This is a genomic window from Shimia fortis, from assembly GCF_040225985.1.
In the GTDB taxonomy this organism is placed as follows: Bacteria; Pseudomonadota; Alphaproteobacteria; order Rhodobacterales; family Rhodobacteraceae; genus Shimia.
Map to the genome: position 1 here is coordinate 57672 of NZ_JBBPEU010000004.1, position 53934 is coordinate 111605.

Annotated in this window: 61 protein-coding genes (2 of these 61 running past the window's edge); 37 read left to right on the top strand and 24 right to left on the bottom strand. The window is 61.3% G+C overall.

What is annotated here, in order from left to right:
* From WNE31_RS08195 to WNE31_RS08215, 5 genes are all read right to left on the bottom strand, one after another.
* Positions 1-107, bottom strand: the 5' end (the start) of a protein-coding gene (locus WNE31_RS08195; RefSeq protein WP_349979246.1) for a hypothetical protein. It extends 334 nt beyond the left edge of the window; the window shows 107 of its 441 coding nt (coding positions 1-107); it begins with the start codon at positions 105-107; the stop codon falls past the left edge of the window.
* Between the two features lie 14 nt (positions 108-121).
* Positions 122-616 carry a hypothetical protein gene (locus tag WNE31_RS08200; protein WP_349979247.1) on the bottom strand — a complete coding sequence of 165 codons (495 nt, stop codon included), beginning with the start codon at positions 614-616 and terminating at the stop codon, positions 122-124.
* Positions 613-1176, bottom strand: a complete 564-nt coding sequence (locus WNE31_RS08205; protein WP_349979248.1) for a hypothetical protein — start codon at positions 1174-1176, stop codon at positions 613-615. Before WNE31_RS08205 ends, WNE31_RS08200 begins: the two co-directional genes overlap by 4 nt.
* A 110-nt stretch (positions 1177-1286) precedes the next feature.
* Entirely contained in the window at positions 1287-2246 is a 960-nt protein-coding gene (locus WNE31_RS08210; RefSeq protein WP_349979249.1) for an aspartate carbamoyltransferase catalytic subunit, read from the bottom strand.
* 122 nt (positions 2247-2368) lie between these two features.
* On the bottom strand, positions 2369-4564 hold the full coding sequence (locus WNE31_RS08215) for a hypothetical protein (RefSeq protein WP_349979250.1): 2196 nt from the start codon (positions 4562-4564) through the stop codon (positions 2369-2371).
* Positions 4565-4682: 118 nt separating this feature from the next.
* Here WNE31_RS08215 and WNE31_RS08220 point away from each other — a divergent pair, with 118 nt between their 5' ends.
* The 5 genes from WNE31_RS08220 to WNE31_RS08240 all read left to right on the top strand — a co-directional run bounded on the left by WNE31_RS08220 (position 4683) and on the right by WNE31_RS08240 (position 11612).
* The gene (locus WNE31_RS08220) at positions 4683-5462 is read left to right on the top strand and encodes a uracil-DNA glycosylase (RefSeq protein WP_349979251.1); all 780 of its coding nucleotides are present in this window, start codon (positions 4683-4685) and stop codon (positions 5460-5462) included.
* Positions 5459-6058 carry a metallophosphoesterase family protein gene (locus tag WNE31_RS08225; protein ID WP_349979252.1) on the top strand — a complete coding sequence of 200 codons (600 nt, stop codon included), beginning with the start codon at positions 5459-5461 and terminating at the stop codon, positions 6056-6058. Before WNE31_RS08220 ends, WNE31_RS08225 begins: the two co-directional genes overlap by 4 nt.
* Before the next feature lie 66 nt (positions 6059-6124).
* Positions 6125-6667, top strand: a complete 543-nt coding sequence (moaB, locus tag WNE31_RS08230) for a molybdenum cofactor biosynthesis protein B (RefSeq protein WP_349979253.1) — start codon at positions 6125-6127, stop codon at positions 6665-6667.
* A 91-nt stretch (positions 6668-6758) separates the two neighbouring features.
* Positions 6759-8216: an efflux RND transporter periplasmic adaptor subunit gene (locus WNE31_RS08235; RefSeq protein ID WP_349979254.1), complete on the top strand. Its 1458-nt coding sequence runs from the start codon at positions 6759-6761 to the stop codon at positions 8214-8216.
* Positions 8217-8222: 6 nt separating this feature from the next.
* Complete coding sequence (locus WNE31_RS08240; protein WP_349979255.1) at positions 8223-11612, top strand: efflux RND transporter permease subunit; 3390 nt, start codon at positions 8223-8225, stop codon at positions 11610-11612.
* Here the strand turns inward: WNE31_RS08240 and WNE31_RS08245 are convergent.
* The gene (locus WNE31_RS08245) at positions 11604-12410 is read right to left on the bottom strand and encodes a protein-disulfide reductase DsbD domain-containing protein (RefSeq protein ID WP_349979256.1); all 807 of its coding nucleotides are present in this window, start codon (positions 12408-12410) and stop codon (positions 11604-11606) included. The two genes, WNE31_RS08240 and WNE31_RS08245, sit on opposite strands and share 9 nt — an antisense overlap.
* Before the next feature lie 175 nt (positions 12411-12585).
* Between WNE31_RS08245 and WNE31_RS08250 the strand changes: the two genes are divergently transcribed.
* Positions 12586-13167: a YqgE/AlgH family protein gene (locus WNE31_RS08250; RefSeq protein ID WP_349979257.1), complete on the top strand. Its 582-nt coding sequence runs from the start codon at positions 12586-12588 to the stop codon at positions 13165-13167.
* A 49-nt stretch (positions 13168-13216) separates the two neighbouring features.
* On the opposite strand, the gene WNE31_RS08255 is transcribed toward WNE31_RS08250, so the two are convergent.
* Positions 13217-14161, bottom strand: coding sequence for an L-threonylcarbamoyladenylate synthase (locus WNE31_RS08255; protein ID WP_349979258.1), 945 nt, complete (start codon positions 14159-14161; stop codon positions 13217-13219).
* A 121-nt stretch (positions 14162-14282) separates the two neighbouring features.
* Here WNE31_RS08255 and WNE31_RS08260 point away from each other — a divergent pair, with 121 nt between their 5' ends.
* The 3 genes from WNE31_RS08260 to WNE31_RS08270 are packed head-to-tail and all read left to right on the top strand — an operon-like array spanning position 14283 to position 17515.
* Entirely contained in the window at positions 14283-16001 is a 1719-nt protein-coding gene (locus tag WNE31_RS08260) for an acyl-CoA dehydrogenase (RefSeq protein ID WP_349979260.1), read from the top strand.
* Positions 15998-17044, top strand: a complete 1047-nt coding sequence (locus WNE31_RS08265) for an MBL fold metallo-hydrolase (RefSeq protein WP_349979261.1) — start codon at positions 15998-16000, stop codon at positions 17042-17044. Before WNE31_RS08260 ends, WNE31_RS08265 begins: the two co-directional genes overlap by 4 nt.
* 12 nt (positions 17045-17056) lie before the next feature.
* Positions 17057-17515: a DUF6173 family protein gene (locus WNE31_RS08270; protein WP_349979262.1), complete on the top strand. Its 459-nt coding sequence runs from the start codon at positions 17057-17059 to the stop codon at positions 17513-17515.
* A 9-nt stretch (positions 17516-17524) separates the two neighbouring features.
* On the opposite strand, the gene WNE31_RS08275 is transcribed toward WNE31_RS08270, so the two are convergent.
* Positions 17525-18688 carry a cytochrome P450 gene (locus tag WNE31_RS08275; protein WP_349979263.1) on the bottom strand — a complete coding sequence of 388 codons (1164 nt, stop codon included), beginning with the start codon at positions 18686-18688 and terminating at the stop codon, positions 17525-17527.
* Positions 18689-18794: 106 nt separating this feature from the next.
* Between WNE31_RS08275 and WNE31_RS08280 the strand changes: the two genes are divergently transcribed.
* The 3 genes from WNE31_RS08280 to WNE31_RS08290 all read left to right on the top strand — a co-directional run bounded on the left by WNE31_RS08280 (position 18795) and on the right by WNE31_RS08290 (position 20224).
* Entirely contained in the window at positions 18795-19325 is a 531-nt protein-coding gene (locus WNE31_RS08280; RefSeq protein WP_349979264.1) for a MarR family winged helix-turn-helix transcriptional regulator, read from the top strand.
* Between the two features lie 109 nt (positions 19326-19434).
* Complete coding sequence (locus WNE31_RS08285) at positions 19435-19569, top strand: aa3-type cytochrome c oxidase subunit IV (RefSeq protein WP_349979265.1); 135 nt, start codon at positions 19435-19437, stop codon at positions 19567-19569.
* A gap of 25 nt (positions 19570-19594) precedes the next feature.
* A complete protein-coding gene (locus tag WNE31_RS08290; protein WP_349979266.1) occupies positions 19595-20224 on the top strand; it encodes a hypothetical protein in 630 nt (209 codons plus the stop codon).
* Here WNE31_RS08290 and WNE31_RS08295 read toward each other — a convergent pair whose 3' ends face one another.
* Entirely contained in the window at positions 20225-20551 is a 327-nt protein-coding gene (locus tag WNE31_RS08295; protein ID WP_349979267.1) for an AzlD domain-containing protein, read from the bottom strand.
* Positions 20548-21273 carry an AzlC family ABC transporter permease gene (locus tag WNE31_RS08300; protein ID WP_349979268.1) on the bottom strand — a complete coding sequence of 242 codons (726 nt, stop codon included), beginning with the start codon at positions 21271-21273 and terminating at the stop codon, positions 20548-20550. The genes WNE31_RS08295 and WNE31_RS08300 overlap by 4 nt, the downstream gene beginning before the upstream one ends.
* Before the next feature lie 52 nt (positions 21274-21325).
* Here WNE31_RS08300 and WNE31_RS08305 point away from each other — a divergent pair, with 52 nt between their 5' ends.
* From WNE31_RS08305 to WNE31_RS08320, 4 genes are read left to right on the top strand one after another with little or no spacing between them, the layout of a single operon-like run.
* Positions 21326-22213 (top strand): formate dehydrogenase accessory sulfurtransferase FdhD, encoded by an 888-nt coding sequence (locus WNE31_RS08305; protein ID WP_349979460.1) that lies wholly within the window; start codon positions 21326-21328, stop codon positions 22211-22213.
* 50 nt (positions 22214-22263) lie between these two features.
* Positions 22264-22872, top strand: coding sequence for a molybdenum cofactor guanylyltransferase MobA (mobA, locus tag WNE31_RS08310; protein ID WP_349979269.1), 609 nt, complete (start codon positions 22264-22266; stop codon positions 22870-22872).
* Positions 22872-23369, top strand: a complete 498-nt coding sequence (gene mobB / locus WNE31_RS08315) for a molybdopterin-guanine dinucleotide biosynthesis protein B (protein ID WP_349979270.1) — start codon at positions 22872-22874, stop codon at positions 23367-23369. Before mobA ends, mobB begins: the two co-directional genes overlap by 1 nt.
* Entirely contained in the window at positions 23360-24619 is a 1260-nt protein-coding gene (locus WNE31_RS08320) for a molybdenum cofactor synthesis domain-containing protein (RefSeq protein ID WP_349979271.1), read from the top strand. Before mobB ends, WNE31_RS08320 begins: the two co-directional genes overlap by 10 nt.
* A 168-nt stretch (positions 24620-24787) precedes the next feature.
* Here WNE31_RS08320 and WNE31_RS08325 read toward each other — a convergent pair whose 3' ends face one another.
* Together WNE31_RS08325 and greA are read right to left on the bottom strand one after the other, a co-directional pair.
* A complete protein-coding gene (locus WNE31_RS08325; protein WP_349979272.1) occupies positions 24788-25816 on the bottom strand; it encodes a hypothetical protein in 1029 nt (342 codons plus the stop codon).
* Between the two features lie 23 nt (positions 25817-25839).
* Positions 25840-26310, bottom strand: coding sequence for a transcription elongation factor GreA (gene greA / locus WNE31_RS08330; protein ID WP_349979273.1), 471 nt, complete (start codon positions 26308-26310; stop codon positions 25840-25842).
* Between the two features lie 254 nt (positions 26311-26564).
* Here greA and WNE31_RS08335 point away from each other — a divergent pair, with 254 nt between their 5' ends.
* The 5 genes from WNE31_RS08335 (at position 26565) to WNE31_RS08355 (ending at position 34256) form a co-directional block, all read left to right on the top strand.
* Positions 26565-28211 carry an electron transfer flavoprotein-ubiquinone oxidoreductase gene (locus WNE31_RS08335; RefSeq protein ID WP_349979274.1) on the top strand — a complete coding sequence of 549 codons (1647 nt, stop codon included), beginning with the start codon at positions 26565-26567 and terminating at the stop codon, positions 28209-28211.
* Positions 28212-28350: 139 nt separating this feature from the next.
* Positions 28351-29871: a calcium-binding protein gene (locus WNE31_RS08340; protein WP_349979275.1), complete on the top strand. Its 1521-nt coding sequence runs from the start codon at positions 28351-28353 to the stop codon at positions 29869-29871.
* Between the two features lie 186 nt (positions 29872-30057).
* Positions 30058-31575, top strand: coding sequence for a calcium-binding protein (locus tag WNE31_RS08345; protein WP_349979276.1), 1518 nt, complete (start codon positions 30058-30060; stop codon positions 31573-31575).
* A gap of 145 nt (positions 31576-31720) precedes the next feature.
* Positions 31721-33430 (top strand): tetratricopeptide repeat protein, encoded by a 1710-nt coding sequence (locus tag WNE31_RS08350; RefSeq protein WP_349979277.1) that lies wholly within the window; start codon positions 31721-31723, stop codon positions 33428-33430.
* The gene (locus WNE31_RS08355) at positions 33420-34256 is read left to right on the top strand and encodes a 4-(cytidine 5'-diphospho)-2-C-methyl-D-erythritol kinase (RefSeq protein WP_349979278.1); all 837 of its coding nucleotides are present in this window, start codon (positions 33420-33422) and stop codon (positions 34254-34256) included. Before WNE31_RS08350 ends, WNE31_RS08355 begins: the two co-directional genes overlap by 11 nt.
* Before the next feature lie 104 nt (positions 34257-34360).
* Here WNE31_RS08355 and WNE31_RS08360 read toward each other — a convergent pair whose 3' ends face one another.
* The gene (locus WNE31_RS08360) at positions 34361-35362 is read right to left on the bottom strand and encodes a polyprenyl synthetase family protein (RefSeq protein ID WP_349979279.1); all 1002 of its coding nucleotides are present in this window, start codon (positions 35360-35362) and stop codon (positions 34361-34363) included.
* Between the two features lie 55 nt (positions 35363-35417).
* On the opposite strand from WNE31_RS08360, the gene WNE31_RS08365 reads away from it, so the two are divergent.
* The 3 genes from WNE31_RS08365 (at position 35418) to WNE31_RS08375 (ending at position 36752) form a co-directional block, all read left to right on the top strand.
* Positions 35418-35633, top strand: coding sequence for a putative signal transducing protein (locus tag WNE31_RS08365; RefSeq protein ID WP_349979461.1), 216 nt, complete (start codon positions 35418-35420; stop codon positions 35631-35633).
* A gap of 9 nt (positions 35634-35642) precedes the next feature.
* Positions 35643-36392, top strand: a complete 750-nt coding sequence (locus tag WNE31_RS08370; protein WP_349979280.1) for a tRNA1(Val) (adenine(37)-N6)-methyltransferase — start codon at positions 35643-35645, stop codon at positions 36390-36392.
* A gap of 189 nt (positions 36393-36581) precedes the next feature.
* On the top strand, positions 36582-36752 hold the full coding sequence (locus tag WNE31_RS08375) for a YdcH family protein (protein WP_349979281.1): 171 nt from the start codon (positions 36582-36584) through the stop codon (positions 36750-36752).
* Here WNE31_RS08375 and yddG read toward each other — a convergent pair.
* Complete coding sequence (yddG, locus tag WNE31_RS08380) at positions 36749-37612, bottom strand: aromatic amino acid exporter YddG (protein WP_349979282.1); 864 nt, start codon at positions 37610-37612, stop codon at positions 36749-36751. The two genes, WNE31_RS08375 and yddG, sit on opposite strands and share 4 nt — an antisense overlap.
* A complete protein-coding gene (locus WNE31_RS08385) occupies positions 37609-38559 on the bottom strand; it encodes a transcriptional regulator GcvA (RefSeq protein WP_349979283.1) in 951 nt (316 codons plus the stop codon). Before WNE31_RS08385 ends, yddG begins: the two co-directional genes overlap by 4 nt.
* A 109-nt stretch (positions 38560-38668) precedes the next feature.
* On the opposite strand from WNE31_RS08385, the gene WNE31_RS08390 reads away from it, so the two are divergent.
* Together WNE31_RS08390 and WNE31_RS08395 are read left to right on the top strand one after the other, a co-directional pair.
* On the top strand, positions 38669-38827 hold the full coding sequence (locus WNE31_RS08390) for a hypothetical protein (RefSeq protein ID WP_349979284.1): 159 nt from the start codon (positions 38669-38671) through the stop codon (positions 38825-38827).
* Positions 38828-39109: 282 nt separating this feature from the next.
* Positions 39110-40483 carry an aspartate aminotransferase family protein gene (locus tag WNE31_RS08395; RefSeq protein ID WP_349979285.1) on the top strand — a complete coding sequence of 458 codons (1374 nt, stop codon included), beginning with the start codon at positions 39110-39112 and terminating at the stop codon, positions 40481-40483.
* A gap of 26 nt (positions 40484-40509) precedes the next feature.
* Here the strand turns inward: WNE31_RS08395 and WNE31_RS08400 are convergent, their stop codons facing one another.
* The 4 genes from WNE31_RS08400 to WNE31_RS08415 all read right to left on the bottom strand — a co-directional run bounded on the left by WNE31_RS08400 (position 40510) and on the right by WNE31_RS08415 (position 44797).
* Positions 40510-41586: a hypothetical protein gene (locus tag WNE31_RS08400; protein WP_349979286.1), complete on the bottom strand. Its 1077-nt coding sequence runs from the start codon at positions 41584-41586 to the stop codon at positions 40510-40512.
* A gap of 120 nt (positions 41587-41706) precedes the next feature.
* Positions 41707-42432, bottom strand: coding sequence for an acetoacetyl-CoA reductase (phbB, locus tag WNE31_RS08405; protein WP_349979287.1), 726 nt, complete (start codon positions 42430-42432; stop codon positions 41707-41709).
* Between the two features lie 196 nt (positions 42433-42628).
* The gene (locus WNE31_RS08410) at positions 42629-43804 is read right to left on the bottom strand and encodes an acetyl-CoA C-acetyltransferase (protein WP_349979288.1); all 1176 of its coding nucleotides are present in this window, start codon (positions 43802-43804) and stop codon (positions 42629-42631) included.
* 150 nt (positions 43805-43954) lie between these two features.
* On the bottom strand, positions 43955-44797 hold the full coding sequence (locus WNE31_RS08415) for an EAL domain-containing protein (protein ID WP_349979289.1): 843 nt from the start codon (positions 44795-44797) through the stop codon (positions 43955-43957).
* Between the two features lie 99 nt (positions 44798-44896).
* Between WNE31_RS08415 and WNE31_RS08420 the strand changes: the two genes are divergently transcribed.
* Positions 44897-45478 carry a DNA-3-methyladenine glycosylase I gene (locus WNE31_RS08420; protein WP_349979290.1) on the top strand — a complete coding sequence of 194 codons (582 nt, stop codon included), beginning with the start codon at positions 44897-44899 and terminating at the stop codon, positions 45476-45478.
* Between the two features lie 18 nt (positions 45479-45496).
* Here WNE31_RS08420 and WNE31_RS08425 read toward each other — a convergent pair whose 3' ends face one another.
* Together WNE31_RS08425 and WNE31_RS08430 are read right to left on the bottom strand one after the other, a co-directional pair.
* Positions 45497-46426, bottom strand: coding sequence for a sterol desaturase family protein (locus WNE31_RS08425; RefSeq protein ID WP_349979291.1), 930 nt, complete (start codon positions 46424-46426; stop codon positions 45497-45499).
* On the bottom strand, positions 46423-46812 hold the full coding sequence (locus WNE31_RS08430; RefSeq protein ID WP_349979292.1) for a hypothetical protein: 390 nt from the start codon (positions 46810-46812) through the stop codon (positions 46423-46425). Before WNE31_RS08430 ends, WNE31_RS08425 begins: the two co-directional genes overlap by 4 nt.
* Positions 46813-47047: 235 nt before the next feature.
* On the opposite strand from WNE31_RS08430, the gene WNE31_RS08435 reads away from it, so the two are divergent.
* A complete protein-coding gene (locus WNE31_RS08435) occupies positions 47048-48208 on the top strand; it encodes an aromatic ring-hydroxylating oxygenase subunit alpha (RefSeq protein WP_349979293.1) in 1161 nt (386 codons plus the stop codon).
* Positions 48205-48420, top strand: coding sequence for a hypothetical protein (locus WNE31_RS08440; protein WP_349979294.1), 216 nt, complete (start codon positions 48205-48207; stop codon positions 48418-48420). Before WNE31_RS08435 ends, WNE31_RS08440 begins: the two co-directional genes overlap by 4 nt.
* A 17-nt stretch (positions 48421-48437) precedes the next feature.
* Here WNE31_RS08440 and WNE31_RS08445 read toward each other — a convergent pair whose 3' ends face one another.
* Positions 48438-49040, bottom strand: coding sequence for a TlpA disulfide reductase family protein (locus WNE31_RS08445; protein ID WP_463407425.1), 603 nt, complete (start codon positions 49038-49040; stop codon positions 48438-48440).
* Between the two features lie 28 nt (positions 49041-49068).
* On the opposite strand from WNE31_RS08445, the gene argH reads away from it, so the two are divergent.
* From argH to WNE31_RS08475, 6 genes are all read left to right on the top strand, one after another.
* A complete protein-coding gene (gene argH, locus WNE31_RS08450; RefSeq protein WP_349979296.1) occupies positions 49069-50460 on the top strand; it encodes an argininosuccinate lyase in 1392 nt (463 codons plus the stop codon).
* Positions 50457-50651 carry a hypothetical protein gene (locus WNE31_RS08455; protein WP_349979297.1) on the top strand — a complete coding sequence of 65 codons (195 nt, stop codon included), beginning with the start codon at positions 50457-50459 and terminating at the stop codon, positions 50649-50651. Before argH ends, WNE31_RS08455 begins: the two co-directional genes overlap by 4 nt.
* A gap of 43 nt (positions 50652-50694) precedes the next feature.
* Positions 50695-50832, top strand: coding sequence for a hypothetical protein (locus WNE31_RS08460; protein WP_349979298.1), 138 nt, complete (start codon positions 50695-50697; stop codon positions 50830-50832).
* Positions 50832-50978: a hypothetical protein gene (locus WNE31_RS08465; protein ID WP_349979299.1), complete on the top strand. Its 147-nt coding sequence runs from the start codon at positions 50832-50834 to the stop codon at positions 50976-50978. Before WNE31_RS08460 ends, WNE31_RS08465 begins: the two co-directional genes overlap by 1 nt.
* 72 nt (positions 50979-51050) lie before the next feature.
* Complete coding sequence (locus tag WNE31_RS08470) at positions 51051-51248, top strand: hypothetical protein (protein ID WP_349979300.1); 198 nt, start codon at positions 51051-51053, stop codon at positions 51246-51248.
* 129 nt (positions 51249-51377) lie between these two features.
* Positions 51378-51695, top strand: coding sequence for a DUF2834 domain-containing protein (locus WNE31_RS08475; protein WP_349979301.1), 318 nt, complete (start codon positions 51378-51380; stop codon positions 51693-51695).
* Between the two features lie 46 nt (positions 51696-51741).
* On the opposite strand, the gene WNE31_RS08480 is transcribed toward WNE31_RS08475, so the two are convergent.
* On the bottom strand, positions 51742-52119 hold the full coding sequence (locus tag WNE31_RS08480; RefSeq protein ID WP_349979302.1) for a glycine zipper family protein: 378 nt from the start codon (positions 52117-52119) through the stop codon (positions 51742-51744).
* Positions 52120-52146: 27 nt separating this feature from the next.
* Positions 52147-52539 carry a hypothetical protein gene (locus tag WNE31_RS08485; RefSeq protein ID WP_349979303.1) on the bottom strand — a complete coding sequence of 131 codons (393 nt, stop codon included), beginning with the start codon at positions 52537-52539 and terminating at the stop codon, positions 52147-52149.
* Between the two features lie 127 nt (positions 52540-52666).
* Between WNE31_RS08485 and WNE31_RS08490 the strand changes: the two genes are divergently transcribed.
* Together WNE31_RS08490 and lysA are read left to right on the top strand one after the other, a co-directional pair.
* The gene (locus tag WNE31_RS08490; protein ID WP_349979304.1) at positions 52667-53269 is read left to right on the top strand and encodes a TetR/AcrR family transcriptional regulator; all 603 of its coding nucleotides are present in this window, start codon (positions 52667-52669) and stop codon (positions 53267-53269) included.
* A gap of 88 nt (positions 53270-53357) precedes the next feature.
* A protein-coding gene (lysA, locus tag WNE31_RS08495) for a diaminopimelate decarboxylase (RefSeq protein ID WP_349979305.1) crosses the window boundary here: on the top strand, positions 53358-53934 show its beginning. It continues 689 nt past the right edge of the window; the window shows 577 of its 1266 coding nt (coding positions 1-577); its start codon is at positions 53358-53360; its stop codon lies off the right edge, out of view.

The following is a 53934-nucleotide window of genomic DNA, read 5'->3' on the forward strand; positions in this document are numbered from 1 at the left end:
GCCATCCACGCATTGGTGCGGATATAGGTGGCACGGTCGGCACGGAACGAGGTCAGAACCTCTTCGCCGTCATTGAGGGGGCTGTCCGGGGTCAAGTTGGGGGCCATTTTGCGGTCTCCGGTCACGTGGGAAAGGGGGGTGTCCGCGCATCGCGCGCAGACCTGATGCTGCTTTGGATATGTTTGCTGTTGGGCAGATATTTCAACTGCACCGTCATGCCGTTGTCCAGCCGCAGATGCACCGCCCACCACATCCAGCGCCGGATGCGCGTGATCTCGGCTAGCTCGATATAGGCGGGGCTGTTTTCTGCGTCGGAATTTGCGAAGATCAGGCGCTGATCGGTCAAAAGCCAGACATCATCGCGACGGCGGATCCATTCAAGGTGGTCGTCGAACAGGAACACGTAAATGACCAGAGACCCGAGCGCGCTGACCAGCCACGCCCAGAAACTGTAGGTCACGATCAGTGGGCCGAACATCAGAAGGGTCAGCCCGGCGACCAGCAGTAGTTTCCCTGCAAACAGCCCGAATTCCGGCCGCCAGTCTGCCAGCAGACGTTCACCAGTGCGATACTGAATCGCGCCCGGCGCCTGAAGAGAGGCATCGTCCGGCGTCATCGCAAAAACAGGAAGGCCAGCAGCGCGAGTACCGCCAGCAGCACCGGAAGTGCGATGATGGCCAGAAGAACCATCAGATGCGGATTGCCCGAAGGCGCGGACGGTGTGTTTTTTGGGGGGGCGACAGGGCCTTTGGCCGACTCGCTGGGCAGGGGGGCATAGACCACCGGCGGGCGATCCTCGAAATAGGTGCCGACCCAACGCAGGGGCGCGCGGGGCGCGAGGGTCTGGGCAAAGCCACCAAACGCCGATGACAGCACGATCAGCACATGGCCCTTGAGGGCATCAAGCTGCTGTCGGTCCTCCTTGAGCGCACTGGCATCGACGCCAAGCCCTTCGACAAGATATCCGGACAGGCCCATTTCACCCAGATCAGCGACATCAAACAGTTCGATGAAATCCGAGTCGAGGTATTTTGCCCCAAGTGCATCACGCAGGGGCCAAGGCGGATCATGGGGATCGGCGGTCCAGTCCGGTTCGACGGACATGAGCGGTGGTTCGGCCTCGGGGTCGATCGAGAAAATGCGGATCAAACCGCGTTCCTGTTCCGAGACCTTCATCGCGCTATCCTGCGATCCAGATCATCAGGCCGACCATGGCAAACATCACGAGCAGGGCCACTGTGGCGACGCGTCCGCTCATCTTGGGGTCTTTGGGGTCTTCCATCCTGTCAAGCCTCGACCGTTTGGGCGGCGCTGCGTTCGGCCCTTAGGTTGCGCGCCAGAAGGTCCATCGCGGCCATGCGCACGGCCACACCCATTTGCACCTGCTCCTGAATGACCGAACGGTTGATGTCATCGGCGATTTCGCCATCTATTTCCACGCCCCGGTTCATCGGTCCCGGGTGCATGACGATAGCGTCGGGTTTGGCATTGGCCAGCTTTTCGGCGTCCAGACCGTAGCGGTGATAATATTCTCGTTCTGACGGGATAAATCCGCCATCCATGCGTTCTTTCTGAAGGCGCAGCATCATGACGACATCGACGTCTTTCAGGCCTTCGTTCATGTCCTCGTAGATCTCGGCTCCGAATTCAGCGAATTGCGCAGGCACCAGCGTCGGCGGGCCGACAAGACGCACGCGGTTTTCCATCTTGCCCAAGAGGATCAGGTTCGACCGTGCCACGCGGCTGTGGGCGACATCGCCGCAAATGGCAATGTTCAGACGGTGCAGCCTGCCCTTGGCGCGGCGGATGGTCAGCGCATCCAGAAGGGCCTGTGTCGGGTGTTCGTGTTTGCCGTCACCAGCGTTCAGCACGGCGCAGTTCACCTTTTGCGACAAAAGATCGACCGCCCCCGAATGCGGGTGGCGCACGACCAGAAGGTCCGGGTGCATCGCGTTCAGGGTCATCGCTGTATCAATCAGGGTTTCGCCCTTTTTGATCGAACTGGCCTGCATCGCCATGTTCATGACGTCCGCGCCAAGCCGTTTCCCGGCCAGTTCGAACGAGGCCTGAGTGCGGGTCGAGTTCTCGAAGAACATATTGATCTGGGTCAGCCCAGTCAGCGCATCGGCATGTTTCTGTTCGCGACGGTTCAGATCGACATATTGGTCGGCGAGGTCCAGAAGCGTGGTGATCTCGGTCGGGTGCAGGGGTTCGATCCCGAGAAGGTGCTTTTGGCGGAAGGTCATGGGCCGTCACTCCGTGGCTGATCTGCCCTGCTTATAGGAAGCGCGCGCGCGCGGGGCAAGCGGGGTGCAGTGGCCCCCGTGCCGGTCCCGTCCAATGACTTGCTGTCCCGGTCTGGCGGCCCCTATTCCTCTGGGGCCACGCAGGTGTTACGCGGGGTGCAGACCTTGTCGGCATCGCAATAATAGCCATCACCGCAATAAGTTTTGCCTTCGGGATAGCAATGCCCATCCTCAGAGCAGATGTCGGTGGCGTCACAGATATAGCCATCCCCGCACCGGAAAGCCCCTGCATCTGAACATTTCCCGCCAGTCAGGCAAATCGTGTCCTTGGGACAGATATGTCCCGAGGGGCACTGCTGCATGCCCGGTTTCGAACATTTCCCATCGGCGAGGCAAAGCGTGTCGGGCGGGCAGATGCCACCATCGTCGCAGGCCACCGCGCCCACCTCTGAACACCGCCCGCCCTTGAGGCAGAAGCTGTCTTTCGGGCAGACCGTGCCATTCGAACACTGCACCGCGCCTTTTTCGGAACACCCACCGCCGGGCAGGCACAACTCGCCCGGATCGCAGACCGTGTTGTCTTCGCACAGGGTTGCCCCCCGTTCGGAGCAGCGCCCCCCCTTGAGGCAGATGGTGTCTGGCGGGCAGACCACGCCGCTTTTGCACTGTACCGCCCCAACCTCGGAACAGCCGCCACCCGGCAGGCACAGCTTGCCCGGCCCGCAGACCCTGTTGTCTTCACAGAGCGTCGACCCCGGTTCGGAACACTTGCCGTTCTTGAGGCAGATCGTGTCTTTCGGGCAGGTATGGCCCGAGGAACAAACCTTGTGACCTTCCGGCACGCATCCGCCGTCCGGGTGACAGGTTTTGCCGGGGCCACAGACCTTGTTGTCCTTGCAAAGGGTCGATCCCGGTTCCGAGCATTTCCCGCCCTTCATACAGATCGTGTCCTTCGGGCAGGTGTGGCCGGATTTGCAGACCTTGTGCCCCTTGGGCGCGCACCCGCCGCCGGGGATACAGGTGCGGTCCGGCGGACAGGCCACGTTGTTGTCACACACCTTGGCGCCGGGTTCTGAGCACTTGCCCCCTTTCAGGCAGATCGTGTCCTTGGGACAGGACGTGCCGCCCTCACAGAGTTTGTGCCCCTTGGGCGAACATTTGTTGTTGGGCAGGCAGATCGTATTCGAAGGGCAGATCGACCCGTTCTTGCATTTGACAGCGCCAATCTCCGAGCATTTTCCGCCCGACAGGCAATATGATCCCTTGGGGCAGGATTTGCCATATCCGCAATCGGTTGCCCCCTTTGGGATGCATTTCGCACCGCGTGAACAATCCTGTGACGGGTTGCAAACATCGCCCGACGGGCAGCGTTTTGCACCGGGGGCTGAACATTTGCCATTACCGATGCAAAGCCGTCCGTCCTTGCAGAACTGGCCATTACCGCAATCATCCGAGTTGGCGGGCCTGCAGCCGCCGCCGGACAGGCACTTGGTGCCGGGGTTGCAGATGCTGCCGGTGTTGCAACGCGTCGCACCGGGCTGCGAGCAACCGCCCCCGGGCATGCAATAGACGCCGGGGTTGCAGTAAGATCCGTTGCCGCAATCTATGGTCTGCTTGGCGATACAGCCCCCCGTTGAGGCGCATTTTTGGTTGGGGCCACAGATACCGCCGTCGCGGCACTGGGTCGAGCCGGGGGCTGAACAGCGTCTACCTTGCAGGCAATAGGTGCCCGAGGGGCAGTAATATGACCCGCAATCTACCGAACTGCGCGGGATGCAGCCCCCGCCGGAAGAACACTTCGTGCCCGACGCACAACTGCGCCCGCGGCCGCAATAGCTGTGTCCGGGCGGAATACAGAATTCACGGTCCTGCGCACAGCGCCATCCGGAGGGACAACAATAGGTGCCGCCCCCGCAATAGCCGTATCCCGGTGGGCAGTCATAGTGATAGCCGCCATCGGATGCGGGAATGAGCGGGTTGCCGTTCTCGGGCGGCAGAATCGGGGGCAGCAGGCTGGCAATGTCAGTCTGGTGGAGCGGAGCCGGTTCTACCTCGAGCACGTCTTCTGCAGGGCTGGGGGGCACGGCGCGACGCAGGTTTGCCCACTGGTCGTCGGGGTCAAGAGGGGCAGCTGCGTCGGCCTCTATAGCTTCGGATTCTGCAAGGGGCGCAAAGCTGTCTGCAAGGGTGGTCAGACGTTTCCAGATCGCGCCGTCCTGCGCTTGGACCGGCGCGGCGTGAAACGCAATAGCACACAGGAATAGGGCGCACAGCCATATAGAGGCACGGCGCGACCGTGCTGAAAACAACCTAACCAAATCTGTCCCTCCGAATATTATGTTACAAGTCTTGAGGGGTTTTGCTTTTTTCTCAAGAAAATTCCGGGATCTGCGGGGACTGCTTTCCTTCGACCATCACGCAGGATAGCTTTTGCGCATGGAATCGGCACTGGATTATCACACGGCGTTTGCCCTTCTGGACTGGCAGGTCGACCTTGGCGCGACCGAGGCGATGCTGGACGCGCCGCTGAACCGGTACGAGATCCCTGAAAAGGTCGAAACCCCCAAGCCCGTCGCCGCGCCCGAGGCCCCCGTGACCGCGCCGAAAGCCGATCCGGTCGAGATCGCCCGCAAGGCCGCGGCTGCCTGCAAGGATCTGGACGGTTTGCAACAGGCCATGGCGGCGTTCGAACATTGCGCGCTGAAACGTGGCGCGCGCAATCTGGTGTTTGCCGATGGCAATCCGGCGGCGCGGGTGATGATCATCGGAGAGGCTCCGGGTCGCGACGAAGACCGAATTGGCAAACCCTTCGTGGGGCGTGCAGGGCAGTTGCTGGACCGGATGTTCGACGCCATCGACATGGGTCGTGCGGCGCCCCTCTCGGCGCAGTCGATCTATATTACCAACGTGTTGCCGTGGCGCCCGCCGCAGAACCGTGATCCAAAGCCCGAGGAAATTGAGATGCTCAAGCCGTTTCTGCAAAGGCATGTGGAAATCGTCGCGCCGGACGTGATCATCCTGATGGGCAATATTTCGTGTCAGGCGGTGCTGGGCCGCAAGGGGATCACCCGCTTGCGGGGAAACTGGCAGGAAAGTTTCGGCAAACCGACCCTGCCGATGTTCCACCCCGCCTATCTGTTGCGGCAACCCCACGCCAAACGCGAGGCCTGGGCCGATCTGCTGAGCCTTCAGGCCAAGCTGCGGGATCTGGCATGAAGCTGCTAGCTTTTTCCGACCTGCATTTGAACGCCGCCGCTGCCGGGCGTCTGGTTCGTGAAAGCAGGAATGTCGATCTGGTGCTGGCCGCTGGCGATTTCTGCAACGCGCGGCGCGGGCTGGACAAGGCGCTAGACCTTCTGGCCGGGCTAACTGCGCCGGTCGTGGCCGTGCCCGGAAACTGCGAAAGCGAGGCGGAACTGCGCGATGCCGCGCCCGAAGGCTGGCATGTGCTGCATGGCGGGGGCGTCATGATTGACGGGGTAACCTTGTTCGGCCTTGGATATGGCGTGCCGGTCACGCCTTTTGGCAATTGGTCCTGTGACCTGACCGAGGCGCAGGCCGCAGAGGCGTTGGCGGGGTGCGCGGGCGCGGATATCTTTGTCACCCATTCCCCGCCCAAAGGGATTGCGGACCGCACGTCGACAGGTCTGTCCGTCGGATCCACCGCGATCCGCGAGGCCATCCAGCGCCTTCAACCCAAATTGGCTGTCTGCGGTCATGTGCATGATTGCTGGGGCGAAGAGGGAAAGATCGGGGCCACCCGTGTCGTGAACCTCGGGCCTGCTGGTCGTTTTTTCGAGGTCGCCGCATGACAAAGGCAGGCGCCATTGCCCATTCACCACTCCGGCCCGTTGGCCAGTTCTGAGGGAGTCAGAGAGATGCCCCGTTTCGACGAAAACAAAGAGTTCATTCCCGTTCGTATCGCTGTCATGACAGTCAGCGACACGCGGTCGATGGAGCAGGACAAATCCGGTGACACGCTGGTTGGTCGGATCGAAAAGGCGGGCCATATTCTGGCCGACCGGATGATTCTACAGGATGAGCGTGACCAGATCGCTGAGCAACTGCGGACTTGGTGCGCCAACCCCGAGATCGACGTCATCATCACGACGGGGGGCACCGGCTTGACCGGGCGTGACGTCACGGTCGAGGCACATCGCGATGTCTATGAAAAGGAAATCGAAGCCTTCGCGACCGTGTTCACCATCGTGTCCATGAACAAGATCGGCACCTCGGCTGTGCAAAGCCGGGCGACCGGTGGTGTGGCGCAGGGCACCTATCTGTTTGCGCTGCCCGGATCGCCGGGCGCCTGCAAGGATGCCTGGGACGAAATTCTGGTCTATCAGCTGGACTACCGGCACCTGCCTTGCAATTTTGTCGAGATTTTTCCGCGTTTGGACGAACATTTGCGACGGAAGTAGAGAAAATTCCCGTATCAGGGCCGCAGGATTGGCAATTTTCGTCTGAAAGGCCAATATGATCTTCTGTGTGCGCCAATAGGGAAAACCGCGAATGCGTTTCTTGAGAAAAAGTCTGACAGGGCTGTTTCTGCTCGCCGTGACGGTCGGGTTGCTGATCTTTGCGGGTCAAATGATCTATGGCGCGATCGAAGACCGCATGGCGCGCGAGAACCGCAAGCCCGAAGGGCGCGAGCGGGTCTATGCCGTGAACGTGATCCGCGCTGAAGAAGGGCAGGTGACACCCGAACTGATCGCCTTTGGCCAGATCAAGAGCCGCCGCAGCCTGGAAGTGCGCGCCAAATCGGCGGGGACGATCGTTCAGATCTCCGACGATTTCATCGAAGGCGGCAGGGTTTCGGATGGGCAGGTTCTGTTGCAGGTGGATCCTACGGATGCGGAATATGCGATTGAGCGGCTAAGCAACGATCTTCTGGATGCCGAGGTGGAGCAGCGCGATGCAGTTCGCTCGCTCGATCTGGCCCGTGACGAGTTGAAAGCCGCCGAGGCGCAGGTGGCCTTGCGGCAAAAGGCGCTGGACCGGCAGAATGATTTGCAAGCGCGTGGTGTGGGCACATCCGCTGCGGTCGAGGCGGCGGAACTTGCTCTGGCGGCCGCCAATCAGGCGACCCTGTCACGCCGCCAGGCCGTGGCACAGGCCGAAGCCCGGGGCGATCAGGCCGAGACCCGGATGGAACGCACCCGCATCGCCCTGAGCGAGGCGCGCCGCGATCTGGACGACACGACGCTGACCGCCGATTTCAACGGAACGCTGAGCGAGGTCTCTGTGGTCAAGGGGCGGCTTGTGTCGGTGAACGAAAAGCTGGCCACGCTTGTCGATACCGGTGCGCTTGAGGTCAGCTTCCGCGTCTCGACTCCGCAATATGTGCGGTTGCTGGACGAAAACGGCGCGTTGCGCCCGTCCGAGGTGACGGTCGACCTTGATATTCTCGGGCAGGATCTGGTGAGCCGCGGCGTCGTGACCCGTGAAGGGGCCATTGTCGGCGAAGGCCAGACTGGACGCCAGATTTTTGCGAAACTCGACAGCGCGGGTGGCTTCAAGCCCGGGGATTTCGTGACCGTACATGTGCTTGAATCGCCGATGGACGGGGTTGTTGAACTTCCAGCGACGGCCCTTGATGCCACCGGTCAGGTTCTGGCCGTGACCGAGGAAAACCGGCTGGAATTCCTGCCGGTCGAGCTTTTACGGCGACAGGCCGACACGGTGATCGTGCGGGGCGCAGATCTTGACGGGCGGCTGATCGTGTCGCGGCGTACGCCGCTTCTGGGGCAGGGGATTCAGGTCAAGCCGCTGATCGCGGGCGAGACCGCCGAAGTCGCAGCGCCCGATAAGGTCACGCTGAGCGATGAAGAGCGCGACCGAATGATTGCCTTCGTGAAGGCCAACACCCGGATGCCCGCCGACATGCGTGACCGGCTTCTTGGGGAACTGGCGCAGCCGCAAGTGCCAGCGGGGCTGGTGCAGCGCCTGCAGGCCCGGATGGGAGGGTAAACCTCGATGCGCGCCCTGCCTTCGTCAACCAAGGGTCTGCTGTCTTATTTCACGCGCCACCGGACGGCAGCCAACCTTTTGCTGGTGATCCTGATCGTTGCGGGGATCGCGGCGATCCCGAATATGCGGGCGCAGTTTTTTCCCGATGTGGTGGTCGACAACGTGACGGTCACCGTTGACTGGGAAGGGGCCGGGGCCTCGGACGTGGATTCGGCCATTGTTCAGGTGCTTGAGCCCACATTGCTGGCCGTCGAGGGTGTGGAAAGTTCCGAGGCACGCTCGACCGAGGGGCGCGCGCAGATCACGCTGGAATTCGATCCCGGTTGGGACATGGCGCGCGCTGCGGATGATGTGCAATCCGCTGTGGACACGGTTACCACCCTGCCGGAAGAGGCCGAGGATCCCACCGTGCGGCGCGGAGCGTGGCGTGACCGCGTGACCGATGTGGTCATCACCGGCCCTGTGGATGCCGCCCAGCTGGGCCTTTACGCGGACGAATTCAACGTGCGCCTGTTTGGCGAAGGGGTGACGCGGGTCACGATCCGCGGTGTCGCGGCCCCCGAAACCGTGGTCGAGGTCGCGACCGTCGACCTGATGAAACATGATGTGACCATTGCCGAGATCGCAACTGCCATCGCCGCCGAGGTCGATGCCGATCCGGCAGGGGATGTCGAGGGCGCCAATGCCCGTGTGCGCACCGGTGTGGAAAAGCGCACCCCGGACCAGATCGCAGGCATCGTACTGCGCTCGAATCCCGATGGCACCAAGCTGACCGTGGGCGACGTCGCAAACCTGCGGGTCGAAGGCACCACCCGCAACCGGGCCTATTTCGTTGGCGAGAACCCGGCGATCTCGATGCGGGTAGACCGCAGCGCCAGCGGCGATGCCATCGCCATCCAGCGACAGGTTGAAAAGGTCGCGGAAGAAATGATGACTACCCTGCCGCCGGGTGTGACCATTGATCTGGTCAGCACCCGCGCGCAGGCGATTACCAGTCGTCTGAACCTGTTGGTAGACAACGGGTTGATGGGGCTGGCGCTGGTGGTCACGCTGTTGTTCCTGTTCCTCAATGCCCGCACGGCGATCTGGGTGGCGGCGGGCATCCCTGTGGCAATGATGGCAAGCATTGCGCTGATGTATGCGTTCGGACTGACGATCAACATGATCTCGCTGTTCGGGTTGATCATCACGCTGGGGATTGTCGTGGATGATGCCATCGTGGTGGGGGAACATGCCGATTTTCGCGCGCGCCGGTTGAATGAACCCCCGATGGTGGCCGCCGAAAATGCCGCGCGGCGCATGGCCATGCCGGTCTTTGCCGCCACCCTGACCACGGTGATCGCCTTCTTCGGGCTGACCATGATCAGCGGGCGCTTTGGGGACCTGATCGCGGATATTCCGTTTACCGTGATCGTGGTGCTGATCGCGTCGCTGATCGAATGTTTCCTGATCCTGCCGAACCACATGGCCCACGCGCTGCACCACACCGCCAAGGAACACTGGTACGACATTCCGAGCCGCATCGTGAACCGCGGCTTCCGCTGGTTCCGCGATGTGGTGTTCCGCCGCCTGATGCGGGGGGTGATCTGGGCACGCTATCCAGTTCTTGCGCTGACGGTGGTCGTGCTGGCCTCGCAGGTGACGTTGTTCATCAATGGCGATGTGAAATGGCGTTTTTTCAACGCGCCCGAGCGGGGCACCGTGACCGGCAACTTTGCCATGCTGCCCACCGCGACGCGCGAAGACAGCCTTGCGATGATGCGCGAAATGCAGCGCGCCGCGGAAGAGTTGGGGGCCGAATACGAAACACGTCACGGCACCAATCCGCTTGAGTTCGTGATGGCCTCGGTCGGAGGCAATATCGGACGCAGCCTTGCCGGGTCTGATACGCTGGACCCCGATCTATTGGGCGGGCTGACGATTGAACTGATCGACGCGGACCTGCGCCCCTATTCCAGCTTTGCTTTTGTCGGAGAGTTGCAGGACCGTGTGAACCGGCATCCTCTCGTCGAAACCGTCAGCTTCCGTGGGTGGCGTTCCGGTCCGGGGGGCGATTCCCTGTCGGTGCAGTTCTACGGCGCGGATGCCGAAACCCTGAAGTCTGCGGCGGAAGACCTCAAATCTGCTGTGGCAGTCTTTCCCGAGGTGTCCGGTGTCGAGGACAATCTGGCCTATGACAAGGAAGAGTTGATCCTTGACCTCACGCCACAGGGGCGTGCTCTGGGGTTCACGATTGACGGCCTTGGGCGGGTGCTGCGCCATCGGTTGAACGGGCTTGAGGCCGCAACTTATCCGGACGGGCCGCGCAGCGCGTCGATCCGGGTTGAACTGCCAATTGGCGAGTTGAACGCCGCCTTCCTGGAAGGCAGCCAAATGCGCACACCGGCGGGCGAATATGTGCCGTTGGCCGACCTGGTCAGCGTCGAGCGTCGGACCGGCTTTTCCACCGTGCGGCGGGAAAACGGCATCCGTGTGGTCAGTGTCACCGGCGAGATTTCCGAGGACGATCCCGACCGCGCCGCCGTGATCGAAGAATTACTGGGCAATGAAATCCTGCCCGAAATCGCAAGCCGTCACCAGATCGAGTTCCAACTGGCCGGGCTTTCCGAGCAGGAAGATACGTTCCTGTCCGATGCGCGAACGGGATTGATCCTGTGTCTGACCGGGATTTACCTTGTTCTGTCCTGGGTGTTTGCAAGCTGGACGCGGCCACTTGTGGTGATGGCCATTGTGCCGTTTGGCCTCGTCGGAACAATTTACGGCCACTATATGCACGACGTACCACTGTCGATGTTCACGGTGGTCGGGCTGTTGGGGATGACGGGAATCATCATCAACGATTCGATCGTTCTGGTCAGTACCGTGGATGACTACGCGCAAGATCGCGGGTTGGTGCCGTCGATTATCGACGGCGCGGCGGACCGTCTGCGCCCGGTGATGCTGACCACGGCGACCACAGTGTTGGGCCTCGCGCCATTGCTGATGGAGCGGTCACAACAGGCGCAGTTCCTGAAGCCCACGGTGATCACGCTGGTCTATGGTCTTGGCTTCGGAATGCTGCTTGTGTTGCTGGTGGTGCCGGCACTGATGGCGATTCAGGCCGATATCTCGCGCCAGATCGCGGCGGCACGGACCGCCATGCGGGCCCGTGATCTGCAGTTGGGGATTCTGGTGACGGCAGGGGCTTTGGCATTGTGGGCAGCCGGATCAATCGGAGCCTATGCCCTGAATGGCACGGTTCCGCCGACCGTATCGGCCGTTGTTCCTGCGCTGGCCGATGCCTCGGCGGGTATGGTGCTTATCTGGTTCATATTCGGGGCCGCAGCTATTTCGCTGGCCGCCTATGTGGTGGGCGCGCTAGCGGTGGTGATGGGGCGGCGACGCCGGTCAGCCTGACGTGCAGCCGTGGATATCGACCGCCTGACGTGACCCGATCACGGTAAAGCGCAGGCCCGAGCGATCGACCATGAAGGGTTCACCGCCGACATGCATCATCTCGGTCGTGGCGACCAGAGTGCCGCCTTCGCGACGGGTCTCGGCCTCGGCCACCCAGACTTGCGGGTTGTCGGTTTCGATCACAGCCAGTTCAGGGGTGCCAGCACTGGGCATCTGCAGGCGCGCCTCGATCCGCAGCCCGTCCGTTGTCGGCGACAGGCGGCACGTGGCCTTGTGCACATGAGCTTCGGTTTCGGACAGGGGGCGTTCGGCCATGGCGGCGGCAATGCGGGGGTCACGTTTGGTTACGTCGGGCGGCAGGCTGGCCGTGACTTTGATGTCCTGCGGCACGCAAATATCGCGGCAGACGCCGATATTCAGATGCGCTTTGAACTTTACCGGTTTGCCCGCGCGCTTGGGCGCGATGCGCAGCGGCAGGATCACCTCTTGTGCATAGCCGATCGAACGCATGCCGTTCTGGTCAAAGACCTCGGGCGTCGGCCACGTGATGTCGACATTCCGCAGGTTGCCGGACCCTCGCCAGTCAAAGCGCGGCGGGATCCCCGCGTCGCCGGGCGCGCGCCAGTAGGTTTTCCAGCCGGGGTTCAGCGTGATACGGATCGCGGCCATGTGGTGCCCGTCCTCCATCCGCCAGCCTGGCAGCACCTCGGCCTGCACAACCCGGTCATAGGATTGCGCCGATGCCGGCAGGGCCATGGTCAGGGCCAGACATAGTGAGGCGAAGGTCTTGCGTGTCATATCCCCTACATGGGCAATCGCGTGGCAAATGCCAATTCACATTCGGGCGAGATAATATGTGGCAAATGTTACAACGCCCACCGTCAATCACGGGGTTTTGCCACCAATTCGCCCAATGGGACTTGCGCGATGTCGGGGCGGTCCTCATCTTGAAAGCAGGAGCAAGGAGACCGCGATGGCGTCTGTGGGTGAAGACAACGATCTCAATCTGACCGGCAAGATCCTGATTGCCATGCCCGGCATGGGCGATCCTCGGTTTGCAGGTTCTGTTGTCCTGTTGTGCGACCACTCTGCCAAGGGTGCCATGGGGCTGATCGTAAATAAACCGATCCAGAACATCAGCCTGACCGACCTTTTCAAGCAACTGTCGATCGAGGGCGAACAGGACGTGTCCGAGGCGGGGTTGTATTTCGGCGGTCCGGTCGAACCTGGGCGGGGGTTCATGCTGCATACGCCCGATTATCATTCGGACCTGTCGTCGATGCGGATTGACGGGCGGTTTTCTATGACCGCAACGCTAGACATTCTGGAAGAGATCGCCACAGGCGGGGGGCCGTCCTCGGCGTTGATGGCGCTGGGTTACAGTGGCTGGGGGCCGGGGCAGCTTGAATCCGAGATCGCCGATAACGGCTGGCTGATCGCCGACCCGACGCAGGCGCTTGTCTTTGCCACTGCGGACAGCGAGGTCTGGAGCGAGGCGATCAGGTCGCTGGGGATTGATCCGGTCAGCCTGTCTGCCACGGCGGGCCGCGCCTGACGGCAGGGACCGCTAGAGGTATTTTTTCCCAAGAAAAGGAATGGCCGCGTTAGGGACGCGGCGCGGCGGCGCGGCGCAGCCTGTCGTTGATGGCGCGGCCCAGTCCACGGTCGGGGATAGGCGAAATCGCGATCACTTCGGGGCCAAGAGCGTCCATCATGTGAAGGTGGTGGAACAGGTTGGCGGCGGCTTCGGTCAGATCGCCCGAGGGCGAAAGGTTCATCGTGGCCTCGCCGACTGCCCCGAACCCCAGAAGCATTTCATTATCGGCCAGATCGGTGGCGTTCAGCCGAATGCCCGCGCTGGGGGCATAGTGCGAGGACATCTGTCCCGGGGCGGAAAGGGGATCGTCGGATTTGTGCACTTCGAGAGTTGTGTCGAGGGCGGCTTCGATGGCCTCGATCGGCAGTCCCCCCGGGCGCAGCAGGGTGGGGGTGTCGGCAAGGCCGACGATGGTTGACTCAAGGCCGACGCCACAGGCGCCGCCGTCAAGAATGGCTTCGATCCGGCCAGAGAGACCCTTGGAGACATGGTCGGCCTTGGTCGGGCTGATCTTGCCGGACGGGTTGGCCGAAGGGGCCGCAACTGGGCCGTTGAAACGGCGCAGAAGGGCGTTGGCAACCGGGTGTTCCGGCACGCGGATCGCCAGTGTCGGCAGGTCTGCCGTGACCAGCGGGGACAGGCCGGTATCGTCTTTCAGCGGCAGCACAAGGGTCAGCGGCCCGGGCCAGAAGATCGACGCCAGCCGGTCGGCGGTGTCGGTCCATGTGACGTAACGTTTCGCGGTCTCGAGCGAGTCGACATGCACGATAAGCGGGTTGAAGCGGGGCCGGCCCTTGGCCTCGAAAATACGCGCGACGGCCATGTCGTTGCGGGCATCTCCGCCAAGCCCATAAACGGTTTCGGTGGGAAAGGCGACCAACCCGCCTTTGTGCAGAATCTGGCTGGCCCGGTCATATCCAGCATCATCCGGCAAGAGACGTTCTGTATCCACGCGGGCCTTCCCGTTACGCTGCGTTTCACTTTGGTCGGGTCTGTGCAGCCCTTACCATGGCGGTTAAACCTGCATACAAGCGCGGCCCGCCAAAGCCAAGCCGCAACACCCGGAGAGTGCCATGCCCTATCGTGCCCCCGTTGCCGATTTCCAGTTCATGTTCGACCATGTCGTCGATTTCGATCGTGTGAGCGCGACCGACCTCTTTGCCGAGGCCGACCGTGCCGTTGTGGATGCGATCCTGACCGAGGCCGGCAAGATGTGTGAAGAGGTGCTGTATCCAGTTCAGCGCAATGGCGATCTGGAAGGCGCCGTTCTGGAAAACGGGAAGGTGCGCACCTCGCCGGGATTTGCCGAGGCATATGCGCAACTCGCCGAAGGCGGGTGGCTTGGCACCAGTGCGCGACCTGAAAGCGGGGGGATGGGGTTGCCCCAGACCGTCAGCACCGCCGTCAATGACATGATGTCCTCCACCTGTCTGGCAATCAACGTGGGCACTTTGCTGAGCCAAGGGCAGATCGAGGCGCTGGAGCATCACGCCAGCGACGAGATCAAGGCGCTGTATTTGCCCAAGCTGGTGAGCGGGGAATGGTCGGGCACCATGAACCTGACCGAACCACATGCGGGCTCGGATGTGGGGGCGCTGCGTAGCAAGGCCGAACCAAACGGTGATGGCACCTATGCCGTGACTGGCCAGAAGATCTATATCAGTTGGGGCGACAATGATTTCACCGGCAATGTGTGTCACCTTGTGCTGGCGCGTCTGCCGGATGGAGGGGCAGGGACCAAGGGGATCAGCCTGTTCCTGGTGCCAAAGCTCCTGCCGGACGAAACCGGCGCGCCGGGGCAGGCGAATAGCCTCAAGGTAGTGAGCCTTGAGGAAAAGATGGGCCTGCATGGCTCGCCCACGGCGGTGATGCAGTTTGACGGCGCGACAGGATGGCTGGTCGGGGCACCACATGACGGGATGCGCGCCATGTTCACCATGATGAACAATGCGCGTCTGGGCGTGGGCGCACAGGGGATCGGAATCGCAGAGGGGGCGTATCAACACGCGCTGGCCTATGCGCTGGACCGGACGCAGGGACGTTCGCCCATCCAGAACGGCACAGGCACGATCATTGACCATGCGGACGTGCGCCGGATGCTGGCCACGATGAAGGCCGAGACATTTGCGGCGCGGGCCATTGCGCTGGCATGTGCCGTGGCAATCGACATGAGCACCGCGACCGGCGACAAGGACCAGATCGCGCGGGCGGCTTTCCTCACGCCGATTGCCAAGGCGTTCGGGTCGGATACCGGCATCGCGGTGGCGGATGCGGGTATCCAGATTCACGGCGGCATGGGGTTCGTCGAAGAAACCGGCGCGGCGCAGTTCGCCCGCGATGTGCGTGTGACCGCGATTTACGAGGGCACCAACGGGATTCAGGCGATGGACCTCGTGGCGCGCAAACTGATGGATGGCGGCGAGGCGGCCTATGCTCTGCTAGAAGAAATCGAAACCCATGCCGAGGAGGCTCGCGCGCGGTTTCCTGAACTGGCCGAGCCGGTCTGGGAGGCAACAGAGACGCTGCGAGAAACCACCGAATGGCTTGTGGCGCAGCGCGACCTGAATGACCGGTTTGCCGGATCGGTGCCGTATCTCAAGGGGTTTGCCCGTGTTCTGGGGGCGCATTACCACCTGCGCGCTGCGATGGGCGAGGGTACTTATGGCCCGCGCGCCAAGCTGGCGCGGTTCTATATCACCCGCCTTTTGCCCGAACATACTGGCCTTTTGGCCCATGCCGTGCGAGGAGCGGAGGATCTCTATGCCCTTAGCCCGGAAGACCTGACCGCGTGACACAAGACAAGACAAACGGCATTCGTTATCCTTGGGAAACACCCCCCGGACATGGCGAGGCCATCGAGGTGGCCGAGGGGGTTCTCTGGATGAGGCTGCCCCTGCCGATGGCGCTGGATCACGTGAATGTCTATGCGCTTGATGATGGCGATGGCTGGACGGTGATCGACACCGGGTTTTCGTCGAAAAAATCCAAAGGCATCTGGCAGAAACTGCTGGAAGGGCCGCTGGCGGGCAAACCGGTCACGCGGGTGATCGTGACCCATCACCATCCCGATCATGTCGGTCTTGCCGGATGGTTTCAGACGGTGCATGGCGCGGCGCTCTGGACGTCGCGCACGGCGTGGCTGTTCGCGCGGATGTTGCAGCTGGACGAACAGGCAGTGCCGACGCAAGAGACCATGGCCTTTTATCGCGCCTGTGGCATGGACGAGGCGGTCTTTGAACAAAGGGCGAGCGAACGCCCCTTCAATTTTTCGGATGTCGTGGATCCGATGCCGGTGGGCTATCGGCGCATCAAGCAGGATGACGTGGTGCGAATCGGCGGGCGTGACTGGGACGTGCATATTGGCAACGGGCACGCGCCCGAGCACCTGACCTTCTGGAGCCGGGATGACAATCTCGTGATTTCGGGCGACCAGATCCTGCCCTCAATCAGCTCGAATATCGGGGTTTACGCGACCGAACCTGACGCCGACCCGGTGGGTGACTGGATGGAAGCGTGCCACCGTCTGGCCAAGCTGGGACGGCCCGAGCATCTGGTGCTGGGGGGGCATAAACTGCCCTTTACCGGTCTGCCGACCCGTATGCGACAACTGGTCGACAATCACCACGGCGCGCTGGAGCGCTTGCTCGATCATCTCGATACCCCCAAGACGGGGGGCGAGTGTTTCCTGCCGATCTTCAAGCGGAATATCGAGGGGTCGGCCTATGGGCTGGCGCTGGTCGAGGCGGTTGCCCATTTGAACCATCTCTATCATGTTGGAAAAATCAGCCGGACCCGCCGCGAGGACGGGGCGTGGCTGTGGCAACGGATAGAGTAAGGGATAAGACCCATGGGTGATCAGATCGAAACCTCTGCCGAAGCGGCCGAGGCAGAAGTTCTACCGCGCCGGCACGAGGTACATGCCGACCCGAATGTCGAACCGTGCAAGGACGTGCCCGAAGCGGTGTCTCAGAAACCCGTGGCCCAGAAGAGCCCGGCGGAATGGGCCTATGAGCGGCTGATCCTTTACATCCAGAATTTCGAACAACAGCTCGACAACGAACACGAGGTCGCGATGGGCTTTGCCGGTGGGGATACCGGTGTGTTGCGTATCGAGGGAATGGGGTTCTTTGATCCCGACATGATCACCTTTTATGGTACCGACAGCATGGGTGTAAAAACCCAGCTTGTGCAGCATGTGAGCCAGCTTTCGGTGATGCTGCGTGCCCTGCCGAAACCGGCCGAGGAAGAGGCCCCGACCCGTATCGGGTTCCGGCTGGCGGCTGATCTGGAACAGTCCGCGAAATAGGCGACCCGCTCAGGTGTCCCACGCGACGGGCATCTCAAGCGGGCCACGGAAGGCCCATCCGCCAATGCGGGTGGGGCCGTCAAGGCGCAGGCCCGGCATCCGGTCAAAAATCATCGGCATGGCGACCTCGGCAATGAGACACCGCGATGCCCAAGCCCCGGCACAGAAATGCGGACCCGCGCCAAAGGCGATTGAGGCGGAACAGTCCTGAGTGAGGTCGAACGCGTCGGGGTTGGCAAACACCCTTTCATCGCGGTTCCCCGCCCCGAACATAAGGAACACCCGCGCCTCGGGCGGCAGGGAAATGCCGTGCAGGTCATACGCCTTTGCCACGCGACGCGGCGACATCCCCACAGGCGACATCCAGCGCGCATATTCATCAAAGGCCTGCATCCACGTCACTGCGCCGCTTTGGACCAATGCCATCTGGTCGGGATGGGTGAGAAGGGCCCAAGTCAATCCGGCGATCACGTCGCGGGGTTCGTTCTGTCCGCCGGAAATGGCCAGTTTAACATTGGCGCGGATCTGATCGTCTGGCAGGCCAGCCTGAAGTTGCACGGACAAAAGGGAATGATCCGGCTTTGCGGCCAGAACCGGGATCATGTCGTCAATGCAATGGTCGATCTGGGCCGTGGCGCGGTGACAGCGGGCTTCGACCTCGGGGTTGCCGGCATAATTGGCGCAGCCATCAATCATGCCCTGACTCACGGCGTCCAGTTCTTGCCATGTCATATTGGTCAAGCCGGTGATGATGCGCAGCGCCTCGCTCGAGATGCGCATGGCGATATCGCCCACCATGTCGGCCTGTCCCAGCGGATGCAGTTCGGTCAGGATACGGTCGGTGAAGTCTTCAAAAGCGTCTTTCCATACATTTTTGACCGTTTTCGGTGAAACAGACGGAAAGATCGCCTTGCGCTCGGCCATATGGGCGGCCCCGTCCTTGCGCATCAGGTTCTGCCCCATAAGCTTGGTCATCAGGCCCTCGGGCTGGTCCGAGGAAAAGATGTCGATCTTTTTCTCGTTCTCGAAAATGTCGTCGCGCCGCGTGATCAGATAGGCATCCAACTGGGGCACATAGACGACTGGCGCGGTATCCCGCATGACTTTCAGCGCCGGATAAGGGTCTTCCCAAAACACATGGGGGTCGATTGCAACTGCGGGGGCCTGTGCCATCACGGGTCCTTTCCAACGTGTTGACGTGACAACAGAAACTACAGCATGTCGCGTGTTGTCATGTCAACACATGAGGTCTAGACTGAAGAAAAGCAAGGACACGCAGATGAACGACACGACGGACCTGCCTGATGACCTGTTCCTTGTGGATGTGCCCGAAACCGAGGCGCGCACGCTAAGTTTTTCGCGTTCGACCACGGTCATGCTGACCTTTGCCGCAAACCGTTTCACACGTCAGGCGGCGCGCGACTATCAGGACCGGTTCGGGATCGGGGCGATGGACTGGCGGATGCTGGTCATGCTGACTCGCGCGCCCGGTTCCAGTGTGGCCAAGGCCAGCCGAACTATCGGCATCGACAAGGGGGCCGTCAGCCGCAGCCTCTCGCGGCTGCACGCGCAAGGTCTTGTGCAGGCCGAAAGCGCCGACAGCGATGCGCGCCGCAAGGCATGGACGCTCACCGATAAGGGGCAAGCTCTGCACGATCGCATCCTCTCCGAAGCCCTTTCGCGGCAACGGGCGCTGCTCAAGGGGTTCTCAGAGCAGGAGGTAGAGCAATTGAACGGGTATTTGGCGCGTTTGTTGGCAAACCTGGAGGCTCCGGTGTTGTCAGAGTCCGGGCCGGACCCAGCGGATTGACGCTTGGCGAAAATTTGAACACCCCAGTGCACCCTGCGCGCCATTGACGTGGTGACAGGCGCTTACGAATCCGTTATCCATCGGGAAAGATTGCACGAGGAAACGCGAAATGGCTGAATATAAACACGGCTCGATGAACATCGACGTTCAGGAAAAAACTTTTGCTGGCTTCATCAAGGCTTCGACCTATGTGGCGGCGGGATCGATTGCTCTCCTGATTTTCATCGCGATTGTGAACGGCTGATCTGGCCGGTATTGGGGGCCATCCCATGAAGACGTTGATCCGTTTTGGGGCAGCCTGTCTTGTGGCTGCTTCTCTGTCGGCCTGTGCCGTCAACAAGGATTACCACACGGATGCGCAGGTCGCGCAGGCGGCTTATGTACATGATGGCCCTCCACGCCTGACCCTGTTCACGATGGTGAGCAACGAAACCGGGTCTGGGGCACACACATCCCTCATGGTGAACGCGTCGCAGCGGGTGGCGTTTGATCCGGCCGGAAATTTCCGGGCCGACCAGATCGTGTCGAAAGGCGATGTCGTCTATGGGATGACGCCGGAACGGGTGGATTTCTACACGCGCTATCATGCGCGCAAGTCGTTCCACGTGATTGTTCAGGAACTTGACGTGCCTCCGCAGACGGCAGAGCTCGCCCTGCGCAAGGTGATGACCAACGGCGCAGTGCCGCAGGCGAACTGTGCGCGCAGCACGTCGGAGATCCTGAAATCCCTGCCGGGGTTCGAGGATATCCCCGTCACTTATTATCCGAACAAACTTGCCGAGGCGTTTGCCAAGAAAGGCGCGACCTCGTCGGCCCTTTATGAATATGACGACGACGACAAGTCCAAAGTTCTGCGCGAATACAACGCTGAACTTGTCGCCAAACAGCAGAACGGCTGATTATCCCTGTAAATACAGCCCAAGATACAGCGTTGCGGCGCCTGCACAGATCGCGATGATGACATTCTTGGTGGCGTAACCCAGCCCCAATGTGACCGTGGCTGCGGCGAGTCGCGGCATGTCGGGCTGCCCCCCCGTCGCGGCGGGCCACATCACCAGCGGCGCCACGAGCCCTGGCAGGACGGCCACGGCGGTATAGCGCAGATGGCGCAGCACCCAAGGCGGCAGGTTCCTATCCCCGATAAAGCCGGTGAACATGAAGCGCAGTCCGAAACTGCCCAGCCCCATGCCGATAATCACGATCCAGAGTTCCACGCGATCGATCATGGCGCCTCCTCCGATCTGGTCTTGCGTTCGGTCCAGAGTTCCACCTGCGCCCCGGTGATCATCCCGCCGATGCCCGCAATCATCAGCCCAAGATTATAGGGCACCCACGCGAACCCCAGCGCCAGCGCCACTGATACCATCGCCGCAGCAACATGCGCCCCGGTGCGCAGCATTGGTCCGATCATCGCCAGAAATGTGATCGGCACCGCGAAGTCCAGCGCCAGTTCGGGCGGGATGGACTTGCCCACCAGCGCCCCTACCAACGTGAACAGATACCAGTTCGGACAGATCGGCGTAACCACCCCAAAGAAATAGGCGATCCGCTCGGGCACCGTCATTTTCGGGTGGGTTTCATATTCGATGATCGACAGGGCATAGGCCTGATCGACGGTGAAATAGGCCGCCCACGCGCGCTGCCACATCGGCGCCGCGCCGATATAGGGTGTGAGAGAGGCCGAATACATCGCCATGCGCAGGTTCACAGCCAGCGCCGAGGCCAGCACCACGATGGTCGGCGCGTTTTCGTTCATCAGTTGAAGCGCGGTGAACTGGGCCGCGCCTGCGATCACGACGACCGAAAAGGCCATCGTCTCAAAAACGTTCAGACCCGCCTCGGTGGCCACGACCCCGAACAGCAGGGCAAAGGGGCTGACCACCAACACAAAAGGCATGCCGTTGCGCACACCTTTCCAATAGGCGGATTTCACACTGGAGGAGGCCATGAACTTTCCCTAGATTGCTCCCATGGAAAGGCCTAAAGCCGATCGACAGGAGATGCAATTGGCCACGCAACAAGACCCGCAGGATTATCTGATCGCCCCCGACCCGACCGCGCCGCGCCTGACCCGCGCCGTGCAGGGGGTGGATCACACCGGCACCGAGACCACGATCTCGGTGGTCGAAGAACGCCCGCTCACCATCTTCCTGAACGCGCAGGAAATCGTGACGGCTATGACCATTGGCGACTATCCCGAATATCTGGCGCTGGGATTCCTGCGCAATCAGGGTATGTTGGCCGACACCGATGTGGTGACGCGCGTCGATTTCGACGAAGAACTTGAAACCGTCGTCGTGCGCACCGAGGTCGAGACCAGCCACGAGGAAAAGCTCAAGAAAAAGACCCGGACCTCGGGCTGTGCCGTGGGCACCGTGTTCGGCGACATGATGGAGGGGCTCGAGGACGTGATCCTGCCTGCCACCACGGTGAAGACCTCGGACCTTTACGCGCTGGCGCACAAGATCAACCGGACCCCGTCGCTCTATCTCGAGGCGGGGGCGATTCACGGCACGATTCTCTGTCAGGGCCCGCGCCCGTTGGTTTATATGGAGGACGTGGGCCGGCACAACGCGGTGGACAAGGTTGCGGGCTGGATGTTCGACACGAACACCCCTGCGGATGACAAGATCCTCTACACCACCGGTCGGCTGACCTCCGAAATGGTCATCAAGACCGCAATGATGGGCATCCCCGTTCTGGCTTCACGCTCGGGCTTTACCGCGTGGGGCGTTGAAATCGCCCGTGAGGTGGGCCTGACCCTGATCGGGCGTATGCGTGGGCAACGCTTTGTCTGTCTTTCTGGCAATGACCGGCTGCTGCGTGATGTCGATCCGGCCTCGGTGCCCGTCGAAGACAAGAAACATCGCCGCAAATCGGCAAGCTGACCCATGTTTCACCTTTTCCCAAACACTCCTGCCGGAGGCACAGAAACCAAATGACCCAACCTCTCGGAGTGATCCTCGCCGGTGGACAGGCAACCCGCATGGGCGGTGGCGACAAGGGCATGCATCTTCTGGCGGGCAAGCCGATCCTGTCCCATGTGATCGAACGACTGGGGCCGCAAACCGACGGTCTGGCGCTCAATGCCAATGGTGATCCCGACCGGTTTGCTCATACTGGCCTGCCAGTTCTGCCGGACTCCATTCCAGACTATCCCGGCCCGCTGGCCGGCGTGCTGGCCGGGCTGGACTGGGCCGCCGAGCAGGGGGCCGAGACCATTGTCACTGCTGCCGCGGACACGCCGTTCTTTCCGCGTGATCTTGTGGCGCGCCTGACCCGCGCCGCCGGGCTTGCCAATACCCCCATTGCCCTGGCCGGAACACAGGAAGACGGGCGCGGTCGGCGCCACCCGACCTTTGGCCTCTGGCCTGTCGCCCTGCGCCATGACCTGCGCCAGTCGCTGCTCTCGGGTGTGCGCAAGGTGGTGCTCTGGACAGACCGCCACGGCGCGGCCACGGCGGCCTTTGAAGACGGAGCGTTTTTCAACGTGAACACCCCCGAAGACCTCGACCGTGCCCGCGAAATTGCCAAGGGGGCAGGGTGATGCGGATCTACGGCGTCACCGGCTGGAAAAACGCAGGTAAAACCGGCTTGATGGAGCGACTTGTGGCCGAGATCACGCGCCGTGGCTTCACGATCTCGACCCTGAAACACGCCCATCACGCTGTCGATGTGGATCAGCCGGGTCGCGACAGCTATCGCCACCGCGAGGCGGGCGCCCGGCAGGTTCTGCTGGCCTCGCAAAACCGCTGGGCCCTGATGACCGAGCTGCGCGGCGCAGAAGAGCCCTCCCTGCAAACCCTGCTGGATCAGATGGCCCCGGTCGACCTGATCCTTGTCGAAGGGTACAAACGCGAGCCCCACCCAAAGATCGAAGCCTGGCGCGCCGCAGCGGCCAATCCATTGATCGCACCCGGCGACCCCACCATCCGTGCGGTTGCCACGGATACGCCGCTTGACCTTGACCGTCCGCAGTTCCCGCTCGACGATACAGCGGCTATCGCGGACTTTATCCTGAAGGAGACTGGCCTGTGCCCCTGACTCCACCGCCGCTAAAGGATGATTGCTTTGCCTTGCCCGCCGGGACCCACTGGACACCGGTGGACGAGGCCCTGTCAGAACTGCGTGCCCGCCTTTCTCCGGTCACCGGTGTTGAATCCGTGCCGCTTTCGGCCGCGCTGGATCGTATTCTTGCCGAAGATATTCACGCCAATCGCGCCAATCCCCCCCAACCCAACAGCGCGGTGGATGGTTATGGCCTCTGTCACGCCGACACCGGCGCTGGCCCACAATCCCTGCCGCTCATGGCGGGGCGCAGCGCGGCGGGGCAACCACTCGGGCACCCGCTGGAACGCGGGCACGCGGTGCGTATCCTGACCGGCGCCACCCTCCCCGAAGGGGTCGACACCGTCATCCTGCAGGAAGACGTGTCCACCGACGGACAGGCCATCGCTTTTCACGGCCCTTTGAAGAAAGGCGCGAACACGCGCCGCGCGGGCGAAGATGTGGAAGCGGGCGCGTGCATTCTGCCCGCGGGTCGCCGCCTTGGTCCCGCGGATCTGGCCTTGCTGGCTGCAACCAACGTGTCGAACATCCCGGTGCGCCAACGTCTGCGTGTGGCAGTGGTCTCGACAGGGGACGAACTGGCCGAACCCGGTGACAGTGCGCGGCCGGATCAGATTTACGACGCCAACCGTCCCCTGCTGCTATCGATGATCCGCCGTTTCGGGTTTGATCCCATAGACATGGGCCGAGCGCCTGATGCGCGCGATGCCCTGCGCGGGTTTCTGGACGAGGCCGCACAATCTGCGGACATGATCCTCACCTCCGGCGGTGCCTCAGCGGGAGACGAGGACCACATGTCGGCCCTGTTGAACGAAAGCGGCTCCATGACGCTCTGGCGCATGGCGATCAAACCGGGTCGACCACTTGCATTGGGCGTCTGGAATGGCGCGCCTGTCTTCGGCCTCCCCGGCAATCCGGTGGCGGCGATGGTCTGCACGCTGATCTTTGCAAGGCCCGCGATGGGGGTGTTGGCCGGGGCAGGCTGGCGGCAGCCCCTGCGCCTGACAGTGCCGGCGGCGTTTTCCAAGGCCAAGAAGCCCGGCCGCCGCGAATACCTGCGCGCCCGCTTGCGCGATGGCCGTGCCGAGGTGTTCGTTTCGGAAGGGTCGGGACGCATCAGCGGTTTGTCCTGGGCCGAAGGTCTTGTCGAGCTGCCAGACGGCGCCTGCGAAATCACGGAAGGCACGCCTGTCACTTACCTGCCCTATGTCGGGTTCGACCTCTGATCTTTTTTCTTGGGGGCAAATACCTCGGGGTGAGCGGTCAAAGCCCAGCGGGCTTTGGGCGCGAGGGGCTGGCCCCTCGCCGTGCCATCGGCGCGGCCCGGCCCAACCAGAGAAGCGGGCTAGGCCCGCACCGATGGGCGACAGCCTCCGCGCGTTTCCAGTGTTGTTTCAGTCGAAAATCCCTGCCACGCGGCCCAGCAACATAAAGGCGCGGGCGGTGCGGGTGTCTGACAATGCCGCGATCTCCGCGTCCGAGGCTGTTTCTTCGAAATCGACGAACATCCGGTCGAACCGGCGTAGGAAATGGTGGGCCGCATCGCGGAAGATCGGATCCTGCTTCATCCGCCCGGCGGCCAGCGCCAGCGAAGACCGGTCGCGGATGCCGCCCAGCTGGGCAATGACCTTGCCGCGTTCTCCTGCCGCGAATCGGCGCCAAATCTCGGGTCGCGCCAGATCAGGACGCAGGTCATCCATATAGATGCCGTCCTGCGACAAGAGCGTCAGCACATCCTGCGCCGCCTGAATCAGCTGCGCGGCCTGACGATCCTTCAACGCTTTGCGCAGGGCGGCAAAGCCATCCTTGTCCTCAGCGTTTTCTGGGAAATTCAGCGCGCTGATGAAAATCTCGCGATCCAAGGGGGGCGACAGATCTTCCGCCGGGGTCCCCAGCGCAAGAAGCCCTTGGTCCTCTTCCGTCAGGACAGGACTGGCCGGTACGACGGGTTTGCGGATGCCACGGTCGCGGGTGGTGGAAAAGGTCGCCAGCGCGGTTTCGGTTTTTTTCTGGGCCGCCGCGATTTCGTCAAGCTTGCGCGCCACGGACGGTTCCGCAGCGGCGATCTTGCTGGCGGCCCCCTGCGATTGGGCCACATAGGTGCGGCGCATGGCGTCGATGGCGGCCTGCAGGCGCGCGCTTTCCTCGCGCATGATTCGGCTGGACCGGGCAGCGGTTGCCGCCACCCAGATCATAGCGACCGGCAGGAAGATCGCCAGCATGGTCATCACAAAGCGCAGCCCGTCGACCTTTTGCACGCCGGTCCCGTCGCCGGGGCCAAGAACAAGGAAAAACACCGCCGTGCCGCCGAGCCACAACAGGCTGAGAACAACAGCAATCGCTTCGATCCCCGTCACCTTGGGGGCCGTGGGCTTGTCATACAGTCCCGGCGGGGTCGAATTGTCTTCGCTTGCCTCAGTCATACCTGCACCTGCGTTACCGCGACCTAAACATAGGCGATGGAAAGCACCTCATAGCTTTTTTCGCCGCCCGGGGTGCGCACCTCCACACTGTCGCCTTCTTCCTTGCCAATCAATGCCCGCGCAATAGGCGATTTGATGTTCAAGAGACCTTTTTCGACATTTGCCTCGTGTTCGCCCACGATCTGCCAGGTCTTTTCCTCGTCCGTGTCCTCGTCGACAAGGGTGACGGTCGCGCCGAACTTGATCGATCCGCTCAGGTTGGTGGGGTCGATCACATCGGCCAGACCAATCACCCCTTCCAGTTCCTTGATACGCCCCTCGATAAAGCCCTGTTTCTCGCGGGCCGAATGATATTCGGCGTTTTCCTTCAGGTCGCCCAGTTCTCGGGCCTCGGCAATCGCCTGAATGATGGCCGGACGTTCCACCGATTTCAACGTTTTCAGTTCTGCTTCCAGCGCCGTGAACCCGGCGCGGGTCATTGGTATTTTTTCCATTGGGTCGGTCCCGATCGTCGGGGGCAACGCAGATGCGGTGCCCAGTCTTGTTTTGTCTTGTTTGGGCTCAGAGTGCCCCGAGCCGTCTTTCAAAAGCAAGTGGTCGCGAGCAATGCAAGCGCAAAACGGTGTTATCGCAACGGCACAAGGCGATTTGAGGCATTTTGTCGTCGGGTTCTGATTGACGTTTTGTTTAAAGCTGGGATAGCAACTGCGAAACAATATTTCCGCAGCCACCCGGGAAGGAAAGCCACATGGCAGAGATCGAACGCGAAGCAATGGAATATGACGTCGTTATCGTTGGTGCGGGCCCCGCGGGTCTGTCGGCGGCGATCCGTCTGAAGCAACTGGATGCAGACCTCGATGTCGTGGTTCTGGAAAAAGGGTCCGAGGTCGGGGCGCATATCCTGTCCGGCGCCGTTCTGGACCCTTGTGGTCTCGACAAGCTGATTCCTGACTGGAAGGAAAAAGGCGCCCCGCTGAACGTGCCGGTCAAGGAAGACAATTTCTACATGCTGGGTGAGGCAGGTGAAATCCGCATCCCCAACTTCCCGATGCCGCCGCTGATGAACAACCACGGCAACTATATCGTGTCGATGGGCAATGTCTGCCGCTGGATGGCCGAACAGGCCGAAGAGCTGGGTGTCGAGATATTCCCCGGCATGGCCTGTTCAGAGCTGGTCTATGGCGAGGCCGGCAGCATCAAGGGCGTGGTTGCCGGTGTTTTCGGTCTCGAGGAAGACGGGTCTTACGGCCCCAACACCGAGCCGGGCATGGAACTGCACGGCAAGTATGTCTTCCTCAGTGAAGGCGTGCGTGGCAGCCTCTCGAAAGAGGTGATCGAACGCTACGGCCTTTCCGACGGTAAGGAGCCGCAGAAATACGGCATCGGCATGAAGGAAATCTGGGAGATCGACCCGGCCAAGCACAAGGAAGGCACCGTGACTCACACGATGGGCTGGCCCCTTGGCGGCAATGCCGGTGGCGGGTCGTTCATCTATCACCTCGAGAACAACCAGGTCTATGTCGGCTTCGTGGTGCACCTGAACTATAAGAACCCGCACCTGTTCCCCTACATGGAATTCCAGCGCTTCAAGCATCACCCGATGGTGGCCGAGCTTCTTGAGGGCGGCAAGCGTGTCGCTTATGGCGCGCGGGCCATCTCCGAAGGCGGATACCAGTCGATGCCGCAGATGGTAGCCCCCGGTGTGGCGCTACTCGGTTGTTCGGTTGGCATGGTCAACGTTCCCCGCATCAAGGGAAACCACAACGCGATGTTGTCCGGGATCGCCGCTGCCGAAGCCGCCCACGCCGCCATCAAGGACGGTCGTTCGGGCGACGAATTGCATGATTACGAACAGGAAGTGCGCAAAGGGGCGATCGGCAAAGACCTCAAGAAGGTGCGCAACGTCAAACCGATGTGGTCCAAGTGGGGCATGTTGCCCTCGCTGGCGCTGGGTGGTCTGGACATGTGGACCAATACGCTCGGGTTCTCGCTGTTTGGCACGCTCAAGCACGGCAAGAACGACGCGGCCTCGACCGAACCGGCCGCCGCGCACAAGCCGATCGAGTATCCCAAGCCCGATGGCACGCTCAGCTTTGACCGCCTGACTAATGTCAGCTTTGCGATGACAAACCACGAGGAAAGCCAGCCCTGCCACCTGCAGTTGAAGGACAAAACTGTTCCGATTCTGACCAACCTTCCGATGTATGACGAACCGGCACAGCGGTACTGCCCGGCTGGCGTCTATGAAGTGGTTGAAAAGGACGGCAAGCCCGAGTTCGTGGTGAACTTCCAGAACTGTGTGCATTGCAAGACCTGTGACATCAAGGATCCGAGCCAGAACATCAATTGGGTCACCCCCCAAGGCGGCGACGGGCCCAACTATCCGAACATGTAAGAGGCTGTATTCAAAGCAAGAAAAGGCGACACGGTGGGTCGCCTTTTTCGTTGCGCGGCGGCACAAACTGCTTGCAACATGCCTGTCGGCGGGCCAGAAAAGCCGCAGAGCTTAAACCTTTTTTACCAGTGGTGTACCCGTGACGACTTATACGTTTTCAGTTCCCGTTCTGACAATTTCCAACAACCAGATCACCGCCGCGCGCGCGGGGGAACTTCAGCTTGTTGTCCCTGACAGTGTTGAGAGTTTCAGCTATCGCACTATCAGCACGCGCGGGCTTCTCGACATTATTTCCCTCAATTCCGATGATGTCTATTCTGTCTACGCCGATGGCAGAAGTGTCATGGGCGAATTCGTCACCGGGTCACAGGAATTCGGCCAGTTGAACTGGGACAATGCTCGGCGGGAAACCTATGTTTATGCCGCATCTCTGGACGTGGGTGGCGCCTTTGAAAGTTATTTCCTCGAGATCGGCGGCGACCCCTTGCCCAATATGACCACGCTGAGCGGTGCGCGAAACCTGTTCAATCGGCTGACCTGGGCAGACGGTGCCCCCCGCGGGTCGGGTTATGGGCCGGGTGAAGAGATCGACCTCTCGGCCATTCCCGATGTTCGGGTAAGTGAAGATGACACGATCGCGTTTTCGATGATGTTTGGTCATTCCGAGATTTATGGCGGCATCGGGGATGACACGCTGTTGCCTGATGATTTGATCTCGGCCTTTGTCGATGGCGGTGCGGGCAATGATACACTGCAATTCACCGGGTATTCGGCAAATGCCTTCAATATCTCTTGGTCCGGTGCCGAATTGCGCATCGGAGACGCCATGATGCCCTTTGATGAGGGCGGCGAACAGATGCAGGTGCGCAATGTCGAGAATTTCGTATTTGCGCGTGTCGGTGGCGGGACCGAGCATTTCACGCTGGAACAGTTGCGCAGCTTCGCCGTGCGCCAGGACGCGGTGGATCTGGTCGGGGACGAGACGTCCAATATCCTGCGTGGGGGGAATAACCATGATCGTCTGGTCGGGCTGGCGGGCAACGACACGATCTGGGGCGGCGACGGCGCCGACACGCTGAATGGCGGCGACGGCAACGACGACATCCACGGCGGCGAAGACATTTTTGACGAACGTGACACGGTCTATGCCGGTGGCGGGAATGACACGGTAGACGGTGGCTATGGCAACGATCTGGTCTTTGGCGGCGAAGGTGACGACCTTCTGATTGGCGGGTTTGGCGCAGATGACCTGCGCGGCCAGCAGGGGCAGGATTCGCTGTCTGGCGGCGCGCTGTCCGATGCTCTGTTTGGCGGGGATGGCGACGATTTCCTGAATGGCGGTTTTGGTTTTGACCGGATGAACGGCGGGCATGGCGCAGACCGGTTCTTCCACTTGGGTGTTGCGGATCACGGGTCGGACTGGATCCAGGATTACGATGCCGCCGCGGGGGATGTCCTCTATTTTGGAAACAGCGACGCGACAGCGGCGCAGTTCCAGATCAATCTGGCCGAAACGCCTTTGGCTGGGGCCGATGATGTCAGCGAAGCCTTCGTGATCTACCGGCCCACAGGTCAGATTGTATGGGCACTTGTCGATGGCGGCGCGCAGGACAGCATCAACCTTCAGATTGGCGGGCAGGTGTTCGACCTGATGGCATAAAGCTTTCTGCGCTAAACTGATTGTTAATATCCAATGGCTTAGATCGTTGGCAGAGATGCATATTTGCGACGGTCGGGCTGCCCTGCTGGGTCGCACGCTTACAGATAACTTGAGCGGCAAGCGGGATGCGGGTACGCTTACGGAAAATGCACCACAAGAGTGCGTTATCACGAGGCAAGGCAGACCATGACCACATACACCTTTTCGGTGCCTGTATTCCGGCATATCGACGAAGAATTGCAAAGCGCGCGTTTGGGGCAAATCCAGCTGGTGCTGCCTGAACAGAGCAGCAGTTTTGTCTATACTTCGCTTCGGGCAAATCCGATCACAGGCATGCTGGACATCGTTCAGGCGGATCGCACCACGCTTTATGCCTTGCACGGCGATGGGTTTGATTTCCTTGACCCGACCATGACCACCGAGATCGAGGAATTCGGTCTCATGTTCTGGGACACGATGGCAACCGAGACGGTGGTTTATTCCGTGTCGCATCCCGTCGGGCCCGAGATTGAAAGTTATGTGTTGCGCGTCGGGGGGACCGAACTGCCCGAGATCACAACGACGCGGCAGGCTCAGCAATTCCTCGACCGTGTCATCCACACAGATATCCCGGTGGATGGATCGGGATTCTTCCCCGGAGATCCGATTTTTGTGAATGCGCTTCCCGGGGTCACGATATCCGAGAATGACGTGTTCACCACGTATCGCGCGCTTGTCGAAACCGGGGTTGGTCGCGACGTCATTGGCGTGGTGCAGGGCAACGATCATGAAATCGACGGTCAGGACGGCATCGACACCGTTCGCTTCCATGACGGCAGTTTTGCTAGCGCGTCCGTGGCCCTGACTGGTGGCAATCTCGTCTTCTCGCTTGGGACGGATACGATCACGGCCCGCTTTGTCGAGTATTTTGATTTCGAGATGGACGACCGTTTCATCAGCATGGAGGCCTTGCGCCTCATTGCGACGCGCGACGCGGTGGTGAACCGCACGGGCGACGGATTCAATGATCAGTTCATCGGCGGTAGCAGCCACGACCGCCTCGTCGGGTTGGGTGGCAACGACACGCTGAATGGCGGTGATGGCCGCGACACGCTCAACGGCGGCGACGGGGACGACTCGATTGATGCCGGCGGTGGCGGCTATGACGAAGGCGACCTGATCTTTGCCGGTGCCGGAAATGACACCGCCGATGGCGGCTATGGCAACGACATGGTCTATGGCGGCGACGGTGACGACGTACTCATGGGGGGCTTCGGCGCGGATACAGTCGTCGGGCAAGGAGATGATGACCTTCTTTCCGGCGGCGCATTTGCCGACCAATTGTTCGGGGGCGACGGCGATGATTTCCTCAATGGCGGTTTCGGGCACGACCTCTTGAACGGGGGCGCAGGCGCGGACGAATTCTTTCACATCGGCCAGCGCACCCATGGGTCTGACTGGGTGCAGGATTACAACGCCGCAGAGGGTGACGTGCTGTTCTATGGCATCAGCGGCGCCAGTGCGTCCGAGTTCAACATCCAGATCGCTCACACCGAAAACGCGGGTCAGGCCGACGTGGCCGAGGCATTCGTGATCCATCGCCCCACCGGGCAGGTTTTGTGGGCTCTGGTCGACGGCGCCAGTCAGGATTCGATCAACCTGCGGATTGTGGGGCTGGACTATGACCTGCATTTCACGGGGCCGCTCTACGATCTCGTGGTCTGAGGTCGCTGACTGCCGCTTCCCGTTGCGCCGCGCCAATACGCCGGTGCAAATTGGCGTGTAAGGGCCGGTAACCGTCCTCCGGCCCATTGCTTGTTGCCGCAGCCAGCACTAGGTTTCAAAGCGAACGCCATCGAAGGAGCCCGTCTTGGCCGCATCATTCCTGCGTATTGCAACCACCTCGCTGATCCTGTCCGCACTGTCCTTGCCCGCCGTGGCGCAGGGGTTCTCGGGGTCCTATCTTGCAGGACGTCAGGCGGCTTTTGACAGCGATTACCTCGCGGCTTCGCGCTATTACACCGCCGCGCTGGCCCGCGATCCATCCAATCCGCGCCTTCTGGAAAGCGCGGTGTTGTCGTACCTGTCGCTTGGCCAGATTGACCGTGCGCTGCCCGTTGCCCGCAAGATGCGCGCAGATGGGTTGCAAAGCCAGCTGTCCGATATGGTGATCGTGGCCGAGCTCGTCAAAGACGGCAAATTCGAAACCTTGCTGGAAGACCTGAACGACACGCTTGGGGTGAACGAATTGGTCGACAGTCTGGTCACCGCGTGGGCCCATATCGGGAATGGCTCGATGTCCGATGCGCTGCAGGCCTTTGATGCGGCCGCCCGACAACAGGGCGCCGCAGGGTTCGCCGCCTATCACAAAGCGCTCGCGCTGGCCTCGGTCGGCGATTTCAGCGGTGCCGAAAAGGTCTATGCCGCCAAGGACGAGAACGCGGTCCAGATGACCCGGCGCAGCGTGCTGGCGCTTGTGCAGATCCTGAGCCAGCTTGATCGCAACGACGAGGCGCTCAACCTTATGCAGGACATGTTCGGCGGTGCTCTGGATCCCAATTTGCAGGCCATGACCGACCGTCTGCGGGCGGGCGAAACGCTCGACTTCGATATGGTCTCGGGCGTCCGCGACGGCATTGCCGAGGTGTTCTATGCCCTTGCCGATGTGCTCGCCTCCGAAGCGTCGGCGGATTATACACTGCTCTATACCCGCGTTGCGGAATACCTGCGCCCTGATCTGGTCGAGGCGCTGTTGCTGTCGGCAGGGTTGCTGGACCAGTTGGGCCGCTATGACCTTGCCATCGAGGCTTACAAGCGCGTTCCCGCCGACCACCCGTCTTTCCACATTGCAGAAATGGGGCGCTCCGACGCGCTGCGCATGGCAGGACGGGAGGACGCCGCGGTCGAGGTGCTCACGCAACTGACCCGTACTCATTCTGAACTGTCTTCGGTCCATTCGGCGCTGGGTGATGTGTTACGGCAGAACCGCGATTTCGAAGGCGCTGTTGCCGCCTATGACAAGGCGATCGAACTCGACAACGCGGCCGACCGCGCCTTGTGGTTCGTCTATTACGCGCGCGGCATCTGTCATGAACGTCTGGATCAGTGGGAACTGGCCGAGGCCGATTTCCGCACGGCGCTCGAATTGAACCCCGAACAGCCGCAGGTGCTGAACTATCTCGGCTATTCGCTTGTTGAAAAGAAGATCAAGCTGGACGAGGCGCTCAACATGATCGAACGCGCCGTCGCGGCGCGTCCTGACAGCGGCTATATTGTCGACAGTCTTGGCTGGGTTCTGTTCCGGCTTGGACGTTATGATGAAGCCGTGGCGCATATGGAACGCGCGACCGAGTTGATGCCGATTGATCCCGTGGTCAATGACCATCTGGGCGATGTCTATTGGGCCGTGGGGCGCAAGCTCGAGGCCCAGTTCCAATGGAAACGCGCGCTGTCCTTCGTCGATGAAGACAGCGCCGAAGAAGCCAAGCCCGACCGCATCCGCCGCAAGCTTGAAGTGGGGCTGGACCAGGTGCTTGAAGAAGAAGGCGCGGATCCGCTGCAAGTGGCCAATGAAAACTGAGGCCTTTGCCCCGGCCAAGATCAATCTGACCCTGCATGTCACTGGCCAGCGCGCGGATGGCTATCACCTGCTGGATTCACTGGTGGTGTTTGCCGATGTGGGGGATCGCATCACTGTGGCACCGTCGGACCGAATGCAGCTTACGGTAACCGGGCCTCGGTCGGACGGCGTGCCCAGTGATGACAGCAACCTCGTGATGCAGGCCGCCGCCTTACTGGCGGATGAGCAAAAGGCGGCCATCACTCTCGAAAAACACCTGCCCGCTGCTGCAGGGATCGGCGGGGGCAGCTCTGATGCCGCCGCGACTTTGCGGGCGCTTTCTGATCTTTGGCAATGTTCCCTCCCGGACACGGACCAGGTTCTGTCGCTGGGCGCGGACCTGCCGGTCTGCCTGACACCACAGGCACAGCGCATGTCGGGGATTGGCGAAACGCTGTCGCCGGTTGGGGGCCTGCCGGCCTGTGACATCCTGCTGGTGAACCCCGGCGTTGAGGTCTCGACTCCTGCAATCTTCCGCGCCCTGACCCGCCGGACCAACCCGCCCATGCCGATCAGTCTGCCGGACTTCCCGACACTGGACATGTTCGCCAATTGGCTCGCAACCCAGCGCAACGACCTGCAGCCCGCTGCTGTCTCGCTTCAACCTGAAATTGCAATAGTACTCGACGCCATCGACGCTTCAGGCAGCCTCTTCACGGCCATGTCGGGGTCGGGCGCCACCTGTTTCGGACTCTTTCCCTCCGATGGTCGCGCGGCAAATGCCGCCCGTGCCGCAATCGCCGCTCGCCACCCCGAATGGTGGTGCGCCTGCGGGCGCATGCTTTAAGCCGCCCACCTCTTTTTCTTGGGTAAAATACCTTGGGGTGAATTGGCGCCGGACCCTGGTCCGGGGCCAAGAGGGGCAACGCCCTTCACCAAGGACACCGGGCTCTAGCTGACCCGGGCCACCACGTAATCCGCCAGATCCGTCAGCATCGTGCGAATCTCGTGCTCGGGCAGTTGCCCGATCGCGGCCTTGGCCTTGGCCGCCCAGGCCAGTGCATCCTGGCGCGTGTCTTCCAGAGTGCCATGCTTGTGCAACAGCGCCAGCGCATGCTCGAGATCGCCGTCGTCCTGTTTGCCCTTTTCGATGGTCTTGACCCAAAACGCGCGCTCGGCGTCATCGGCTTTGGCCACCGCCTTGATTACCGGCAAGGTCAGCTTGCGCTCGCGGAAATCGTCGCCCACGTTCTTGCCTGTGGCCTTGGTGTCGCCCTGGTAATCCAGCAGGTCATCGACGATCTGGAACGCGATCCCAAGCGCGTCGCCATAGTCGAACAGCGCCCTGACCAGCGCCGGATCGGCACCCGCAATCACGCCCCCCACTTCGGTCGCTGCCGAAAACAGGGCAGCCGTTTTGCCACGCACGACCTGCAGGTAAATGCCCTCATCCGTGGCCAGGTCAGTGGCGGCAGTCAGCTGCAGCACTTCGCCCTCGGCAATCGTGGCCGAGGCATTCGACAGAATGCGCAGCACCTCGATCGAGCCGGTTTCGGTCATCAGTTGGAAGGACCGCGAAAACAGGTAGTCCCCCACCAGAACCGAGGACTTGTTGTCCCAAAGCAGGTTGGCAGTGGGGCGGCCCCGGCGTTGGGCGCTTTCGTCCACCACGTCGTCATGCAGAAGGGTCGCTGTATGTATGAACTCGACTGTGGCGGCCAGATGCACGTGATAGGGCCCGTCATAGCCACAGAGTCGCGCCGCCGCCAGCGTCAGCATCGGGCGCAGGCGTTTACCACCGGCCCCGACCAGATGGGCGGTCACCTCGGGGATGCGCGGGGCGTGTTCGCTGGCCATGCGCTGGGTAATCAGGTCATTCACGGCGGCCATTTCATCGGCCAGAAGGGCGCTCAGCGCCTCGTGCGGTTTTGTTGCGGCTTGATCCAGACCCATCAACTTCCTGTCACAGGTCTCGACATTGCCCAAGACCTGCCCTTACATCGCTGTCATGAAAGAGCTTTTGCGCAGCAACGACCCGACGATCATTGCCTTTGCCTCGGCCCTGCTTCGAGGGGAGGGTATAAACTGCTTTGAAATGGACGTAAACATGAGCGTGCTTGAAGGTTCGATCGGCATTTTGCCGCGCCGGCTCATGGTGGTCAGCGCGGACCATGCCGCGGCTGAACGGGTGATGCGTGACAACGACATCCCGCTGGGTGGGTAAGTGACGGGCATGCAGACCAGTGAAAATGCCTTTCTGGACGGGCGTTTGACAATTGCGCAGCCGGTCGATGGTTATCGCGCGGGCGTGGACCCCGTGTTTCTGGCTGCTGCGGTGCCCGCGCATCCGGGGCAGAGCGTTCTGGAACTCGGCTGCGGGGTCGGCACCGCGTCCTTGTGCCTTGGCTGGCGGGTGGCGGGCCTGACCCTCACCGGGGTCGAGATCCAGACCACCTATGCCGACCTTGCGCGCACCAACGCATCCCGCAATGGGCAGGCGTTGGAGGTTCACATCGCCGATCTGGCCCATTTGCCCGAGGTCCTGCGGCAACGACAGTTTGACCACGTGATTGCCAATCCCCCCTATTTTGACCGCAGCGCCAGCACGGCCGCCCGCGAAGCGGGACGCGAAACCGCGATGGGCGAGGCAACGCCGCTATCCCTTTGGGTTGATACGGCTGCACGCCGCTTGGCGCCCAAGGGGTTTGCCAGTTTTATCCACCGCGCGGAACGCCTGCCCGACATTTTGGCGGCGTTTTCAGGGCGTCTTGGATCTGTGCAGGTGCTGCCTTTGCAGCCCCGCCTCGGGCGCGACGCGAATCTGGTTCTGGTGCGCGGACGCAAGGGGGGGCGGGCCGCATTCCGCCTGCATGCGCCGGTCCTTTTGCATGAAGGCACGCATCATGACGGGGATCGGGAAAGCTATACCTCTGAGGTGCGCGCGGTGTTGCGCGACGGGACGGCGTTGCCGTTTCCTGTTTGAAACCAACATCTTTCCGACTTTTGTCTTTCTGCGTCGCGAACCAGCCAATCCCAAGCCCCGGAAAAACTGCATTTTCGATATGCATTATACGCAAAGTGCTGCCGATTTGTTGCGGATGCAGCGTGACAGATAGGTAAAAGTGTGCTGCACTGTCATCGTTGTTTTGCAAATCTTGAGAGGAGGACTGCCATGAGCGTGAGCTCGCATCTGGAAGAACTGAAACGGAAACACGAAGCCCTCTCCGAGCAGGTCGAAGCCGAACAAAGGGCACCGGGGTCGAGCGATTTCGACATTGCCGAAATGAAGAAGCAGAAACTCAAGCTCAAGGAAGAGATCGAACGCCTGTCCGTAACGGTCTAGGCTTTCAGGCTGGCGCGCGCGGCAATTACCGCGCCGCCCGTGATCAAGAGTGTTGCCGCCCCCAGCATCCAGCTCGGGTCGGCAATTCCGACCAAGACCAGAACGAGGGTCGACAAGAGGGGCGCCGCATAGGATGTCGTTCCCAACAGTTGAATGTCGCCGCGTTTCACTCCGATATCCCAGACATAAAAGGCCAGTCCAACCGGCCCAAGGCCAAGGGCCAATGCGGACCCCCAGCCTATGGCGCCGACCGGCCACACGGTGTCTTCGAACATCAGATGGGTCAGCGCGGACAGGATCGCCGTGGCCACGCAGAACACGGCCACGGTCTCTGTTGGGGCGTCGCCGATCTTGCGCGACAGGACTGAATAGCCAGACCATGTCAGCGCGCAGAGAAAGGCGAGGATGTAGCCGGGCAATGCTGCGGCGTTGAAGCCGGTGCCGCCGCCCTGGATAATCAGCGCGGCACCGCAGAACCCGCACAGGGCCCCGATCAGGTGCCCTTTTTTCAATTTCTCTCCGGGCAAAAGACCCGAGAACAGCACGATCAGCAGAGGCCAGAGATAGGCGATCAGGCCCGCTTCGGCGGCGGGGGCAAGGCGCAGGGCGCTGAAATACAGCGCGTGATAGCCGAAAAGACCAAGTGTGCCAAAGGCATAGACCTTCCAACTGATACTGCGCAGAATCGCGAACCCGCCTGTGCGCGCCGTCCAGACAAGGCCGATTGCGCCGCCGATGGTAAAGCAGATCGCGTTCAGCAACAGTGGCGGCGTTGGTGCCGTGCCCACGGTAAACAGCGCCAGCAGGGCCCAGAGTAGAACAGCGACGAATCCGATGGCCGTGGCGCGGGTGCGGGTCATGGTAGGGGAATGTCCTCAATCGGAGTGATGGTCAGGGCTTGTGTGACAGAGGCGAGTTTGGCGACTTCGTCAAGGATCCATTGTCTGAAAGCGGCAATATGCGGGCGGTTTTCCTCGCCTTCGCGGCAGAGAAACCGGAATCTGGCCTGCAAACCGATAGCCTGCGGGAAGGGCGCAACGAGGCGACCCTCTTTCAGGTCTTTCACCACAAGGGCGCGGCGGCCCAGCACCACACCGGCCCCGGCAAGGGCCGCATCCACGGCGTGATCGGCGCCTGTGAAACGGGGGCCGTGGGTGGCATCAATGTCGAGGTCCATCAGGCGAAACCACGTTGCCCAGTCCCCCTTTGGGTTCAGAAAATTTATTGAATCATCGTGTATCAGGGTCGCGTCACGCAGGCTTGCAGGCGTGGGAAACCGCTCGGCCATTTCCGGCAGCATGACCGGCATTACCCATTCCTGTTCAAGGGGCAGGGACCAAAGACCGGGATCCTGTTTGTCGTGCCCGAACCGTATCGCGACATCGACCTCGTCGCGGCCGAAATCTAGATTGTGCAGCGTTGCCGAAAAGCGCAGGTCGATATCGGGATGCGCCCGCACGAATTCAAAAAAGCGCGGGGCCAGCCATTTGGCGGTGAAGGCAGGGCCAGCGGTCACCATCAGCGTTGTTTCATTGGCCATACGCTGTGCCGAGCGCCACGCGGAATTGAGGGTCTGGAACCCGTCGGCGACGCCGGGGGCCAGGGCGCGACCGGCCTCGGTGAGTTCGACGGCGCGGTTCAGGCGGCGGAATACGGGCGTGCCGAGATGGTCCTCAAGTGACTTGATCTGGAAGGACAGCGCGGCCGGCGTGACATGCAATTCTTCGGCGGCCTTGGCAAAGGACATGTGGCGGGCGGCGGCCTCGAAGGCACGCAGGGCGGTAAGCGGGGGCAGACGATCAGACATGTCACTTAAGTACAGCTTAACTGAAGCCTTGAAAAGTCTCGTTTGTCGCCAGCGAGGTCAGGGCGCATATTGGGGACAGTTCAAAGATACTTACCCAATGAGGCCCGATATGATCGAAACTGCCCAAACCGCCCGCATCGAACAAGCCTTTCGTGATGCCCACGCCGAACGCGCCAAGGCCTTTGCCGGCCTGTTTTCTTGGCTGTTCAAACCCCGAACTGCCCCGCTGAACCAACCGGTTCTTACGGAGCCTTCCCGCTGTGCCTGACGCTTCGGCACTTACGGGATCAGAGGGGCCGTACCCGCGTGGTACGGCCCTTTTTGTCTGTTTTGTACAAAATTTTTCGCGGCGCTGACCGGTTTGTACTTCGATTTTTGCCGCCAATTCGTTAATCAGGTCTTACCTTGGCAATAAAGGCATTGCGCGCTGCTGTCAGGGATGAGCGGAGCCTGCCCGCTTGGACCCGTGGCCCAGATGGCCCGGCTTGCGTGCACCCGGCTCCAGTCATGAACCCAAAGGCGGCGCGCCGCCGTGACCAAGAGGTGAGCCATGCTCCGAAACGATCAACTTGACGCGTGGGACCGCGACAATTTCTTTCACCCTTCCACCCATCTGGCCGAGTTTGCACGGGGCAACCTGCCCCAGCGGGTCGTGACCGGCGGGTCGGGCTGTCATATCGAGGACCGCGACGGCACCCGTTTGCTGGATGCGTTCGCGGGTCTTTATTGCGTGAATGTCGGCTATGGCCGCCCCGAGATCGCCGAGGCGATTGCGGATCAGGCGCGCGAGCTGGCCTATTACCATTCCTATGTGGGTCACGGCACCGAGGCGTCGATCACGCTGGCCAAAATGATTCTGGACCGCGCACCCGACAACATGTCCAAGGTCTATTTCGGGCTGTCGGGGTCGGATGCGAACGAGACCAATATCAAGCTGGTCTGGTACATGAACAACATTCTGGGCCGCCCCGAGAAAAAGAAGATCATCTCGCGCTGGCGGGGGTATCACGGGTCGGGGGTGATGACCGGATCGCTGACCGGGCTTGAACTGTTCCACAACAAGTTCGACCTGCCGCTGGCACAGGTGATTCATACCGACGCGCCCTATTATTTCCGCCGCGATGTGGCCGAGATGAGCGAGGCGCAATTCGTGGCCGCCTGTGTGGCGTCGCTGGAAGAGCTGATAGCGCGGGAAGGGGCCGACACGATTGCCGCCTTTATCGGAGAGCCCGCTTTGGGCACGGGCGGGATCGTGCCGCCGCCCGCAGGGTACTGGCAGGCGATTCAGGCTGTGCTGGACAAGCACGATATCCTGCTGATTGCCGACGAGGTCGTGACCGGTTTCGGCCGCCTTGGCACCATGTTCGGCTCGGATCATTACGGGATGCGCCCCGACATCATCACCATCGCCAAGGGGCTGACCTCGGCCTATGCGCCGCTGTCGGGCTCGATTGTCTCGGACAAGGTCTGGGCCGTTCTGGAGCAGGGCACCGATGAAAACGGGCCGATCGGCCACGGCTGGACCTATTCCGCGCACCCGATCGGGGCGGCGGCCGGGGTGGCGAACCTCAAGCTGCTGGATGACCTCAAGCTGTTGCAGAATGCGGGCGAGGTGGGGACCTATCTCAACCGGACCATGGCCGAGGCTCTGGCCGATCATCCGCATGTGGGCGAAGTGCGCGGCGAAGGGCTGTTGTGCGCGGTCGAGTTCGTGGCTGACAAGGAAACGCGCGCGTTCTTTGACGCATCACAAAAGGTCGGTCCGCAACTGGCCGCGGCGATGCTGGAAGGGGACAGCGTGATCGCACGGGCGATGCCGCAGGGCGATATCCTTGGCTTTGCGCCGCCCTTCTGTCTGACTCGTGACGAGGCGGACCAGGTGGTGGCGGCCACCGTGCGCGCCGTGAAAACGGTTCTCGGCTGACGCGGGTGTGAACAGGGCGGGTCCGGTCAGAACGTGTATTTCACGGCGAACTGGACCCGCTCGGCGTTGAATGATGCGCCATTGCCCTGTTTGCGGTCAGCGGTGAAATATTCGAGCATCATCGTCGTGTTGTGCCCGACATCATAAAACGCCGACAGGTGCAGGGATGTCAGGCTTTCCGTGTCTGTGCCGGTGGCGCGGTCCACATCGACCCAGCTTCCTGTGGCGGCAAGTTTCAGACGATCGGTGACCTGATGGGCATAGGTCAGGCCAACCGCGTTGGTGTCGACGGCGTTGCCACCAATGGACAGCGCGTTGCCCGAGAGGCCCGCGGCCAGAATGTCGCCGATGCCTTCGCCGGTGGTATAGTTCAGCTTGACCGTGCCATTGGCCCAAGGGGTGAGCAAGGACGATAGCATCACGCCCCAGCCTTCGACCCGCGATCCCGCAATGGTGGTGTCCCGTGTCAGGGCCGAGGCGCGCACCATGCCTGAGTTGAACCCGTAGCGCGCGGCAAAGGTCAGCATGTAATCGTCGCTGTTGCTAACGTCTTCCTCGACCGAGGCCGAAAGCGTGGTGTTGGGCAGGCCGCGATAGGTATAGCGGAGCTGCGGCACGCGCGCGAAGGGCACGGCGCCCGAACCCTGAAAGTCGACCGTGTCGGCCAGCGTTTCCACCGTCATGAAGTTGGTCCAGGTCTGGCCCAGCGTGACCCCGTACCAGTCGATATAGGCGTGACGCCAGCGGGGGCTGGTGCTTGCGCCATAGAAATCGCCTTCGAGCTTGGCAAAGAAATCGTTCGGCCCGTTGAAGTTCAATCCGATACGGGTCTCATCAAGCTGCTGGCGGTCAAAATCCCCTGCCGCGGGGCCACCGGGCAGGCCGATGGCGTTGATCCCCGAGGTGGTGCGGCCCAGATCATAGCCATTGTCCCAGATGAAATCCGCCTTGATGAAGCCATAAAGCGTGACGGAATAGCCGCCGCCAAGGTTCAGGGTCAGGGGGACGCTGTCTTCGGCGGCCACGGGGGCTGCGAGGCAGGCAGAGGCGGTCACGAGAAGTGCGGCCTTTGTCCGTTTGAATGTGCAAGCCTGTCGTGTCATGTCCGGGACTCCTCTGCGCGTGACCTTTGTGGGTCAGCCTAGGCCCGGACGGGGACTGCGGCAAAGAAAAAAGACCGCCCAGGATAGGGCGGCCTTTGAGGGTTTGGTGTGGCGGTGTTCTTAGACGAAGAACTGCGCGCCGTTTGCCGAGATGGTCGAACCCGAGATGAAGCCCGCGTCGTCCGATGCCAGGAAGACCACGCAGCGCGCGATTTCTTCCGGCTCGCCCAGACGGCCTACGGGGATCTGCGGGATGATGGCTTCGTTCAGAACCTTCTCGGGGATCGCGCGGACCATTTCGGTGCCGATATAGCCGGGGCAGACCGCGTTGGCGGTGATGCCGGCGCGGGCGCCTTCCTGAGCCAGCGACTTGATGATGCCCAGATCACCGGCTTTGGTGGCGGCATAGTTCACCTGAGCGAACTGGCCTTTCTGGCCGTTGATCGACGAGATCACGATGACGCGGCCGAACTTGCGCTCGCGCATGCCGGGCCAGATCGGGTGAATGGTGTTGAACACGCCGGTCAGGTTGGTGTCGATGACTTCCTGCCATTGCTGCGGGGTCATTTTGTGGAAGGGGGCGTCACGGGTGATGCCGGCGTTGGCCACAACCACTTCGATCGGGCCCAGCTCTTCTTCGACCTTGGCGATGCCGGCGGCGGACGATTCGTAGTCGCCGACGTTCCACTTGTAGGTCTTGATGCCGGTTTCCTCGGTGAACTTTGCGGCAGCTTCGTCGTTGCCTGCATATGTGGCGGCAACGGTGTAACCTTCAGCTTGCAGTTGCTTCGAAATCGCTTCGCCGATACCGCGCGAACCGCCGGTTACGAGTGCTACTCTTCCCATGGTCTTTCTCCAGTCTGGTGTAGGTCTTCAGGTAATTCTGTTACGCAGAAAATGCCGCATGTGCAATATTGTTGCGCGTATATTTTGCCGCATCGCAGCTTTTTCTGGCAAATCGGTGTGAAATAAACATGTTACTGTTACGCAAAAGGGCGCCGTTCAGGGGCGCCCTTTCAACACTCAAGGTTTCAAGGCGCGATTAGGGGCGCTCAAGGCACATGGCCACGCCCATGCCGCCACCGATGCAGAGGGTGGCAAGACCCTTCTTGGCGTCGCGACGCTTCATCTCGAACAGCAGGGTGTTCAGGATGCGTGCGCCCGAGGCGCCGATCGGGTGACCGATGGCGATGGCGCCGCCGTTCACGTTCACGATCGCCGGATCCCAGCCCATGTCCTTGTTCACGGCGCAGGCTTGTGCCGCGAAGGCTTCGTTGGCTTCCACGAGGTCCAGATCGTCAACCGACCAGCCTGCCTTGTCCAGCGCCTTGCGCGAGGCGTAGATCGGGCCAACGCCCATGATCGACGGGTCCAGACCGGCGGTGGCGTAAGACGCGATGCGGGCCAGCGGCTCGATCCCGCGCTTTTCGGCTTCGTCTGCGGTCATCAGCAGGGCACCGGCGGCACCGTCGTTCAGGCCCGAGGCGTTCGCCGCGGTGACCGAGCCGTCCTTGGTGAAGGCGGGGCGCAGTTTCTGCATGGCTTCCATGGTGGCGCCGTGACGGATGTATTCGTCGCTGTCGACCACGATGTCACCCTTGCGGGTTTTCACGGTGAAGGGGGTGATTTCGTCAGCGAACTTGCCGGCCTTCTGGGCGGCTTCGGCCTTGTTCTGCGAGGCTACGGCGAATTCGTCCTGCATGTCGCGCGAAATCTGCCATTGCTCGGCCACGTTTTCGGCAGTCTGACCCATGTGATAGCCGTTGAAGGCGTCCCACAGACCGTCGCGGATCATCGAGTCGATATACTTGACGTCACCCATTTTAGTGCCGGCGCGCAGGTGCGCGACGTGGGGCGACAGGGTCATGTTTTCCTGACCACCGGCAGCCACGATGGCCGCGTCGCCCAGTTGGATGTGCTGGGCGGCAAGGGCCACGGCGCGCAGACCCGACCCACAGACCTGGTTGATGCCCCAGGCGGCGGATTCCTTGGCGAAGCCGGCATTGATGTGGGCCTGACGGGCGGGGTTCTGACCCTGACCACCGGTCAGAACCTGACCCAGAATGGTTTCCGACACGTCCGATGCGTCCACGCCTGCACGCTCGACCAGGGCTTTGAGCATGGTCGCGCCAAGGTCATGCGCGGGGGTATTGGCAAAAGAGCCGCCGAAGCTGCCGACGGCGGTACGGGCTGCCGAGGCAATCACTACGTTGGTCATATGGGTATCCTCTATCAAATGACTGAGCGAAAGGTACATGAACCCTGTCATGATTCCACGACAGGGTCACGCCTTCTTGTCGCGTTCCTTACAGGATTCGCCGCATTGCGGCAACGGACAGCATGTCTCAGGCGAAAGGATGTTTCGTCGTTACGCGGCGTTCCGGTTCTTTTTGGTCTTATCCCAAGGCGGCGAAATCGACGGCGCGCCGAAAAGGAACCCTTGCAAGCAATCGAAGCCCAGATCGCGCAGAACCTCGGCGTCTTTGGGCGTTTCGACCCGGCTGGCCACGGTGTAAATGTCGAATTGGCCGCCGAGATAGGCGATCGAACGGGCGATGATCTGGTTCTCGGCGTCGGCTTGGATGTTTTTGGTGAACTGCCCATCCAGTTTCAGGATGTCGAAGAAGAAATCCTTGAAGACGCGGAACGAAGTCATCTCGGCGCCATAGTCATCAAGGGCAAAGGACACGCCCTGTAATTGCAGGTCTTCCATGAAGTCGGCAACGATCTCGGGAACGTGGTTGAGCGAGCTTTCCGAAATTTCGAGGATCAACCGGTCGGCGATTCCGGGCCAGCGTTTCAGGGCGCGGCGAAAGCTGGTCATCCAGCGGCTGTACCCGATTGACCGCCCCGACATGTTGATCGACAGGCGCAGCGTTGGCTGCGTGCCAAGCGCGTGCATCCCCAGTTCCAGCGCGAGACAGTCCAACTGGCGCCCAAGGTCTGTATGGGCCACTGCGCCCATGAAATCCTTGGCCGGAATGATCCGTCCTGTTTCATCCAGAACCCGGATCAAGCCCTCGTAAAAAACCGGTTTGGTGGGGTTCTGGGCGCTGACCACGGGCTGATAGGCGAGGCGCACCTGTTTATGGGCAATCGCCGCCCTGACCATATCCATCGTGGTGCCGTCGCGCGCATGAACGGCCGAGTCCAGCGGGCTGGTTTGTCCTTCGGGGACATGGGCAAAACGGTCCTTTCTTTTGCGGCGCATGGGCAAGCTCCTGTGGCGGTCCGTGCCAGAATGTTGCCTAATGTCTGAAGGCGGGCTTAATGCACGCATTTGACTAAACTTTGCAGGATCGGGGCGCAGATGGGCGAAAGATGCGGATGGGCGGGGCCGGAACGGATCTATCAGGACTATCACGACACCGAATGGGGCGTGCCCGAATATGACAGCCGCGCCCTATGGGAAAAGCTGATCCTGGACGGGTTTCAGGCAGGGCTGAGCTGGATCACGATCCTGAAGAAGCGCGAGAATTTTCGCGAGGTGTTTCAGGGGTTTGAACCCAATATAATCGCGGAGTGGGGCGAAGAAGAGGTGCAGCGCCTGTTAGGCAATGCCGGCATTATCCGCCATCGCGGCAAGATCGAGGCCACCATCGGAAATGCGCGTGCCTGGCAGGAGATCGAGGCCCGCGAGGGGTTCAGCCACTTCATGTGGCGCTATGTGAATTTCGAACCACTGCAGAATCGGTGGGAGACGCTGGCCGAGGTGCCCGCGCAGACCGCTTTATCGCAACAAGTTTCCAAAGATTTGAAGAAACAAGGATTCCGATTCTGCGGGCCGACCATCGTCTATGCGTGGATGCAGGCCTGCGGGTTGATCAACGATCATCTTGTCAACTGCCCTTGCCATGATCGCGTGGCGGGGCTGGTACGCCCCTTCCCCTGAAAGTCGTTGACCGCGCAACTAGCGAAACCCCGGCGTGCCCCGTTTCTCGGGGAAATGCTCCAGATGCTTGGCCTTGATCCGGTCTGATCCGTCGCGGCTGCCGTCATGGCTCCAGCCCGGGGGCGCCACGGCATACATAAGGCGTTCGCGCAGTGTCAGGCCGCGCTGCGTCACGTCGCGGAAAATGCCGACCCATTCGTGAAAGGCCACGCGCAGCGGGTTGAAGGTGCCAAGGTTGTGGACAAGGCCGTAATCCACCTTTTCGTCGTCCTGTTCGGGGACGAATGTACCGAACATCTTGTCCCAGATGATGAAGACGCCCGCATAGTTGCAGTCAAGATAGCGCGGGTTGCGGCCATGGTGGGCGCGGTGGTGGCTGGGCGTGTTCATGATCGCCTCGAACCAGCGCGGCATCCGGCCGATGGCCTCGGTGTGGATCCAGAATTGATAGATCAGGTTCAAGCCGCCGCAAAACAAAACCAGCGCGGGGTGGAACCCCATCAGGATCAGCGGCGCGCGCACCACCATCATGAAGGTGAACGTATAGGTCCATGTCTGGCGCAGCGCGGTGGTGAGGTTGTAATGCTGGCTTGAATGGTGGTTCACATGGCTGGCCCAGACCCAGCGGATGCGGTGTCCGAAGCGATGCACCCAGTAATAGCGCAGGTCATCCAGCACGAAGCAAAGCAACACCACCCACCAGCTTGACCCGAGGTCGAAGGGCGTGATCTCCCACAGCACCATGAAAAAGCCCCAGGCGACAAAGCCAAGCGCGATACCGCTGGCGACATTGCCCGCCCCCATGATCAGCGAGGTCAGCGCGTCGCGGGTTTCATAGCGTCCACCCCTGCCAGAAAGCCGGATCCAGAAGAATTCGATCAGGATGGCGGCGATGAAAAACGGCACAGCCAGCGAGACAACATCGGGATAGGTCAGGGTGTCAGTCATGAACGCTCCAGAAGGTGTTTCCAATAGGGCAGGTCAAGATCAGAGAGATGCAGCACCGCGTGGGGTGCGGAAAAATCGTGGAAGCGCACCTCAAGCCCGCCGTCTATGTCCATCAGGTCAAAATCCGCTAGCGGGCGCGCCACCGTGTCGGCGCCCATGCACCAGACCAGCCCGTCGCCCTGTTCCGTGCGCACAAAGGCCACGCGGTTATCGCGGTCGATATGGGTCTCGATCGGCGGCATCTCGGGAAATTCGCGCAACCACGCGGCATTGGCGTCCGCGACCCCATCAAACCGGCGCGGCGCGGTCAGGCCCGACAGGTGCAGCAGGATGGCAATGCCCGCGATGCCCAGCACGACAAGCGGTATCAGAATGGTCAACGGCACATGAACTCTCCCTGCCGATAATTTAGGCGCAGGCCGGGGTAGGTTGTCAAAGGTGGCGTTGGGTCAAGCGCGCTGGGCGTTACGGGATGCGGCATGTCGCCCCGAAATTCGCGGATGTCGCTGTTGGCTTAGTCCCAAGGGGCGTGGCCTGCCTATGATTCCCGCACCCGTGGCGGGATCATTGCGAGTCGCCCGGGGGGGTAAAGGACTTCAACACATTACAAGGACCGCCACGATGACGCAGCCGAGGACCGATCTGACCAATGTGCGCACCAGTGTCGACAAGGCCAACGGGCTGCCCAATCCGCATTATGTCGACCCAGCCGTCTATGAAGAGGAAAAGCATGCGCTTCTGTTTACGCAATGGGCGGGGCTGGCGGTGGCGGCGGACGTGCCCGAGCCGGGCGATGCCAAGCCGCTGACTTTCCTGGGCCAGCCCTTGCTGCTGATCCGTGACAAGGATGGCGATGTGCGTGTGTTCGACAATATCTGCCGGCACCGCGGCATGATTCTTGTCGAGGAGCCGCGCAAGATCGAGGGCGCGATCCGCTGCCCCTATCACTCGTGGTGTTATTCCACCAAAGGCAAGTTGGTTTCGACCCCGCATGTGGGCGGACCGGGCCAGAACACCCACGACGCCATTGTGCGTGATGATCTTGGCCTGATCGAGGTGCGCAGCCATATCTGGCGCGATGTGGTCTGGATTAATCTGGACGGGCAGGCACCCGCCTTTGAAGAGGCCATGGCCGACGTGATCGACCGCTGGAAAGAGTTCGAACTGCCACTTTATCACGGGGGCGCGGACAGCCGGTTCGAGTTGCAGGTCAAGACGAACTGGAAGCTGGCGGTCGAGAATTACTGCGAGAGCTATCACCTGCCGTGGGTGCATCCGGGTCTGAACAGCTATTCCCGACTGGAAGATCACTACAACATCGAAAGCTATGGCCAGTATTCAGGGCAGGGCACGAACGTGTACCGGCAGCTCAAGAATGAAAACGGCGACACTTTCCCCGATTTCCCCGAGGTAGGGGCCAAGTGGGGCGAACAGGCCGAGTATATCGCGGTCTATCCCAATGTTCTGTTGGGGGTGCAGCGCGACCATGCCTTTGCCATCATCCTCGAACCCAAAAGCACCGAGGAAACGGTCGAGCATATCCACCTTTACTATGCGGCCCCGCAGACGGACCAGTCGCTGCGCGCCACCAACACGCAGATGTGGAAGACGGTGTTCGAGGAAGACATTTTCGTGGTCGAGGGCATGCAGAAAGGACGTCATGTCGCGGGGTTTGACGGGGGCCGGTTCTCGCCCGTGATGGACAGCCCGACCCATTGCTTCCACGATTGGGTGGCGGGCAAGGTCCAGAGCTATCGCGAAGGCCGGATCGCGGCGGAATGAACACCCGACTGGATGCCCGCATGATCGCCGCGCACGAGGCCGGGGATCAGGCGGCATTGGTCGCACTATATACCGAGGCTGCAGAGGCGGCGGGTGATGTGGATGCGCATTGTTTCTTTCTGACCCATGCCTATGTGTTCGCGCTAGAGGCGGGAGCGCCGGAAGCGGCAGAGTTGCACGCGCGCCTCAAAAAGCTGGGGCGGGAAGAGTAACCTCTTCCCGGGTCCGGTCAGTTCATGGCGGGCCCTTCGATCACCGCTTTCAGAATCGCCTTGGCGTTGTCGCTGGCCCAATCCGCATCGCCGGTCAGGCGGGCGATTTCGTTGCCGTTCTTGTCGATCAGGGCGGTGACAGGCAGGCCGAGCACGGCCATGTCGCGCGCGACCGCGCTGTTCGGATCGCGGTGAAGGGGCAGGTTGTCAACGCCGATCTCTTCAAAGAATTTCTTCATCGCGGGCGGGGCGTTGCGCCCCGTGGCCAGCGTTACGACCTGAAAATCATCGCCGCCAAATTCGCGCTGCAACTCGGCAAGCATCGGCATTTCCTTGCGGCAGGGCGCGCACCATGTGGCCCAGAAGTTCAATAGCACATACTGGCCCTGATACTCTGCCAGTGACAGGGTGCTGCCATCCTCGGCCTCGAAGGTCTTTGTGGAAACGGGGCGCAGTTCGGGATGGAAATTCAGCTTCTTCATGTCACCGCCGCGCATCGCGGCCACGGCGGTAGTATCCACAGACCCGCCAGTCGTGGCAGGGTCGCGCAGGGCAACAAACGCGACAGCTGCAATTGCACAGAGGGCAACGCCCATGTAAACCAGCGCGGACTTCGACATATTTCTCATTCCCTCCGAAGGGCAGACCATGACCAAAGATACCTCGAACCAGATGTGGGGCGGCCGCTTTGCCGCCGGACCGGACGCGATCATGGAGGCGATCAACGCCTCGATCGGGTACGATCAGCGGATGGCAGCCCAGGACATCACCGGCTCTCGGGCCCATGCGGCGATGCTCGCCAAGTCGGGCATCATCACAGATAGCGACGCCGAGGCCATTCGGGAAGGGCTGCTCACCGTCTTGTCAGAGATTGAAACGGGAAATTTCGCCTTCTCGACCGCGCTTGAAGACATTCACATGAATGTCGAAGCGCGCCTGAAAGAGATCATCGGCGAACCGGCGGGGCGTCTGCACACAGGTCGCAGCCGCAATGACCAGGTGGCAACCGATTTCAAACTCTGGGTGCGTGACCAGATCGACGCCGCCATTTCGGGGATCGAGGCGCTGATCCGTGCGCTTCTGGCGCAGGCCGAGGCGGGGGCCGAGTGGGTCATGCCGGGCTTTACCCACCTTCAGACCGCCCAGCCGGTGACATGGGGCCACCACATGATGGCTTATGTCGAGATGTTTGCCCGCGACAAAAGCCGATTTGAGGACGCCCGTCGCCGGATGAATGAGTCGCCTTTGGGTGCCGCCGCGCTGGCCGGCACGTCGTTCCCGATTGACCGCCATATGACGGCAGAGGCGCTGGGTTTTGACCGCCCCGCCGCGAATTCGCTGGATGCGGTGTCGGATCGGGATTTCGCGCTGGAGTTCCTCGCCGCGTCGTCGATCTGTGCCATGCACCTGTCGCGCTTTGCCGAAGAACTTGTGATCTGGTCCTCGGCGCAGTTCCGGTTTGTGACGCTTTCGGATCGGTTCTCGACCGGGTCCAGCATCATGCCGCAGAAAAAGAACCCTGATGCGGCCGAGTTGATCCGCGCCAAGATCGGGCGGATTTTCGGGGCCAACACCGCGCTGCTGATGGTGATGAAGGGCCTGCCGCTGGCCTATTCCAAGGACATGCAAGAAGACAAGGAACAGGTCTTTGACGCCGCTGACAACCTGATGCTGGCGCTGGCGGCGATGGAAGGCATGGTCAAGGACATGAGCGCCAACCGCGACAGTCTTGAGGCGGCGGCGGGCAGCGGGTTCTCGACTGCGACCGATCTGGCCGACTGGTTGGTGCGGGCGCTGAACATGCCGTTCCGCGATGCACATCATGTCACCGGATCTCTGGTGGCCATGGCCGAGTCGCGGGGATGTGATTTGCCGGATCTTACGCTGGAAGATATGCAAACGGTACATGACGCCATCACGGCGGATGTGTTTGATGTGCTAGGCGTCCATAACTCGGTCGCCTCGCGCGTGTCGTATGGCGGGACTGCGCCCGTGCGTGTGCGCGAGCAGGTTGCCCGCTGGAAAGAGGTTCTGGGATGAAACGTCTTCTGTTGCTTGGCAGTGTCGTCGCCCTGACCGGGTGCGATCCGGCCGCCGGCAGCAGAGCGAACGCTACCGTTTCGCCCAACATACCCCCTGCGCCGACCGGCACAGGAGTCAGTGTCAGCGGGTCCGCCCGCGTGGGCGTGACCTATTCCAGCGATACCGGCACCCGCGTTGTCTCGCCCTGAGACACCCCTATATCAAGCATGACGTTCCAGGAAAGGATCGGACATGAAGAAGGTTTTGATCGTGGTGAGCGCCCTTGCCCTTCTGGCAGGATGTGATCCGAACGCCCCGACCTATGGGGGCACCTATTATGCGCCTGCCCACAGCTGTAGTGGCGGCGCCGATTGTGGAGGAAGACGGTAATGCGCTGGATGTTCCTGGCTGCAAGCATGGCGGTTCTGGCGGCCTGCCAAAGCACGACCAACAATGACTGGGAGAACCCCAATCGCCCCGGCTATAGCAATAGCGGCATGTGCATGGGCGGCGCCAATTGCGGCTGGGGTCGTTGAGCGACCGGAACAGGGTTTGCTGGGCAGACGGGATCGGTTAGGCTGATCCCAGTAATCACGGAGTGAGTCCCCATGCGTATTCTGAGTGCCCTGATCCTGACCGCCCTGATCGCCGGATGCGGCGCGGACGGAGAACCCTGGGCGCCTTCGATGAACGCCAATATCGGCATTTCGAGCGGCGGGGTGTACACCTCGGCCAATGTCGGGGTCAGTAAGGGGCCCGTGTCGATCTCGGTCGGTCGGGGCTGCAGCACCCACGGCTGTTGGTAAGGCCAAAGGGTATGTTGGACCGAGAGGCGCGGCGAGCGCCTCTTTTTTTATGCGCGGGGCCTGCTAGATGTCGTCAATACAGGCGCGGTGCTGTTCAGGGCACCCGCGATGGGAACGGAAAGGACGGGCATGTCGGTCTTGCGCATGATTTATCTGGGGCTTGCCATTTGGGGTGCCATTCACCCGATGAGTTACTTTTTGCCGTGGATCTTTGAAAACGGCCTCGACCTTGGCGGGCTGGTCGCCGAGTGGAAGGTCAGCGGGCCGGTCACGGGGCTTTATTGGGATCTGGTGATTGCGGCGATTGCCCTGACCGTGTGGATCGTGGCCGAGGTCGCGGTGCGACGGAACTGGAGCGCGCTGATCGCCATTCCGGCCACGTTCTGCATCGGCGTCAGTTGTGGCTTGCCGTTGTACCTGTTCCTGCGCAGTCGTCCGGTTGACTAAACGTGGCGGCCCGCAAGCCGCCACGAAGTATCTTTGACATTGTGGATCAGCCCACAACGGGATGACCCTTGTCGCGCATACATTGCACGACAATGGCCTTGAGGCTGTCGCGCAAGTCCTTTTCCGCGGCCAAACCGCCGCCGATCATGCCTGCGAGGGCACCTGCGGCCAAACCTTCAGCGTTGCTGACCCCGTCATCGGCAAGACCAACCACCGCCCCAAGCACCGCGCCCTTGGCCAGTGTTGTGCGGGTGTCGGGCGACATCACGGGCTGGCTTTGGGCAAGGTTTTGGCAAGATTGCAGGTCGCTGTCATAGGTCGGGCCAGATTTGCCGCTGACAATTGGGTGATGAGAGGCACCGGTGCCGCTGCAGGCGGACAGGGCCAGCATCAGGGCGGGCAAGAGACAGGCAATACGTTTCATCGGGAAAACTCCTTTGGGCAGGCCGGGTCAAAAATGGCCAAGCGCGGCATGGGACAGGTGGATGACATAGGCCGCCAGCATGGCGACAAGGATTTCAATCAGGCCAAGGGTCAGCGGGATCGGATCGGGGGACACGGGGAACACGTGCCCGAGGTCGAGAAAAATCACGAAAATATAGCCCCAGCCCACCGTGATCGCCGCCCAGGCCGCCGGTTTACGGTGCCGGCGCAGCCCGATCGCCGCCAGGATGGCGACAAGGGCCAATCCGATCAGGAAGGCGTTGAAGCCCCAGAACACGGCCCCCCCAAGCCCGCTGAAATCACGCGTTTCGATGGGGCCACCGGGCACCAGCGTGGCAAAGCTGACCACAAGTACGAACAGCAGATCTCCGGCTGTTTTCATCTGTTTTGAAGAGGTCATTTTGAAGTCTCTCATTTTTAATGACTGATGGGTCATTTATCTGGGGTGATTTTTAATGACCGTCAAGTCATAAAAAAATTGATCATTACTAACCGTCGGGATATGCAGGTCAAAATGGAGGTTTCAGATGCCCAAAATCGTAGATCGTGCGGCGATGAAGGCGCGAATCATCGAGGCGGCGATGACGGCGTTCCAGCGCCACGGATACGTGTCGGCCAAGATGACCGACATCGCCGAAGAGGCCGGGTTGGCCAAGGGCACGCTGTATCTCTATTTCAAACGCAAAGAGGATCTGACCCGTGCCCTTGTTGACGCATTCTTCGCGCATTGGGAGGCGGCGCTGTCCGAGATGCCCGCGCCCGAAAAGGTGGAAGATTTTGCCGCGCAGTTGAGATACTCATCCCTGCCTGACGGGCAGAGCCAGCGCGAGGTGCGGATGTTTTTCGAAATCCTCGGTTCCAGCACCGGATCGGAAGACTTGCTGATCGCGGTTGCGCAGTTTCAGGATCGGCTGGGGCGGTTCTATGCAGAAAAGTTGGATGCGCTGGCCGAAAAGGGCAAGTTGCGCGCGGGGCTGGACACCGCGGCGACAGGGCGCGCCCTTGCGGCGATGTTTGACGGGTTGGTGCTGCATCGGTCCTTGTTCCTGACAGACAGTGCGCGCTACGTGGTCATAGTGGATCAGGCGATCGGGGCGATCCTGTCGGGAATACTGGCAGAAGCGGTCTAATTTTCCACCCTACGACCTGTCGGCGATTGAACGCGGGGCGCGGGCTGGATATGACGGGCGCGGAGAGCTGACAGGAAGGGAGCTGGCCATGGACCATTTTCTTTATCGCGAGGGGCAGTTGTTTGCCGAGGACGTGCCCGTGGCCGAGATCGCGGCAGAGGTCGGCACGCCGTTCTATTGCTATTCCACCGCCACGCTGGAACGTCACTTCCGGCTGTTCGACGAGGCGCTGGACGGGATGGACCATCTTGTCTGTTATGCCATGAAGGCGGCTAGCAATCAGGCCATTCTCAAGACACTGGCGGCGCTGGGCGCGGGCATGGATGTGGTGTCGGGCGGTGAATATGCACGGGCTATCGCTGCAGGTGTGCCGGGGAACCGCATCGTGTTTTCCGGGGTGGGCAAAACCGCCGATGAAATTCGCACGGCCCTGACCGGCGGTATTCGCCAGTTCAACGTGGAATCCGAGCCGGAAATGGCCGTGATCGACGCGGTTGCGCAGGAATTGGGCGTGGTGGCCCCGATTACCGTGCGGGTGAACCCCGATGTGGATGCCAAGACCCATGCCAAAATCGCCACTGGCAAATCCGAGAACAAGTTCGGCATTCCAATCAGCCGTGCCAAAGAGGTCTATGCCCACGCCGCCAGCCTGCCGGGCCTGAAGG

Excerpts from the sequence above, each read along its gene's own strand:
- WNE31_RS08200 (WP_349979247.1), bottom strand. The coding sequence starts at position 616 with ATGACGCCGGACGATGCCTCTCTTCAGGCGCCGGGCGCGATTCAGTAT.
- WNE31_RS08205 (WP_349979248.1), bottom strand. The coding sequence starts at position 1,176 with ATGAAGGTCTCGGAACAGGAACGCGGTTTGATCCGCATTTTCTCGATC.
- WNE31_RS08210 (WP_349979249.1), bottom strand. The coding sequence starts at position 2,246 with ATGACCTTCCGCCAAAAGCACCTTCTCGGGATCGAACCCCTGCACCCG.
- WNE31_RS08220 (WP_349979251.1), top strand. The coding sequence starts at position 4,683 with ATGGAATCGGCACTGGATTATCACACGGCGTTTGCCCTTCTGGACTGG.
- WNE31_RS08225 (WP_349979252.1), top strand. The coding sequence starts at position 5,459 with ATGAAGCTGCTAGCTTTTTCCGACCTGCATTTGAACGCCGCCGCTGCC.
- moaB (WP_349979253.1), top strand. The coding sequence starts at position 6,125 with ATGCCCCGTTTCGACGAAAACAAAGAGTTCATTCCCGTTCGTATCGCT.
- WNE31_RS08235 (WP_349979254.1), top strand. The coding sequence starts at position 6,759 with ATGCGTTTCTTGAGAAAAAGTCTGACAGGGCTGTTTCTGCTCGCCGTG.
- WNE31_RS08240 (WP_349979255.1), top strand. The coding sequence starts at position 8,223 with ATGCGCGCCCTGCCTTCGTCAACCAAGGGTCTGCTGTCTTATTTCACG.
- WNE31_RS08245 (WP_349979256.1), bottom strand. The coding sequence starts at position 12,410 with ATGACACGCAAGACCTTCGCCTCACTATGTCTGGCCCTGACCATGGCC.
- WNE31_RS08250 (WP_349979257.1), top strand. The coding sequence starts at position 12,586 with ATGGCGTCTGTGGGTGAAGACAACGATCTCAATCTGACCGGCAAGATC.
- WNE31_RS08260 (WP_349979260.1), top strand. The coding sequence starts at position 14,283 with ATGCCCTATCGTGCCCCCGTTGCCGATTTCCAGTTCATGTTCGACCAT.
- WNE31_RS08270 (WP_349979262.1), top strand. The coding sequence starts at position 17,057 with ATGGGTGATCAGATCGAAACCTCTGCCGAAGCGGCCGAGGCAGAAGTT.
- WNE31_RS08275 (WP_349979263.1), bottom strand. The coding sequence starts at position 18,688 with ATGGCACAGGCCCCCGCAGTTGCAATCGACCCCCATGTGTTTTGGGAA.
- WNE31_RS08280 (WP_349979264.1), top strand. The coding sequence starts at position 18,795 with ATGAACGACACGACGGACCTGCCTGATGACCTGTTCCTTGTGGATGTG.
- WNE31_RS08285 (WP_349979265.1), top strand. The coding sequence starts at position 19,435 with ATGGCTGAATATAAACACGGCTCGATGAACATCGACGTTCAGGAAAAA.
- WNE31_RS08290 (WP_349979266.1), top strand. The coding sequence starts at position 19,595 with ATGAAGACGTTGATCCGTTTTGGGGCAGCCTGTCTTGTGGCTGCTTCT.
- WNE31_RS08295 (WP_349979267.1), bottom strand. The coding sequence starts at position 20,551 with ATGATCGATCGCGTGGAACTCTGGATCGTGATTATCGGCATGGGGCTG.
- WNE31_RS08300 (WP_349979268.1), bottom strand. The coding sequence starts at position 21,273 with ATGGCCTCCTCCAGTGTGAAATCCGCCTATTGGAAAGGTGTGCGCAAC.
- WNE31_RS08305 (WP_349979460.1), top strand. The coding sequence starts at position 21,326 with ATGCAATTGGCCACGCAACAAGACCCGCAGGATTATCTGATCGCCCCC.
- mobA (WP_349979269.1), top strand. The coding sequence starts at position 22,264 with ATGACCCAACCTCTCGGAGTGATCCTCGCCGGTGGACAGGCAACCCGC.
- mobB (WP_349979270.1), top strand. The coding sequence starts at position 22,872 with ATGCGGATCTACGGCGTCACCGGCTGGAAAAACGCAGGTAAAACCGGC.
- WNE31_RS08325 (WP_349979272.1), bottom strand. The coding sequence starts at position 25,816 with ATGACTGAGGCAAGCGAAGACAATTCGACCCCGCCGGGACTGTATGAC.
- greA (WP_349979273.1), bottom strand. The coding sequence starts at position 26,310 with ATGGAAAAAATACCAATGACCCGCGCCGGGTTCACGGCGCTGGAAGCA.
- WNE31_RS08335 (WP_349979274.1), top strand. The coding sequence starts at position 26,565 with ATGGCAGAGATCGAACGCGAAGCAATGGAATATGACGTCGTTATCGTT.
- WNE31_RS08345 (WP_349979276.1), top strand. The coding sequence starts at position 30,058 with ATGACCACATACACCTTTTCGGTGCCTGTATTCCGGCATATCGACGAA.
- WNE31_RS08355 (WP_349979278.1), top strand. The coding sequence starts at position 33,420 with ATGAAAACTGAGGCCTTTGCCCCGGCCAAGATCAATCTGACCCTGCAT.
- WNE31_RS08360 (WP_349979279.1), bottom strand. The coding sequence starts at position 35,362 with ATGGGTCTGGATCAAGCCGCAACAAAACCGCACGAGGCGCTGAGCGCC.
- WNE31_RS08365 (WP_349979461.1), top strand. The coding sequence starts at position 35,418 with ATGAAAGAGCTTTTGCGCAGCAACGACCCGACGATCATTGCCTTTGCC.
- WNE31_RS08370 (WP_349979280.1), top strand. The coding sequence starts at position 35,643 with ATGCAGACCAGTGAAAATGCCTTTCTGGACGGGCGTTTGACAATTGCG.
- WNE31_RS08375 (WP_349979281.1), top strand. The coding sequence starts at position 36,582 with ATGAGCGTGAGCTCGCATCTGGAAGAACTGAAACGGAAACACGAAGCC.
- yddG (WP_349979282.1), bottom strand. The coding sequence starts at position 37,612 with ATGACCCGCACCCGCGCCACGGCCATCGGATTCGTCGCTGTTCTACTC.
- WNE31_RS08385 (WP_349979283.1), bottom strand. The coding sequence starts at position 38,559 with ATGTCTGATCGTCTGCCCCCGCTTACCGCCCTGCGTGCCTTCGAGGCC.
- WNE31_RS08390 (WP_349979284.1), top strand. The coding sequence starts at position 38,669 with ATGATCGAAACTGCCCAAACCGCCCGCATCGAACAAGCCTTTCGTGAT.
- WNE31_RS08395 (WP_349979285.1), top strand. The coding sequence starts at position 39,110 with ATGCTCCGAAACGATCAACTTGACGCGTGGGACCGCGACAATTTCTTT.
- WNE31_RS08400 (WP_349979286.1), bottom strand. The coding sequence starts at position 41,586 with ATGACACGACAGGCTTGCACATTCAAACGGACAAAGGCCGCACTTCTC.
- phbB (WP_349979287.1), bottom strand. The coding sequence starts at position 42,432 with ATGGGAAGAGTAGCACTCGTAACCGGCGGTTCGCGCGGTATCGGCGAA.
- WNE31_RS08410 (WP_349979288.1), bottom strand. The coding sequence starts at position 43,804 with ATGACCAACGTAGTGATTGCCTCGGCAGCCCGTACCGCCGTCGGCAGC.
- WNE31_RS08415 (WP_349979289.1), bottom strand. The coding sequence starts at position 44,797 with ATGCGCCGCAAAAGAAAGGACCGTTTTGCCCATGTCCCCGAAGGACAA.
- WNE31_RS08420 (WP_349979290.1), top strand. The coding sequence starts at position 44,897 with ATGGGCGAAAGATGCGGATGGGCGGGGCCGGAACGGATCTATCAGGAC.
- WNE31_RS08425 (WP_349979291.1), bottom strand. The coding sequence starts at position 46,426 with ATGACTGACACCCTGACCTATCCCGATGTTGTCTCGCTGGCTGTGCCG.
- WNE31_RS08435 (WP_349979293.1), top strand. The coding sequence starts at position 47,048 with ATGACGCAGCCGAGGACCGATCTGACCAATGTGCGCACCAGTGTCGAC.
- WNE31_RS08440 (WP_349979294.1), top strand. The coding sequence starts at position 48,205 with ATGAACACCCGACTGGATGCCCGCATGATCGCCGCGCACGAGGCCGGG.
- WNE31_RS08445 (WP_463407425.1), bottom strand. The coding sequence starts at position 49,040 with ATGTCGAAGTCCGCGCTGGTTTACATGGGCGTTGCCCTCTGTGCAATT.
- argH (WP_349979296.1), top strand. The coding sequence starts at position 49,069 with ATGACCAAAGATACCTCGAACCAGATGTGGGGCGGCCGCTTTGCCGCC.
- WNE31_RS08455 (WP_349979297.1), top strand. The coding sequence starts at position 50,457 with ATGAAACGTCTTCTGTTGCTTGGCAGTGTCGTCGCCCTGACCGGGTGC.
- WNE31_RS08460 (WP_349979298.1), top strand. The coding sequence starts at position 50,695 with ATGAAGAAGGTTTTGATCGTGGTGAGCGCCCTTGCCCTTCTGGCAGGA.
- WNE31_RS08465 (WP_349979299.1), top strand. The coding sequence starts at position 50,832 with ATGCGCTGGATGTTCCTGGCTGCAAGCATGGCGGTTCTGGCGGCCTGC.
- WNE31_RS08470 (WP_349979300.1), top strand. The coding sequence starts at position 51,051 with ATGCGTATTCTGAGTGCCCTGATCCTGACCGCCCTGATCGCCGGATGC.
- WNE31_RS08475 (WP_349979301.1), top strand. The coding sequence starts at position 51,378 with ATGTCGGTCTTGCGCATGATTTATCTGGGGCTTGCCATTTGGGGTGCC.
- WNE31_RS08480 (WP_349979302.1), bottom strand. The coding sequence starts at position 52,119 with ATGAAACGTATTGCCTGTCTCTTGCCCGCCCTGATGCTGGCCCTGTCC.
- WNE31_RS08485 (WP_349979303.1), bottom strand. The coding sequence starts at position 52,539 with ATGACCTCTTCAAAACAGATGAAAACAGCCGGAGATCTGCTGTTCGTA.
- WNE31_RS08490 (WP_349979304.1), top strand. The coding sequence starts at position 52,667 with ATGCCCAAAATCGTAGATCGTGCGGCGATGAAGGCGCGAATCATCGAG.